The following is a 57,671-nucleotide window of genomic DNA, read 5'->3' as shown; positions in this document are numbered from 1 at the left end:
CCAAACCGGCCGAGCAGGCCTGAGTCAATCGCGCGTTGCGGCACCTGGTCGGTGGAGTTCCATGTGTTCGCATAGGCCATCGTGGTGACGGACACGCCGTCGGTCGCCGTGCCCTGGCTGTAGCGCACGAGCCCGTTCAGCTTGCGCACATTGTCCGGATTGTCCCAGGGGCCGTTGTAAGTGCCGGCTTCGCCGGCGACCAGCAGCGTGCCCTCGCCGAGCTTCACAGAATCCATACCGAGGAAGCGGCGATAGCCAAAGCTGCCGGCGGTCATCTGCGCCAGGCCCTTCACGGTGCGGTCGATCAGGCCGATATGCACGGCGCCGACCGAGGAGAAATCGCCCTCGTCGGCGAAGTAAGGCCCCTTCTTCACCTCCATCGCGCCGATGGTTTCCGGAATCAACCAGTTGAGGTCGGCGTAGCCCTGGCCATGCGCGTGAGTGCGCATGTTGACGGGCACGCCGTCGACATAAACGGCGAGATCGGTGCCGTGGTCGAGATTGTAGCCGCGCAGAAAATACTGGTTGGCTTTGCCCTCGCCGGAATGCTGAGTCACGATCAGTCCCGGGACGGCTTCGAGCACCTCGCCGGGACGCGTCACCGGCCGTGCGTTCAACTCCTCGCCCGACACCGTGATCTGGCTCGCCATGCTCGGTGCGACGGGCGGACCGGACGCCGTGCCGCGCCCGTCCGATGCAACCGATGCCGCAGGATAAACCACGATACGGCTCGTGGTTGCTGCCGTTCGCGTGGGCCGGCGCGGCGCTGGCTGTTGCTTTTTCCGCGGAACGTCGTCGCGCGTCACCTCGATCGGCGGCAGGCGGCGTTCGCCTCCGGCATCCTGCGCAAGAGCGCGCGTCGTGTCGATCAGGAGGACGCAGGCGCCGAGCGCGCCGATCCTAGGCAGCCTCGACCACATTACCGCACTTCAACTCGTCCGCCTCAGCGCGATCGGCTCTGAACGCGGCACGATAAAGCACGAAGGACACGAGCCAGGCGAGTGCGAACAGCGCGATGACGACGAAGCCAAAACCGGCGAGGGAGTCGTTGAGATGGTCGACCAGCGCCCAGAGACCGCCGGACAGCCCAAGCTGCTCGCCGATCAGCCCGAGCGCCTCGACGCCGCCGATGAACAGCGCGACCGCGACGGACGCACCGGTGATCGTGAGGTTGTACCGGAGCTTGCGCACGGGATCGACAAAAGCCCAGCGATAGGCGCTCACCATCAGCGCAGAATCCGCGGTGTCGACCAGCGCCATGCCGGCGGCGAACAGGGCAGGAAACACCAGCAAGTGCGACAGCGACATGCCGTGCGCGGCTTCGGTTGCGGAGATGCCGAGCAGGCCGATCTCGGTCGCGGTGTCAAAACCGAGCCCGAACAGGAAGCCCAGCGGATACATGTGCTTTGGTTTTGTCACCAGGCGAAACATCGGCGCGAGCAGCCGCGCCAGGAAGCCACGGCCCGCCAGCAATGCGTCGAGCTGCTCGGCATCGTGGACACCGCTGTCGCGCACCGCGCGCAGGGTGTGCCACAGGTTGACGAAGATGACGAGGTTCATGACGGCGATCAGCAGCAGGAAGATCGCGGAGACCGACGTGCCAATCAGGCCGCCGATGCTTTTGAGCAGGCTGTCGCCACCGAAGCTCACCACGCCCACAGCGAGCAGCACGGTTGCAATCACGACCACGGTGGAATGGCCGAGCGCGAAATAAAGCCCCGCGCTCCTGGGTGCATCGTCGTCATGCATCAGCTTGCGCACGACGTTGTCGATGGCCGCGATATGGTCGGCATCCACGGCGTGGCGCAGGCCGAACACCCAGGCGAGCCCTGCGGTCGCCATGATCGCGGGCCGGTCGGCGAAGACAGCAAAAGCCCAGGCCCAGGCGGCGATATTGGCGGCAATGAGCCCGCCGAACAGCAGGACCGTGCCGGGCTTAACCGCCCGCACAGCCCCATTGATCACGCGCCGTGGTCCATTCACCGTAGCCACTCCAAGTATGATGTTTATCAAAAACTATCATACCGAAGATGGCAAGGGCCGATGCTGCCGCTTTTTTAGATGATGCCGCCTCTCCGAAGGGCAGCGATCGCATCGCTGCTATAGCCGAGCTCGGCCAGCACCCGGTCGGTATGCTCGCCGAGCGTCGGCGGACGTGATGCGATCTTGCCCGGTGTTTCCGACAACCGGATGGCGGCCCGCGAGACCGGGGCCAGTTTCGGCAGGCCGGGATAGTCGACATCCTGCATGAAACCGGCAGCGCGGATGTGCGGATGGTCCAGCGCCTGTTGCGGGCTCAGCACGGGGCCGGTCGGGATCATCGCCTTGCCGAGCGTATCGACGGCCTCCTGCGTGGTGCGCTCGGCGCACCAGCGCGCCATCCGCTCGCTGATGATCGGGCCGTTGTTGCCGCGGCTGATGTCGTCGGCAAAGCGCGGATCGTTCAGCCACTGCTCTTCCTCGCCCATCAGCTTGGCCCAGCGCTTGAACAGGGGATGACCGGTCACCTGGCAGAGCACCCAGCCGTCTTTGGTGCGGTAGATATCGGCCGGTGCTGCGGTCTGGCCGAGATTCCCGGTCGGAACGCGGTTGACATTGATGACGGCCTGCTCGATCAGCGTCGCGTTGGTGAAGGACAATGCGGTGGCAAGCAGCGCGCCTTCGACGATCTGCCCGCGTCCGGATTTGCCGCGCTCGATGAGGGCCGCGAGCGTGCCGAACGCGCAGTGCAGGGCCGTGCCGAAATCGACCCAGTTCACCGCGGCCCGGTATGGCGGATTCCCCTCGCCGGTCATGTAGACGGAGCCCGACATGACCTGGCCGACGCCATCAAAGCCGACGCGGTCGGACCATGGCCCGGGCCCGCCGAATGCGGTCGCGGTGGTCAGGATGATGTCCGGCTTGATTGCCTTCAACGAGTCGTAGTCGAGCTTCATCGCACGCAAGGTCTGCGGCGGCAGATTGGCGACGACGACGTCTGATGTTGCGATCAGGCGGCGCATCACCTCCTGCCCTTCGTCCTTCATCGGGTCGAGCGTGATGCATTTCTTGTTGCGGTTGACCTGCAGGAACAGCGCGCCCTCGCCGCCTTCGCCGACCGGCGCGACGAAGCGATCTTCGCTGCCGTCGCGCTTTTCCACGCGGATGACCTCGGCGCCGAACTCAGCCAGCAAAGTCGCGCAATAGGGCCCTGCGATATAGCGCCCGAAATCCAGGACGCGCACGCCTTCCAAAACTCCCCCCATCGGTCTCTTCCCTGTTGTTTCTTGCCAGATTACAGGGAATGGCCTTAGCGGCAAGGCGGCCGCTCGCATGGCTCGGTCAGCAGAAGTGATCGGCCGGAGGTTTCGACAGGCGGGCGTTCTGCTCTATTATAGGTAGTCCGTCCCGCAGCCAGAGCCGCATCCATGTCCCAAAAATTCGACCGTTCCGCCGAGGATCTCGGCAACGCCATTCATTTCGAGCACGTCAACATCCAGGTCCCGGATCAGCGCCTGGCGACGTTATTCTACGTGGCGGGACTTGGGCTCACCCGCGATCCCTATCTGATGGTGTCCGACACCAACATGTGGATCAATGCCGGGCGGAGCCAGTTTCACCTGCCGAGCGGCAAGCCGCAGGTGGTGCGCGGTCATACCGGGCTTGTCATCGCGGGCCGCGAAGCCCTGCTGCAGCGGCTGGCCTCGGTTGCGAAGAAGCTCGAGGGCACGGCCTTCGCGTTCGCCGAGCACAACGATTATGTCGAGGCGACCTGCCCATGGGGCAACCGACTGCGCTGCTACGAGCCGGACGCCGCGCGCTTCGGCCGCATCACGCTCGGCATTCCCTATGTCGAGTTCGAGGTGCCCATTGGAACCGCAGAAGCGATTTGCGCGTTCTATCCTGACATCATGGGCATGCCCGCGAGCTTGCGGAATGGCGACGGCAAGGTTGCGACGGTGAAAACCGGCCGCGATCAATATTTGCTGTACCGCGAGAGCGACCGGCCGCAGCCCGACTATGACGGCCACCATGTGCAGATGTACATCACCAACTTCTCAGGCCCTTATCGGCGACTCCTCGAGCGCAATCTGGTCTCGCGCGAGGACAATCAGTACCAGTACCGGTTCTGCGACATCGTCGATCTCGACAGCGGCAAGCACCTGTTCACGGTCGAGCACGAGGTGCGTAGCGCGACCCACCCGATGTTCATGCGTCCGATGGTCAACCGCAATCCGGCGGTGAACAACCGCAACTACGCCAACGGCCATGACGAAGCGCTGTGGGCGATGGGACTGGATCAGTACGAGGGTTAGTTGAGCGTCGCATTCACCAAGGAAGAAAGCGCCGAGACGGCATCAGAGACCCTGCTGCCGGATCGCCCGATCTCGCCGCACGAAAACCTCGTGACGGCGGCAGGCCTGAAGGCCCTGGAAGCACAGCTCAAGCAGGCGCAGGAGGCCTACGAACTCGCGCAGAAGATCGAGGACGTGAATGAACGGCGCCGCGAGAGCGCGCTGCCGCTCCGCGATGGAAAATACTTTGCGGCGCGCGTACGAACGGCGCAGGTGGTTCCGGATCCGACCGCGAGCGATAGCGTAAGCTTCGGAAGCACCGTCACCTTCAGGCGTGACGATGGACGCGTCCAGACTTATCGCATCGTCGGCGAAGACGAAGCCGACCCGAAGCAGGGCATGATTTCCTTCGTCTCGCCGATCGCCCGTCTCCTGATGGGCAAGGCGGTCGGAGACGTCTTCGAGAACGCGGGTCAGGAGATCGAGATCGTCGCGATTTCGTAGCGCCGACGGCGAGAACTGATAGCGCGGAGCCCGAGCTCAAGGACAAGAGACAGGAGAGAGGGCATGCTCAGGAACGCAAAGGTAGCAACCCGTCTCCCGGCCAAAGACCTGGATCGCGCGCGGGCGTTCTATTCGGAAAAGCTTGGGCTCGAACCGACCGAACAGCGCGAGGGCGGGCTCCGCTACGCCGGTGCGACTGGCGAGTTTGCGATCTTCGTCTCGGCTGGAACGCAATCCGGCACGCACACGCAGATGGGCTGGGAAGTGGAGGATATCGAGGCAACGGTGCGCGAGCTTCGCGCCCGGGGCGTCGCGTTCGAGGAGTATGACCTGCCTGGCCTGAAGACCGTCGACGGCATTGCGGAGATTACCGGGAACTACCCCAGCAAGGGTATCGGCGAGCGGGGCGCATGGTTCCGCGACAGCGAAGGTAATTTGCTGGGAATCGGGCAGCCGGTTCGATCTTGAAGGCGGCTGGAGCGACGCTGACGCGCGCCAAACTCAGGAGTGTTTACTCTCGTCAAAGTTACGGGGCGGCCTCGATGACGAGACCGCCCCGCAAGAACTCAGATGATCCGTTCGCTTAGCCGAACTGGTTCATCGTGTTGTGGACGCCGCCTGCCTTCAGAGCGGCCTCGCCGGCGAAATATTCCTTGTGGTCGTCGCCGATGTCGGAGCCGGCCATGTTCTGGTGCTTGGCGCAGGCGATGCCCTGGCGGATTTCCGCGCGCTGCACGTTCTTCACGTAGCCGAGCATGCCCTGCTCGCCGAAATATTCCTTGGCGAGGTTGTCGGTGGACAGCGCGGCCGTGTGATAGGTCGGCAGCGTGATCAGGTGGTGGAAGATGCCGGCGCGCTTGGCCGAATCCGCCTGGAAGGTGCGGATGCGCTCGTCGGCCTCGATCGCCAGCGGCGTGTTGTCGTACTCCACCTTCATCAGCTCGGCACGGCTGTACTTGCTGACGTCCTTGCCGGCTTCCTTCCACGCGTCGAACACCTGCCAACGGAAGTTCAGCGTCCAGTTGAAGGACGGCGAGTTGTTGTAGGCGAGCTTCGCGTTCGGGATGACCTTGCGGATGCGATCGACCATGCCGGCGATCTGCTCGATATGCGGCTTCTCGGTCTCGATCCACAGCAGGTCCGCGCCGTTCTGCAGCGAGGTGATGCTGTCGAGCACGCAGCGGTCTTCACCGGTGCCCGGGCGGAACTGATAGAGGTTCGAGGGCAGCCGCTTCGGACGCATCATCTTGCCGTTCTGGTTGATGATGACGTCGCCGTTACGGGCGGTCGCCGCCGTCACTTCCTCGCAATCGAGGAAGCTGTTGTACTGGTCGCCGAGGTCGCCGGGCTTGTGGCTGACGGCGATCTGCTGCGTGAGGCCGGCGCCGAGCGAGTCGGTGCGGGTCACGATGACGCCGTCTTCGACGCCGAGCTCGAGGAAGGCGTGGCGGCAGGCGCGGATCTTCGCGATGAACACCTCGTGCGGCACGGTGACCTTGCCGTCCTGGTGACCGCACTGCTTCTCGTCGGAGACCTGGTTCTCGATCTGCAGCGCGCAGGCACCCGCTTCGATCATCTTCTTGGCGAGCAGATAGGTCGCCTCGGCATTGCCGAAGCCGGCGTCGATGTCGGCGATGACGGGCACGACGTGGGTCTGGAAGTTGTCGATCTTCTCGATCAGCTCCTTCTCGCGGGTCTTGTCGCCTTCCTTGCGCGCCTTGTCCAGCGCACGGAAGATGTCGTTGAGCTCGCGCGAGTCGGCCTGACGCAGGAAGGTGTAGAGCTCCTCGATCAGGGCCGGCACCGAGGTCTTCTCGTGCATCGACTGGTCGGGCAGCGGGCCGAACTCGGAGCGAAGTGCGGCGATCATCCAGCCCGAGAGATACAAATAGCGGCGATCGGTCTTGCCGCCAAAATGCTTCTTGATCGAGATCAGCTTCTGCTGGGCGATGAAGCCGTGCCAGCAGCCGAGCGACTGGGTGTACTTGGTCGGGTCGTTGTCATAGGCGGCCATGTCGGCACGCATCAGCGCCGCGGTGTAGCGGGCGACGTCGAGGCCGGTCTTGAAGCGGTTCTGCAGGCGCATGCGCGCCACGGCTTCGGCGGAGACGCCGTTCCAGGTGGGCTTGTCCTTGAGGAGGGCTTCGGCCGCCTCAATCTCGTTCTGGTAGGACGCCGGTCCCTGGATGGCCCGGTCGCTGATCCCGCGCGGTTGGAAATTCATGTCCGTGATCCCTTCGATGACGACAACTGGCACCTTTTTGAACGCGCCAACCCGTCAAAGACCAGTCCCTACGCGGAAAACTTGTCACACTTTACAAGAATATGCTGTATAGCTGTAAGGACCTTACAGCGCCAGGGAACTCGCCATGAGCACCACCACCAGCGCCCGTTCGATCTTCATGGGCCCCCGACTGCGCCGGCTCCGGCGCGATCTGGGCCTGACCCAGGCCGATATGGCGGCGGATCTCGAGATTTCCGCCCCCTACGTCGCGCTTCTGGAGCGCAATCAGCGGCCGGTGACGGCGGACATGCTGCTCCGCCTAGCCCGGACCTACAAGATCGACCTCGCCGATCTCGCCGGCGACGGCGGCGCCGACCACACCGCGCGAATGCAGTCCGTGCTCAAGGATCCGATGTTCTCCGACATCGACATCCCCACGCTTGAGATCAGCGACCTCGCCGTCAGCTATCCCGGCATGACCGAGGCGTTCCTTCGCCTCTACACCGCCTATCGCGAGGAACAGCTGGCGCTGGCGGAGCGACGGGACCCCGCGCTGGCGGGCGCCGCCGCATCGTCTGGCCACGGCGATTTCGACGCCAACGATCCCGTCGCCGACGTCCGGCGATTCCTTGCCGCACGTCGCAACAACTTTGCCAATATCGACGACGCCGCCGAACGCATCGCGCAGGAGTCGGCGGGCACGGCCGGTTTCATCGACCGGCTGAGGACGCGGCATAACCTGCAGGTCCGCTACCTGCCGCCCAACGTCATGCTCGGCTCACTCAGGCGGCTCGACCTGCATCGCCGGCAATTGCTGCTGGAGGATTCACTCGATACCGCAAGCCTGCATTTCGAGCTGGCCAAGCAGCTCGCTTACCTCGAAATGGAAAACGAGATCGCTGCGGCCCTCGAAGCTGGCAAGTTCACCTCCGAGAGCGCGCAGCTCCTGGCGCGCCGGGCGCTCGGCGCCTATGCGGCTGCGGCCCTCATCATGCCCTACACGGCGTTCGCAAAGGCCGTCGACGCACGCCGCTACGATCTGGAAGCGCTGGCGCGGCAGTTCGGCACCAGTTTCGAGCAGACCGCGCACCGCGTCACGACCCTGCAGCGGCCGGGCCTCGAACGTATCCCGTTCTTCCTGATCCGCGTCGATCCCGCCGGCAATATCTCAAAACTGCTCGACGGCGCCGGCTTCCCGTTCGCAAAGCACGGCGGCGCCTGTCCGCTGTGGTCGGTGCACGGCATCTTCAAGACGCCGCGCCAGATCATCACGCAATGGCTGGAGCTGCCCGACGGCAAGCGCTTCTTCTCGATCGCGCGCACCGTCACCGCCGGCGGCGGCTCGTTCGGCGCGATCCGCGTCGAGCGGGCGATCGCGATCGGCTGCGCCGCCGAGCATGCGGGGCAGTTGATCTACACCCGCAATCAGAAGGAGCCGAGCGCGGACGAGATCACGCCGATCGGCGTCGCCTGCCGCGTCTGCCATCGCCCGCGATGCACCGCGCGCTCCGCGCCGCCGATCGGACGCGAGCTGCTTCCGGACGATTTCAGGACGCTGAGCGTGCCGTTCGGCTTCTCGGCGGATTGACGGTGCCAAGCCGCCCGGATCGAATCCAGGAAGCCGGATACTCCGCGCTGGCAACCTTGGATGGGCAGGCACCCTCTCTAGTCTTGACGTTTCTTGAATTCTCATGCCGCCCCCGTTTGGTGCAGCACCGAAAGCATGATACCGCGAGTCGCGCGGCATCAATCGCTTTCTGGAGGCAAGCGAAACTAGAACTTCATGCTAATGCCGCTGTAGATGCTCGATTCGGTGCAGGTGTTGTTGCTCACCCCAGGCGATATCGTGCAGAGCTTGCTGACATTGTGATCGAGACCGTATTTGTTCTGCCAGTAGCGGTAGGCCACCCAGACATCGACATAGTGCGAGAATTTCGGGCCCCACATCGCCTTGGAGGCATCGAAGGTCAGGCGGATCGGCTCGGAATTGAGAGAGATTTTTGTCATGGAGTTGGCCGGCGCCGCTAAGGGCAATGGATTATAGGGAAGCGGGCTGTTCTCCGGGCCGAGGGCGCCAAGCAATTGCGCCCGACCGCTGACGGAGAAGTAGCGCACGCTCTCAGGCAGGAAGCCAAGATCCATGTAGTAATTCGTCTCAATCGCCCAGGTCGGCTGATAGCGCCGGTTGCCGTCGGGCAGGCAGCTCACGCCGGGCACCGGAGGGGCAAAGCCACCGCCGCACTGCAGGAATCCCATGTGTGCCATGTAGATCCAGGTCGCGAGCGGCGCGACGTTGACATAGCCCTTGTAGGGAAGATCGAACTGGAACTGCAGACCGGCCGAGACGGCCTGCGCAGCCGCGGCCCGATAGTAGTTCGTCGAGCTCAGGTCGAAACCGACCTCGAAGGAGATGTTGCGGAGCGGGCCGACCGTGAAAGCCTTCGTGTTGAAAATTTCATTCCAGCCGAATGTCGAACGGCCCTGGCCAGTGAAGGAGATTGCACCCGCGCAATTAGCCGGCGTTGCGACACCGGTGCCCGGATTGACGACGACGCCCGCGTTCGTGCAGGGGCTGGCGGGATCGTTATGGTCCGACTTGAACATCGAGATGTTCAGGAAGTTCGTGCCATACTGCCAGATGTCGAAATGGGTGAACGAGTAGACCTGCATCGCGGTCGTGCTGTTGAGCGACCCGTCCGGATTCCTGGAGAACACCCCGGGGTCCGTCGCCTTGGGGATGTATGAGAAGGTGAGACGATCATCGATCAACAAGAAGAATGGCTGACCGGACGACGCCGGCTTGGCCTTGACCGGCAAATCCTCCGCGAGAGCTGCCGCGCTTGCGAACGACGCAAAAGCCAGTGCCAAGAGTATCGGCTGAATATGACGCTTCACTTCCCCCTCCAATGTTCTCTATGCCCCGGTCCAAGACATCAGACGCTGTCGTGGTCCGGCGTTTCCCCTCGAACCGCCCCGTTCGGTTCGGTGAAACAGCATAGGCAGTGGACGCGGGACAAAAAGTCCGGCAATCGGTACAGTCACGTTCCAGGATTGGAACGATGGCGTGCTTGCGGAAGTCCCGCTTTCGATCGTCTCATCGAAGCGGACTTCCTGTCTGAGGTCTCGGCAGAGGATCACCATGGGAACAGTCGATGACCTGACACTCCTCGTCGAAATCATCGAAGCCGGCAGCCTGTCGGCTGCGAGCCGCAAGACCGGCATTCCGAAGTCGAGCCTGAGCAGAAGGATCAGTGACCTCGAAAGTCAGCTCGGCGTGCATCTCGTTCATCGCGGCCCGCGAAACTTTGCGCCGACCGAAATCGGCCTCTCGATCTACGAACGGAGCCAGAAGATTAGGGAGGAACTGGTCGCCATCAAGGCGCTTGCGGAGGTCCGCACCAACCGCCCCTCAGGTATGCTGCGCATCTCCTGCCCGGCCGTCCTCTCCGAGATTCTGGTCACCGATTTCGCCATCCAGTTTGCCGAGACCTATCCGGATGTCCGGCTGACCTTGGACAATACCAAGGGAACGTTCGACCCGAAGATCGATCACTATGATCTCGCAATCCATCCAGCGCGAGAAGATCTGGCGGACTCCGAATTGATCTGCCAGAAGCTCGCGACAACGCCTTACCAGTTGGTCGCAGCGCCCGCCCTGATGGCGCGCCTCGGCCACCGCGCGAGCCCCGCAGATCTCGAAGGTCTCCCGGGCGTCGGATGGGGCGCCGATGGCTTCATGGCGCGCTGGCGGCTGTTGGGCGCCAACGATGCGACGACGGAGATCAACGTCAAGCTCAACTTTTCCGCCAACAACCTCAACATCATTCGCCAGGCTGCGTTACGCGGCCTCGGTCTCGCGCGACTGCCGATGCCGATGTGTGACGCCGACCTGCTCGATGGCAGGCTCGTTCTGCCGCTTCCCGGCTGGGCGCCGCCCCCGGTGACGTTCTATGCGCTCTATCCTTCGCGCCGGTCCCTGACAATCGCCGGCCGGTTGTTCCTGACTGGTCTTACCAAATTTCTTCAGGACAGGCTGCGCCCGTCCGACGGTCGGCCGCAATCGGGCGCGGCGCCCGATGAGAAGCCCAAATCCCAACGCGCCTCCAAGAAGCGTAGGCGCAGACCGGCCAGGCGTTGAGTCAGGCGATGTATCGCGATGCGGCGATGCGGCGATCAAAACGCAGGACCGCCTGATCCGCTGTGTAAGCGGGCCATTCGGGGAGACCGCGTGCGTTCGGGTCTCCCGCTGCCGCAAACGCGGCGATCGAGCCTCTGAAGAGCCGGCTCAGGTCCTGCACTTCGCGCCTGTCGGCGCCCTTGATCATCGGAGCCGCCTGCCAGACATCGATGTTGCCGAACAGGAAGGGAAGATCGATACAATGGCAGGCTCCCAGTCCCGGAACGGGTGCCTGCCAATCGAACAGATAGGTGAACGCTTTTCGACCGAGCCCGGACTGCGTGGCCGCGATCTCCAGGCTCTGCTTTGTGAACATCCGCTCGCTGTGGAAGTCGCCCAGGATCATGCGAGGTGTCGCAGGCACGCGCGCCGAACGCAGCCTTGCAAGCGTCGTGCTTGCGTCGGCGTCACCGTGGGATCGGATCAGGTCCTCCAGCGCTTCCTCGGAGAGTTCGTCGAGCGAAGGATTCGAGATCGAAAACGCTGCATACTCCTCGCGCGTCACCCCGATCATCATGTCGCACCAATGGGCGCCGCCGCCTCGAATTGACGCGATGGGATCGCGTTGCACGAGGGCATCGTCCAGAACCGGCATAAAGGGCGGCGTGATATCTCCCGGCGTCGCCGGCGGCCGCCTTTGCAGCGTGCGCAGGCCCTCGAGGGCGTGATCGATCGGGATCGTTCGGAGCTTGTCGAAATCGTCAGCGGCGATCCCGAGAACATCGAGGATCGCATTTGCGACCGGTCGCGACTGTTCGACGGTCCGCAGCTTGATGCCGACCGGCGCGCTCATCAGGATCGCCCGGTTGAACAGCCCCGATCCGGCTTCGATGCCGGCAAAGGCCGCGATGCTGAACGCGCCGGCTGATTGGCCGATCACCGTGATCCGCTGCGGATCGCCGCCGAACGCACTGATGGCTTGTGCAATCCAGCGCAGCGCTGCGACCTGGTCGTGCAGGCCGAGGTTCAGACCGCCAAGGCCGGGATGCGGGAAGAAGCCGAGAATGCCGAGCCGATAGCTGATGTTGACGACGACGAGGCCATTCTCCTTCGCGAGGATGCCTCCATCGTAGCAAGGCAGCGATCCGCCTCCGGTCATGAAGGCGCCGCCATGAATGAACACCAGGACCGGCGCGCGGTCGCCCGCCGCATGGCTGGTCCAGATGTCCAAATGGAGACAATCCTCGCTTTGCTCGACATCGTAGGTCCCCATCACCACATCGAGGCGCGATGGATTCTGCGGAGGGACCGGTCCGGCCGCGATCGTGTCGCGAACGCCGCCCCATCGCGGCGGCGCTGATGGCATCTCAAAGCGCAACAGGCCGACGGGGGCTTCCGCGTACGGAATTCTCCGAAACGCCGTCACTCTCTCGGATCGCGCGCCGCGCAGCCGACCAAACGGCGTTTCCAGCTCAACATGCTCCACGGCGGTCATTCCTGTTCCAGCAAGGCACTTCCTGGGCCCACGGCTTAAGCTCTCGCACCCGACCCATCCAGCGTCCGAAAATGGCGAGCAGCGTTCCAGATTCGAAACGCTGCATCATGACCGCGCCGTCGTCCGCAAGTGCGGAAGCAGGGCGAAGATCGCAAGCAACGCGGGAAGCGAGGCCGCGAGCACGATCGCTTTCGGCGCAACGCCGATCGAAACCAGGAGACCTGCGACCGCGGGCCCGACGATCGATCCGATGCGGCCTGCGGCAGCCGAGAAGCCGACCCCGTGGGTGCGAAGCGCTTCGGGATAGATCGCCACGGCGAGAGCGGATTGGCCCACGCTACAGGAGATCAGACCTGCACCGGTTCCGGCGATCAGCAGCCAAATACCGAGCGGGACCATGTCATGCGCCGCAAATCCTGCGGCAGAGATGACCGCAAGGGCCACGGCCGACAGCAGGATACGCGCAATCGGAAGCCTGCTCACGAGGAGCATCACGAGGACGTTGGCGACCAGCCCGCCGGCGCTGAAGAAGCTGACGCCAAGCTGCGCGAATTCGGGCGAGAAGCCGAGCTTGACGAGCAGCGTCGGCAGCCAGAACACCAGTGCGTAACCGTCGGCGAAGATCAGAAAGGAGAATATCCAGAGGCTAATGGTCCGGGTCGCAAGGCCGGTGGCGAGCAGATCTCCGATCAGCTTGAGACCGCCCCGGTGCACGCCGCTTTGATTCGTCGACCCCAGATCGCGCGCGGCGATCGGCCTCGGCAACCACAGCAGGAGAACGAGCGAGAGCGCGAGCGGCAGGGCACCGCCGATGATAAAGATGGACTGCCAACCCAAACGCGCGGTCAGGACTGCGCCCAGCACACCGCCCAGGATACCGCCGGCGGCGAGCCCGGTGCCGACGATGACGGCAGCCGTCTCCTTCAGCCGTGGCGGGCATTGCGACGTCGCAATTGCAATGGCCGATGGCAATGCTGCACCGAGTCCGATCGCGGTGATCAGGCGTAGCACCGCAAGCTGCCCCACCGAACCCGCAAGCGGCGTTGCCAGCGAGAGAACGCCAAACGCTGTCACGCTTGCGATCAGGACAGTACGCGCCTGCCAGCGGCTGACCAGCGGCCCGGAGGCCAGATATCCGAGCACGGCGCCGACGCTCGTCAGCACAAATGCAGGCGTGAGCGCCGCCGGCGACACCATGAAGTGAGCTGCGATCGCGGGAGCAGCCACGCCAATCGAGCTGGTATCAAGCCCGTCGAGCAGCACCGCGACGAAGCTGAGCGCGATCGCGATCCAGGCCGATCTCGATGCACGTTCAACGGACGCGCTCCGAAGGCACGTGCTGGTGCCGACGGCGCTGGAGCCATGTCCTTCGCCGGCGCTTCCTTGTGAATTTGCTTGCGCTACGTTCGCCACCCTTTGCCTCCCCACAAATCCCGTTGCGGAAAACTCAAGGGATTTCCAAATTTCCTGTCCAGCTCCAGGAATGGGACGCTCGGTTCTATAAGTGAGACGCGGGGGCGCGTGGCATGCAGTCCTGCCGACAAGAGAGGAAGCTTCGTTGTTTGGACCGATGATCGACGCTTCGTGGCTACTATGGATGGGGAGGGAGGGATCGAACACGCGAATGGCGGAACCAAGATCCGGCAGGTTAGCGCGGAACCATCCGGCATTCTCAATTTTCCCGAGACGAATATTATAGCTATAACAATAAGTTATAGGCACTCTCAGAAGGAGGCGACAGGGCTGACCCGCATGGCGTTTCGCGCTATACTTGGTCTCCACATTCTTCTATCCCACGGTATCGAAGCGATTTCCCTACCCGAGTGAGGTTGAGATGACCCTAGCAATGAGGCAGTCCTCCGAGGACTCCCTGACCAACGAACTCATTGCTCATGCCGTGTCGAGCATTCGGGCCGCCGACTATTCGGCGAACCCGTTCCCGCACATCGTCTTCCGCAATTTCTTTCCGGAGGATTTTTACCGCGACCTCATCAAGAGCGAGCCGACCGAAGGATACGACAAGATCACGGCGTCCGGTTCGCGCCTCGCGCTCCGCCTCTATGGCGAGCACATCGGCAAGGTCGAGGCAAAAATCCGGCCGGCCTGGGAGGCCGTGTCGGCGATGCTGACGTCGAAGGAGGTCGAGCAGGCGATCCGGGATCGGCTGCATGACGGCCTGGAAATCCGTGCCAAGGGCGACAAGGTCGCGAAGGCCGAGGACCTGACCCTGGTCGCAAAGCCGGTGCTCTACCGCGACGTCGACGGCTACCAGATCAAGCCGCATCCCGACACCCGCAAGAAGGTGGTGACGATGCAGCTCTATTGCCCGCCCGACGCGAGCCAGGAGAATCTCGGCACCACGCTGTATCAGGCGTCGCTGAAGGGCCTGCTGCACGTCAACTCGTACTGCCTGGAGCCGGTCAAGACCGTCCCGTTCCTGCCCAATCTCGGCTACGCCTTCGTCGTCCTCAAGGCCTACCACTCGCTGACGAAGATGAGCTGGCACGGACGGCCGCCGATCAAGACCGATCGGCCGCGTATCTCGATCCTCAACACGTTCTACATGAACGAGCAGGTCGGGTTCTGATTCCGGCGCGATGCGTCCACGCGCCACTTTCCGGTATCAAAGCGATACGAGAGCTCCGGTTTCCGCCGCGCGCTTGACCGCGTCGATTACTCGAAGGGTTTTCAGTCCTTCGCGCCCGCTCACCAGGGGCGCGGCGGTGCCGCGGATAACCCCGCAGAAATTGGCAATCTGCAGGCCGAGCGGGTCTACCTTCTCGTAGCTCAGCCGCTCGCGCTCGATCGGCGCCCACCAGCTGGCCTTGCTTGGGTGATGCCATAGATCGAGTTGCGGAAGTGCCAGCGATGCCCTCGTGCCGCCGATCTGGTAGCACGCCTCCTGCGTATGACTGTAGGCCGGGTTCTCACCGGCCGTGAATTCCCAGCTCCAGGGCGACTGGATGGCGTCCGAGACATTGACCGTTCCCAGCGCCCCGGACGCGAAGTGCAGGATGATCACCGCTGTCTCTTCAACCGCGTTGCCACGTAGTCGATTGGATTGGGCGGCCTGTACCGCCACGATATCCCCACACAGGTACCGAAGCAGGTCGACATCGTGGATGAGATTCAGGAAGACAGGCCCCGCCCCTTTTTCGCGGCGCCAGGCCACGTCGAAATAATCGTCCGGCTTGATCAGCCAGAACATGCCATGCACCGACACGATCTGGCCGAGCCGACCGCTGTCGATCTCCGCCTTGGCGCGCTGGATCATCGGGTTGTGGCGGCGATGATGGCCGGTGAGCAGCGACACACCCGCTCGCTCGGAGGCTTCGACCAACGCCTCTGCAGCGACCACGTCATCCGCTAGCGGCTTCTCGATCAGCGCTGGAATACCCGCGGCAATACAATCCATGCCGTTGGCCACATGCATCTGATTGGGGGTGGCGACAACCACCCCTTCCGGCCGATTTCCGGAGAGCATGTCCTGAAAGGACGGAAACCAGTCCACCTTCAGCGAAACCGCCAACTCTCGTGCCGCCGGCGCCGGATCGACGATCGACGACAGCATCGCCTCCGGCCGCGCGAGAATGTGTTCGATGTGTCGCTTGCCGATGAGACCCGCTCCCATCACCGAGAGGCGGACGGGTGTGCTCATGCGATGCTATCCCTTCTTCTCATCAAGCAGCTTGGCCACGCGACGCAAGCCGAGCAGATAACCCTGAGTGCCGAAGCCTGCGATGACCCCGTCAGCTCGTTTGGAGACAAACGAATGGTGGCGGAATTCCTCGCGTTTGTGAACGTTGGAAATGTGCACCTCGATCACCGTCCCCTCGAACGTGTTCAGCGCATCCAGGATGGCGACCGATGTATGGGTGAAAGCGGCGGGGTTCATCACGATCCCGGCAGCCGTCTCGCGCGCCTCGTGGATCCAATCGATGATCTCGTATTCTCTGTTGGATTGATGAAAGCGGATTTCCAGGCCGAGTTCCTTGCCCAGCGCCCCGCAATCCCGCTCCACGTCCGCAAGCGTCTCGTGACCGTAGATGTGGGGCTGGCGCCTGCCGAGCAAATTGAGATTTGGTCCGTTCAGGACGTAGACAAGACGACTCATGGAAGAACTCCGTTCAGTGATGGGCAAGGATCTCGCCGAGGAACTGCCTGGTGCGGGCGTGCTGTGGATTGCGGAAGAAGGCGTCGGGCGCGCCTTCCTCGATGATCTGGCCTTCGGCCATGAAGATGACCCGGTCGGCAACCTGGCGGGCAAAGCCCATCTCGTGCGTGACGCAGATCATGGTCATGCCGTCGTTGGCAAGGCCGATCATCGTATCGAGCACCTCCTTGACCATCTCAGGGTCGAGAGCCGAGGTCGGTTCGTCAAACAGCATCACCTTGGGCTGCATGCAGAGCGCACGCGCGATCGCGACGCGCTGTTGCTGGCCGCCCGAAAGTTGAGCCGGATACTTCTCGGCCTGGTCACCGATGTGGACCCGCTCGAGATATTTTCGCGCGGTCGCCTCCGCCTCGCTCTTGCTGATGCGGCGCGCGCGAATAGGTGCGAGTGTACAATTCTGCAACACCGTCATATGCGGAAAGAGATTGAAGCTCTGAAAGACCATGCCGACGTCCTGACGGACGACATCGATAGCCTTGATGCTGTCGTCCAGCCGATGACCGTTCACAACAATACTGCCCTGCTGGATCGCCTCGAGGCGGTTGATGCAGCGGATCAGCGTCGACTTGCCCGAGCCGGACGGACCGCAGAGCACGATCTTCTCGCCCTTGCGCACGATGAGATCGACGTCGCGGAGAGCCTGGTACCCGCCGTACCACTTCTGCACGCCCTTCATTTCGATCAGGATATTGTCCTGCATGCTGGTCTCCGCTGTCGGGCGGCGGCCAACGCGGATCGCGTCGGCCGCTCGCAGTGGCTACTGGACGGTGAAGGGAACGCCGGGGACCGAGTCGGGGAAGACAGGGACCGGGACCTTCATCCATTTGGCGTAGAAAGCGACCAGCTTGCCGTTCGACTTGATCTCGTCGATGAACTTGTTGGCCGTCTCGTTCCACTCCTTCTCGCCGAGGCGCGTGCAGGCGCCGTTGTAAAGGGCGGTGAAGTGAAGCTTGGGCTCGAACCCGAGTTCCGGCTTTGCGGCGTTGAGGCGCTGCGGATAAAACAGGTTCGCGCCGACGGCCTGGACTTGACCAGAGAGCAGCGCCTGGATGGTGGCGGCGTCATCGTCGAATCTGCGGATCTGGGTGCCGGACGGGGCGTTGTTGGTGACCTGGGTGTCCTGCGTGGAGGACCTCGGAACGCCAATAACGTACTTGCCCATGTCGGCATTGCTGTTGATCGGGGTCGCCTGGGCAGCGACAAGCGTGATCTCGTTGGCGACATAGGGCTTGGAATACTGCACCGCCTTCGCGCGCTCGGGCAACATGGCCATGGTTGCGAACAGGATGTCGACGCGGCCTGTGGTCAGCGCCGGAATGCGATTGGCCACCGCCAGCGGGACGAACTCGGCCTTCACGCCAAGATATTCAGCGAAAGCGCGGCCCATGTCGGCATCGATGCCATCCTGCTTTCCTGAGCTGTCGACATAGCCCCAGGGCGGATTATCGCCCTGGATGCCGATAACGACGACGCCCTTCTTCTTCACGTCTTCCAGAGTGCCCGCCTGCGATTTGCCCGCGACAGCGATGGCCCCCAGAGTCAAAAGCGCAACGCCGAGCTGGCGACGATTGAGTGATAACAACATGAACTTCTCCTCCTAGTGATGGCTATTTGTGATTGGGCAGGTGCGCCGGTCCTACCTTTGGCTGGCCAGGGCGAGCCTGGCTTCCATCCGACTGCCCCACCATGAGAGTGGCCAGCAGAGGATGAAATACATTGCGCCGACCACGCCGAAGACGAGCAACGGCTGGAAGGTCTGGTTCGATACGATCTGACCGGCGCGGGCGAGTTCGATGAAGCCGACGATGGCGGCGAGCGACGTGCCCTTGATGAGCTGCACGAGATAGCCGATGGTCGCCGGCAGCGAGATGCGGATCGCCTGCGGCAGCACGATGTCGCGCATACGGGACGAATAGTGCAGTCCAAGCGCCATCGCCGCCTCGGTCTGGCCGCGCGGCACGGCCTGGATCGCACCGCGCCAGATCTCACCGAGGAAGGCGGATGCATTGACTGTGAAGCCGATCGCCACCGCGACGAAGGCGTCGAGCTTCAGCCCGGTCAGCGCCAATCCGTAATACACCACGAAAAGCTGCAGCAGCAGCGGGGTGCCCTGGAATATCCCGATGTAAATACGGGTGATCCACTCCACGCCTTTGTGACCACAGGTGCGCAGCAATGCGACGGCCAGACCCGCCGTGCAGCCGCCCACAAACGCAACCAGCGTCAGCAGCACCGTCCATTGCAGCCCACGCAACAGGAAGCCGAACTCGGGAAGACCAAAATGCGGTGTCATGACCTGCCCTCCTCAGCGTGTCGGATATGAGAAGAAGCGGTGCGAGATGACCGCAAAGCCCAGCATCAGCAGCCAGGAGATCGCGAGGTAGAGGAAGGTGACGGAGAAATAGACCTCGAAGCTGCGGAAGGTGTCGCTTTCGATGCGCTGCGCAACCGACGTCAATTCGTAGGCCGACACCGCCGAGCAGATCGACGAGGTCAGCGTCAGCATGATGAACTGACCCGTGAGCGAGGGGTAGATCGCGCGAAGCGCGGGCTTGAGCACGATGAACCGGAACACCTGCCCTTTGTGCAGTCCGAGCGCGTAGCCGGCCTCGACCTGCCCCTTGTGAATGGATTGCACCCCGCCGCGGATGATCTCGATAGCATAGGCGCCGCCGTTGACCCCGAGCGCGATAATGGCTGTGGCTGTCGGATTGAGCTTCAAGCCGATGAGCGGCAGGGCGAAGAACAGAAAGAAGATCTGCACCAGGAAAGGCGTATTGCGCACGATCTCGACGAAGCCGATCACCAGAGCACGCAACCAGGCCGCCTTCGAATCGCGTGCCGCGACGCCGGCGACGCCGATCACCATCGCGAGCGTCATGCCGGCAAGCGCGAGGCCCAACGTCCCCACGCACCCCCACAGCAGCGCGGGCATGGCATGCCAAACCACCGAGAAATCGAGCGTGTAGCCCATCTTGCGTTTCCTCTCGGGCGTTGTGCGTGCCGCTCGCCCATCGGCCTGACGTCACCCTCCCAGGGATGCAAAAGTGGCGAAGAAGACGTCCGCATCAGGTGAGATGCCCGTGAACAGGCGGAATGCCTCCGTGCCCTGGAAGATCGCCATGCCACCGCCATCGACGGTGCGGCAGCCGAGGGCACGCGCCGCGCGCAGCAGTGCGGTTTCCAGCGGGAAGTAGACGATCTCGGCGACCCAGAGATCAGGACGCAGCAAGGCCGTCGGCAGCGGCGTCCCCGGATATTTGTCCATGCCGATCGGCGTCGCATTGACAATACCGTCTGCGGCAGCCACGGCCGCCGCGACATCATGGCCGGCCCGCAAGCGTCCTTCTGCAAATCGAGGAGACAAGCCGTCGACCACATTCTGCGCCTTGGCCAAATCGACGTCGACGATGGTGAGTTCCCGCACGCCAAGCTTCATCAGCGCGAAAGCAACCGCCGCGCCTGCGCCGCCCGCGCCGAATTGGACAACCCGACCGAGTGGTGCACCCTGCATGTTGCGGCGAAAATTCTCGGCGAAGCCGAACCAGTCGGTGTTGTGGCCGGTCATTCGACCGTCCCTGATGACCACGGTGTTCACGGCGCCCAGCGCCTCCGCGTCGGGCGAAAGCTCGTCCAGGAGTGGAAGGATCGCTTGCTTGCAGGGATGGGTCACGTTCAACCCGTCAAAGCCCATCCGCTTTGCCGCCGTCAGCAATTCCGGCAGCGCTTCGGCACCAAGTTTCAACTCGGTCAGATCGATCTTCTTGTAGAGATAGCGGATGCCCGCGGCGTCAGCGGCCGCTTCGTGCATCGGCGGTGTGCGTGACGCCGCGATGCCGCTGCCGATCAGGCCCACGAGAAAGCTGGACTTCTGATGCATGCTCGGCATCGCCCGTCAGCTCAAAGGCACGGTCAGTTCGGCGATGACCTGTGTCGTGCCCGGTCGAACGCCGCGCCACCAGGAAAAAGCTTCCGCGGCCTGCTCGACCAGCATGCCAACACCGTCCGCCAGCTTGGCTACGCCTTCGACGCGGGCCGCTTGCAGAAAGGGAGTCAATCCCTTGCCGTAGGCCAGTTCGTACGCCAGCGCCGCACCGCGGAAGACATTGCCGGGAAGTGGCGGCATCTCACCTCGCAGGCTGGCCGATGTCGCGTTGACCACGACGTCATAGCCCTCGGCGAGATCGGCCAGCTCAGCATAGCCGCTGACGATCAGGGGACCACAACCGGCAAACTCTTCGGCCAATGCCACAGCCTTCGATAAGGTACGATTGACGAGGACCAACTCGGACGGCTCTTCGCGCAGGAAGGGCAGCAGCGCGCCACGCGCCGCACCCCCGGCGCCGAGCATCAGAACGCGCCGGCCCGCCATTTTCACGCGGAGATTGACGGTGATGTCACGCACGAGTCCGATGCCATCGAAATTCTCGCCAATGACCCGATCGCCGTCGAACTTCAGGCAGTTCACGGCGCCAGCTCGGTCGGCGCTCTCTGAAAGCTCGTTTGCATAGTCGAAGGCATCGAGCTTGAACGGGGCGGTGATATTCAGCCCCTTGGCGCCCTCCGTCCGGAATCGATCAACCCGTTCGCTGAAGCCATTGAGCGGTCCCTCGATCGCCTCATAGACGAGATCCTGTCCCGTCATTCTGGCGAACGTGCTGTGGATGAGGGGTGATTTGCTGAAGCCGATCGGATTGCCTATCACCGCGTAGCGATCGCTCATGGCTCACTCCTGCACTGCAGCTTCGTTGTACAGCACGCCGTCTCGCACCATCGCATCGACGGCCTCAGCAGAAAGTCCCAGCGCCTTTGCAATGCGGCGGTTGTCCTGGCCAAGCAGCGGCGCCGGCGTGTGCACCGTGGTGTCGCAGCCGGAGAAGCGGAACGGCAAGTTCGGCAAAGTCACCCTGCCGAGCACGGGATGCTCCTGCTCGACCAGCATGCCGCGCGCATGGATCTGCGGATCCTTCACGACTTCTTCGATGGTCTGCACGGGCGCCGACGGCACACCTGCTTCCTCGAGTGCGGCAAGACAGGCGTCCCGAGAGGGCTGCGACAGCGTCCAGGTGCGCACGATCTCCATCGCTTCGGCATAATGCGCGTTCCGCGCCGCAGGCGTGGTGAAGCGTTCGTCGGATGCCAACGCGTCTCCCCCGATCAGGCTCGCCAATCGTCGCCACGCATCATCGACTTGCGCGGCGATGACAAGATTACCGTCCTTGGCCGGAAAGACACCGTAGACGGTCGAGTCCGGCTGTCCGCTGCCCGTCTGCTTCGGCAGGTCGGCACCGCCGGAGAGAAAGTAACGCTGAACCGCATAGTCGTGCATCGAGACCATGCAGTCGTACAGCGCCAGATCGATGTGTTGGCCGCGTCCGGACGACGCGCGGCCGACCAGTGCGGCATTGATGGCAGCCACGCCGTGAATGCCGGTGTACATGTCGGCCAATGGCATCCGCAGCAGCGGCGGCGCTTCACCGGGATTGCCCAGTTGCGCCAGAGCACCTGACATCGCCTCTGCGATCAGACCGAAACCCGGACGGTCGGCATAGGGACCGGTGTGGCCATAGGCGGAGACCGAGCAGTAGATCAGCTTTGGATTGCGCGCGGACAGCGCCTTGTAGCCGAGCCCGAGGCGCTCGAGTGCGCCGGGGCGGTAGTTCTCGATGAAGACGTCGGCGGTGTCGACCAGCTTCATCATCATGTCGAGGCCACGCTTGTCGCGCAGATCGATGCACAGGCCCTGCTTGCCCATGTTCTGCTGCAGGAAGTAGCCGGATTGTCCGTCCTTGAAATAGCCGTGCGCGCGGCCCGCATCGCCTTGCTTCGGACGCTCCACCTTGATGACCTCAGCGCCCATCGCGGCGAGGCAACGGCCCATGAACGGGCCCGCCAAAAAATGGCTGTAGTCGATGACACGAATGCCTTTTAGCGGCAGATCTTGCGCGGTCATGCCTGCACTCCTGCGGCACTGGCCTTCGGGCGCATCGGAATCATCAGCCGGTGCTCGCCGAGTTGCACCACCTCCCCGCGCTGATTGATCAGCTCCGAGGGCAGCACCACGATGCCCCACCCTTCGCGCTTCGTGGCGCGCATCGAGCCGACGCGGAACTTCACATGCACGGTGTCGCCGAGCTTGATCGGCAGCTTGAAATCCCACGTCCAGCCCAGCGACATTCCCGGAAGGAAGCGGTAGTCGGCACGGGTCTTCAAACCGTCGGCCAGCGACAGACCGAACAGCCCGTGCGCGACGCGCGTGCCGAATGGAGTGGTCTTGGCGTAGTCCTCGTCGACGTGGACCGGCGTGAAATCACCCGTCAGTTCGGCATAGGCATTCACCATCGCTTCGGTGACCACCACCGACGGGGTGACGCATTCGTCACCGACCTTGGCGTCGTCCCAGTAGCGCTCGTCGCTCATGTCGCGTCTTTCTCTAGGCACGGGGATTGATCGCCAGCGCCGCTTCCACGGCACCCGCACTGGCTTGCAAGATTTCGACGTTCAGCCCGCCCGGCAGCTCGAGCCAGTTCGGCCCCGCAGGCAGCGCCTTGGCGCCCCAGGCGGCGGCACGGGCGAGCACACCTTCGTAATCGTCGACCATGATGCCGAGATGGGCGAGACGCCCTTCCGGTCCGACAAATTTCGGGTCCTCGATGAGTTGCACGCTTCCGAGCACCCATACCTGGCGCGGGCGGGCACCATCAGCGGGTTGCTCGTCGCGAACAGTGAGACCGAGCACATCACGAAAGAAGTCGACATGACGATCGACGTCCGGCACGCGGATCGCGACGTGTTCGACATAGGCGCGGGGCAACGACATCGCCTCAGGCCTTTCCTGGATAGTCGCTGCGAGCGTATTCGAGCCCTTTGACCAGCGCGACGAGGGTCGAGTTGACGGGGGTCGGCACGCTGAGCTTGGCGCCCCAACGCACGACGGAGCCGTGAATGTAATCGACCTCTGTCGGATTGCCGGATTGCAAGCTCTGCAACATCGAGGTCTTGAATTCGGGCGGCAGTCCGGCGGACGCCATCGTCCAGGCACGGTGCGGATCGGCAATCGAGATCTTCACGCCGGCGGCCCGCGCGACCGCGATACCCTCTGAAATCGCTGCCAGCGCGCACTCCTTCAGGATGGGGAGCGAATAGAGGCCACCATAAGTCAGGCCGGTAATGGCGGTAACGCCGCCACCGGCAACGTTGATAAAGAGCTTGTCCCACATCGTGCCCAGGATGTTGTCGCTGAGCTGCGTGAGGATCCCGGCGCGGTTGAAAGTCTCGGAGATTTGCTGTGCGCGTTCGGTCAGGCGCCCATCGAGCTCGCCGATGATGGTTTCCTTGCCGATGACCCCGGCGCGAACATGACCGGGGCCAAGCAGCACGCCGCCGACGTAGGTCTTGCCCGCCATGACCCGGTCACGACCGACCTCCTCCGACAGGATGTCCTCGTGGCCAAGACCGTTTTGGAGCGACATCACAACCGTCTGCGGTCCGATGATCGGCGCTGCCGACCGGATCGCATCCCGCGTGTGGTAGGATTTGACGAGGACGATGACGAGGTCAGCCTTGACGCCGACCTGGGCCGCGGACGTGCGGGCGGTGACCTTCACGACGGTTTCGGCGCTGCCTTCGAGCATGCGAAGCCCGCCGGCGTTGATTGCGTCAACATGGGCCTGGAACGGATCAATCAGCCAGACCTCAGCCCCCCCGCGCGCCAGCGTGCCGCCGATGGTCGAGCCTAAGGCCCCCGCTCCGATAAAGCAGATCCTCATCCGAACGCTTCTCCCAGCGCCTTTCCCGGCGTTGGTCGCGTGGTAGCAGTCCGTCCTTTATTTGGATATGCTATGATTCTTATATGCATTATTGTAGATCGCAATGAAGCACCGGGACCTCTCCGAGACGAACCTGCTGGACCCGCGCCTGCTCCGGCTGTTTGACGCATTGTTCGCCACGGGCAGCGTCACCAAGGCAGCCGAGAAGCTCGGTCAAAGTCAGCCGACCATTTCGATCTGGCTGGCGCGGTTGCGAAAGGAGTTGGACGATCCGCTCTTCATCCGGTCGGCTGAGGGAATGCTGCCGACGCCACGCGCCGAGGCTCTCATTGGCACGGCCCGGCAGGCGTTGGAGATGCTGCGACGTCTGGCGGAGCTTCGCCCGGAGTTCGATCCGGCGACTGCGAAGCGCCGCTTCGTCATCTGCATGACGGATGCGAGCCACATCACGCTGCTTCCGGCCATCCTCGCTTACGTTCGCCGCGTTGCGCCGGGCGTCCGCATCGAGGCAGCGCAGATCGGCGGCGATACACCACGAATGCTGCAGTCCGGCGAGGCCGATCTGGCGCTCGGCTACATCTCGGATCTCGACGCCGGACACTTCCAGCAAGCACTCTTTCCGCAGGATTGGGTCTGCCTGGCGAACGCAAAACACGCCCGCATCCGCGACCGCATCACCGCAAGGGATTTCCGGCGTGAGGCGCACGTCCTTATTCGTTCCGGCACCGGACATCAATTGCTGGCGGACGCACTGAAGGAGCAGCAGATAGTCCTCGACGTTGCGCTCGAGCTCCCTGGCTTTTTGGGGTTACCCGCAATCGTCGGAACGACGGACCTGATCGCCACCCTGCCGAGGCACATTGGCGAGACCCTGGCCCACTACTACGGACTGCGCGTACTCGACTGCCCGCTGGCGATCGCCGGTTTTACCGTGAAGCAATATTGGCACGCCCGCTTCCATCACGACCCGGCAAGCCAATGGTTGCGTGATTTATGCGCCGAGCTTTTTCAACAGCAGGACGTGCGAGGTCTACATCGTTCCGGTCGGGCAAGGAAACGAAGGCCACGCGATCTGCAGTCATAGTGGTCCCCGGGAGCAGGGCAACGACCGCCCTGCGACACAGGCTGCAATTCCGCACAACCGCATCTCGATCGGTTGTCCGCTTCGTTCTTCGCTGGAATGGGTCTCGGTTTGTGTCAACTCTCGCGCTTGGTGAAAGCGGCCATGGAGCCGAGTGGTACATCTCCTTTGAACCGGCCAGCAGCGGAGGACCGCATTTGCCGACACGAAACCAAGCGCGCCTCGGAAGGCGTTAGCAGTATAGCCGCCTTGGAAGTGGGAGCGCGCACGGGCTCGTCGAGCACGAGGCGTCATGGCCCCCTCGTAAGCCAGCTTTTGACGACAGCGCTCACTGTCTGTGTGACGATCACAGGCGTAAGACTAAAAACAACGACGACTAACCACATGTCTGCGGTAGGGCGAGCAAGGTGCAATAGATGCGCTGCAGGGGGCAGGTAAGGCGGCACGGCGAGCAGCACCGCACAAAGCAAGAGCGCGCTCCAAAGCCAGCCATTTCGAGTGACTTCGTTGACGAAGAGCGATGAATGTGGATCACGCGTGTTGAACGTATGCCAAAGTTGCGCGAAAGCGAGAGTGAGGAACGTGACAGTTACCGTTGATTGGGGGTCGAGACCGAGCCAATATGAAGTTGCCAGTGCCCCGAATGTACCTAGCGTCATTGCAGCACCGTAAAACACTATCGCGGACCACTGCCAACGACCCAAAATTGGCTCCTTCGGATCGCGCGGCGGGCGCCCGAGGATGCCTGCCTCGCCTTCAGCCATCGCCAGCGCAAAGGCCGGGAACACGTCTGTCACGAGATTGAGATAGAGAATTTGCAGCGGCAGGAGCGGCAAAGGGAGATTCGACAACACAGCCAAGCCAACCACCATCACCTCGCTGAGATTGCAAGCCAGGAGATAAGCGACGAAGCGGCGGATGTTGGCAAAGATGACGCGGCCTTCGCGTATCGCCCCGATGATGGTCGGAAACGCGTCGTCAAGCAGGATCATGGCGGCTGCTTCGCGCGCAACATCGGTCCCCCGCAGACCCATCGCCACGCCGATATCGGCCTGCCGCAGGGCGGGCGCGTCGTTGACCCCGTCCCCCGTCATAGCGACGATCTCGCCCGCGGCCTGATAGGCCCTGACGAGGGCAAGCTTCTCATCGGGGTTTACTCTTGCGAAGATTCCGATGTCGCGGAGCGCGGGCCGCCCCGTGGCGATCATCTGCGCGATTTTGTTGCCCTCCACGACGTTCGTAACGTTCTCTCCGAGGCCGACGGCGCGACCGATACTTCGCGCCGTCACGACATGGTCGCCGGTGACCATGACGACGCGAATTCCCGCTCGGCGGCAGTCCTGGATCGCCTGAGGCACATCGGCACGCGCCGGATCTTCCAAGCCGACAAGGCCGACCATCACCAACCCCTCGTAGGGTGCAGCATCGGCAAGCGTGTCTGTTTTCATCGCGCAGGCGAGTACGCGCAGGCCGTGATGGCCGAGCTGATCGGCTCGCCTTGACCACTCCGCTCGCATGTCGTCCTCGAGGGCGATCTCGCCATGCTCGGCGGTTACGCGCGTCGCCGCGCCCAGGACTGCTTCAGGCGCCCCCTTCACCACGACCAGCACGCCGTCCCGATGGTCATGAACGGTCGCCATCATCTTGGTGGCGGGATCAAAGGCATGCTTGTGAACGATCGGGTACCGATCCAGCAATTCAGTCCGCCTCAAGCCCGCGCGCAACCCGGCGCGCAAGAGTGCGATTTCCATCGGGTCGCCGTTGCCGCCCTCATCTGCGCGCTCGAGATGGGCGTCGTTGCAAAGGACCGCGATACGCAGCAGCTCAGCGGCCTGTCGGTCGCCGGCAAGCTGCGAACGCTCGCCCTCCGTTGGCGCTTTCGTCTCAAGTTCGATCTCTCCAGAGGCAGTGCAGAGCCGCCGCACCGTCATCCGGTTTTCGGTTAGCGTGCCGGTTTTGTCGGTGAGGATGACGGTAGTAGCTCCCAGCGTCTCAACTGCCGAAAGGCGCTCGACCAGCGCATTGTGCTCCGCCATGCGCCACATGCCGCGGGCGAGCGCAAGCGTTGCGACGATCGGGAGACCCTCGGGAATCGCTGCTACAGCGAGTGCGATAGCCGCCTCGACCATCAGGAGGGGATCTTCGCCGCCCATGAGCCCGACGGCGCCAATCACTGCAGCGACAGCAATGGTCGCGACGACCAGCTGCGCCGACAAACGCTCGAGCTTGCGTTCGAGTGGCGAACTGCCCGGGCTCGCCTCGAGGACGAGCCGCGTCACTCGGCCAAGTTCAGTAATGAGACCGGTTGCCACTACGACGCCGATGCCCGTCCCCCGTGTGACGGCGGTGCCCTTGAACGCCATCGACGCGCGATCGCCAAGACGGGTGTCTGCGCTGACTGGGTGCGTTTGCTTGTCGACTGCCACCGATTCGCCCGTCAACGTCGACTCATCTACGGAGAGTCGGGAAGTCTCGATGAGGCGCAGGTCGGCCGACACGGCGTCACCAGCGTCCAAAACGACGACGTCACCCGGAACGAGGTCCTCGGCCGGCACGACATAAACGCGACCCTCGCGTCGGACACGGACGGTGCGCGCACCAAGCGCACGCAAAGCCTCAATGGAGCGCGCTGCCCTCAACTCGGTCACGAAGCCTATCAATGCGTTGATGGCTAGGACCGCTATGATGGCGCTGCCCTCCTCCAGCTCGCCGAAATAGAACGCCAGCCCGGCTGCGCAACTCAGGAGGTAGACGACCGAGCTCTTGAATTGGTGCAATAGCAGGCGCATCACGCCAGTGGCCTGCCGCGAGGTGATCGTGTTCGTACCGAAGCGCTTTCGCCGCGCATTAATCTCGGTATCGGACAGCCCTTCGGCACCGGACACGCGCAACTGCCGAAGCAGGTCAGCGACGGGCAGAGCATGCGGGCTTTCCGGCAGCATCGTCAGGTCAGCGACTGCATGCTTTTCGATGGCGGGCCTCCTTTACGTCGGAAAACAAATACTTAAAGTAGATGATCCCTGGTCACCGGTGTTGACTTGGCGCAAGCGAGGTTGGAAGGGGCCGGAGCAATGAAGGCTGATGATTGCCCAAGCATCTGAAGAGGTGATCGAGCTTCGGGTCGACGACATCGCCCAGCTCTTTCACACACTCGATCCTTTTCCGTTTCGCGAGCGTGACCTCGACAAAGAGGCCGAAGAATACATTGTCGGCTGGGCGCGAGAACTATCGGCCCGGCAAGCGATCCGGATTCGGGTTCATCATCCGGGGACCGATGCACAAGCGAAGGCGGCGTCGGAGCTTCGCGACGCCTTTGCTCACTACTTCGCTGATCGAGCGAGTGCTATTCAGGGAGATATCAACGAGCTGTTCAGGGTGGGCCGCTGGTCGCTGGCCATCGGACTCGTCATTCTGATCACGTGTCTGCTCGTGGCGCATTTCGTCGTTGGCGCGCTGTTCGCCAACCCCTTGCGGCGTCTCCTTGAGGAAAGCCTGTTGATCCTGGGGTGGGTAGCGAACTGGCGCCCGTTAGAGATATTTTTGTACGACTGGTGGCCGCTCGTTCGCCGGCGTGATCTGTACCGGCGCCTTTCGAAGGCTGTGATCGAAACTCTGCCCCATTCGGCTGTTCAGAGCGAAGCCGGGCCAACGGAGCGGCCTGCCGAGACGAATAGTGCCGCTACAAAGGGATGAAGCGCGCAGATCATATAGTCAAGCTGCCGCCTGAGCCGCCATCGCTTCATAAATATCTTCCTCCTGGGCTGTGTGCATGCGCACCAGGGTTTCGATCGCCTCAATCACTCGCTGGGCGTCCCGGACGAGATAGCGATCGATCTTCTCCGACGGCAGATCGTCGACGATCCGAGTAAGCAGCCGGGCTAGGTGCAGGATTTCCCGATGGGCACGGCTCATGGCAGAAAGACCGTGGCGTTCGCGCAGCACCTCCGCAAGCTTGGGATAGACGCTGTCCTCATCCTCGCGTTCGTGTCTCACGACACTGCCCTGGACCAGGCGCTGAGCTTCCTCGATCAACGGCTTGGCAGCTTCCGGAGGCACGTCATCCAATGCATCAACGATTTTTCGCAAGCGGTCGAGGTCCTTGAACAAGGCCTCATGATCATGATGCAGCATTTGCCCCTGCTCTGGGCTGATGCGGATGCCGCTGCCGCCAAGAGCCGGCGTGAGCGCCCGCAGCGCGTTCAGAATGACGGCAACATCGATCACTTCCTGCACAATCGCTGCCGGTACCGGATCAAGCCAGCCAAGGACGGCAGCTACCATTGCCACCAGCGACAGACCCATCCCGACAACAATGCTTTGCAGAGCGATCCGCCGTGCCCGCTGCGCAATGATGATCGCCTCGCCCACCCGGTCGAGACGGTCGGCCAAAATGACGACGTCCGCAGCCTCGGACGAGGCGCTGGCGCCACGCGCGCCTAGCGCGACCCCGATATCGGCTACGGCCAACGCGGGGGCATCGTTGATGCCGTCCCCCACCATGATGGTCGGATGCATCCGCTGTTCCGTGCGCACCGCCTCAACCTTGTCGGAAGGAACGCGGTCCGCCAGCACGGCGTCGAGGTCGAGCGCCGCACCGATGGCCTGCGCCGCTGCGGCGCGATCGCCAGTGACCATCACCATTCGCTCGATACCTGCATCTCGCAGCAGCCGGATCGCCCGTGGCGTATCGGCGCGCAACTCGTCGGCCAGCAACAGCGCCCCGATCGTACGGCCGTCCACGGCTACAAAGACAACCAGCGCCGAGCGCCACGAAGCGCGCCGGATTGCCCGCATCTCCCACGGCGTCAGTTCGGCATTTGATGGAAGCATCTGTCGCGAACCTGCGGTGACCTGCCGTCCGTCGATCAGGCCGCTCAGGCCCGAGCCCATCGCTTCCTTGACTTGTTCGGGCGGTTTCAGCTTGAGGCCGCGGTCGATGGCCGCAGTGACCACGGTTTTGGCGAGCACATGATGCGAGGCCTGCTCGAGCGACGCCCCAAGCCTGAGAACCTCGTCCGCGTCCTCTCCCGGCGCGACCTCGATCGAAAGCAACCGCGCGCCGCCGACGGTCAGGGTACCGGTTTTGTCAAATAGCACCGTGTGGGCCCGCGCCAACGCCTCCAGTGCCCCACTGCCCTTGGCGAGGATGCCGCGGCGGGCCGCGTGTGCCACGCCGGCGATGAAGGCGACTGGTGCGGCGAGAATCAAAGGGCAAGGCGTCGCGGCAACCAGCACGGCGAGGCTGCGGGTCAGATCACCGGAAATCCGCCACGCCAGGAAGGCCAGAACGAGCGTCACCGGCAGCAGGAGCAGCGCAAAGCGATCGGCCAGCCGTACAAAGGGAGCCTTCGCCGTTTGCGCCGCCGTCACCATCCGCACGATTCCGGCATAAGTGCTCTCGCCGGCCGGCGCGGTAACGGTCAATTCGAAGGTATTACCGGCATTCAGCGACCCTGACAGAACAGCGTTGCCGCTCGTCTTCTCGACTGGGATTGGCTCCCCCGTAACGGCTGATTCATCGATGGTGGCTACGGCCGAGCTGATGATGCCATCCACCGGCACGATCTCTCCGGCCCGCACCAGGAGTTGCTCACCGACCAAAACGACGTCGACCGGGACCTCCTCGATCCGCTCGCCAGTCTTGCGATGCGCCCGGCGCGGCGCACGATCAACCAGGGACCGCAGGTCGCGCTCCGCCCTTGTGACAGCGATATCCTCCAGCACGTTCCCGCCGGAATACATCAATGCGACCACTGCCCCGGCAAGCGGCTGGCCCAGCGCCAACGCGGCGCTCATCGACAGGAGTGCAATCGCGTCCACGCCGACGCGGCCGGCCCGCAAATCCCTGACGATCGAGACTGCCAAGCCTCCGATCACGGGCGCCGTACCAAGCTCCCATGCAAGATCGGCCAGATCAGGCCGACCGGCGGCCCGCGCAAGAATGCCGGCGGCCAATCCAGCGATTGCAATCGAAACCAGCGTCCATCGCAGGACCCGCTCAAACGACATGGTTTGGTTCCACGGCTACGTGGACCCACTCTCTTCCAAAGCGAGGCTTCGCAGCTTGAGCAAGATCAACCGCCGAGACGGCGTACATGACCTAGATCAGGATCTTTCCGATCGTTGGGCCGATAGCTCGCCAGCTCTGACGGCGGAGCCAGGTGAAGGTCAGCCGAACGCGACGAACCAAAAGCGAAGGGACATTCATCGGCTAGAGCGAATGATGGACCAGAGCCCCTGGGATCACCTCAACGCGATCGTTGCGCGACGCGTGCACCCGGTGCAACTCGGTCGCTGGGATAGGCAATCACCGTTTCCCCTGGAGTCAGACCGGATGCGATCGCCGCAAAGCGGCCGGACCGGCGCAAGAGCTCGATCTGACGGACTTCGGCCCGCCCGTCCTTCGCGACATAGACGTTCCATGCCTCCCCATGACGAAATAATGCGCCGGAAGGGACTATGGTCGCGTCGTCCCGCGCAAAGACGGTGATCTGCACGTCCACCTGATAGGCATCGCCAAGTCGCGCCCAGCGCTCTGGCGGCGACAGGATATCGACGAGAACGTTGACTCTCTGCTCCTCGACACCGAGGGTCGAGATCTTGGTGAAAGCCGCCGGCTCAACCCGACGAACGCGGCCCGTCAGCTTCCCCTCCCCGCCCCAATGGTCAATCGTGACATCGGCTCCGGGCTCGACCTCGACGGCAGCAGTGCTCAGGACGTCGACCACGACTTCGAGATCCCGGGCGTCGCCAATGTCCAACAGCGGCGCGCCCGGCTGGACGATCGTCTCGCTTTCCTGTGCCACCTTGAGCACCACACCTGCGACCGGCGCTGTGACATTCCAGCTTTCCGGCTGCCCACCCTCTTCCTTGCTGTATCGCGCCAGCAGCGCGCGCATTTGGCTGATCTCATGCTCAGCGGCGTGATGCTGAAACTCCGCCGCACGCAGATCGCGGTCGGCAAGGCGCACCGCAAGCTCTGCACGTTCAAGGGCCTGCGTCGTCGCGGCCCCTTGCTGGGCTAAAGTCCGCGCCCGCGTCAGATCAGTGTTGGCCTGCTCGCTTTGGGCCCGCGCACGCTCGACGACTGCCTTGGCACGATCCAGGTTGGCTTCGGCCGTTCCCAGCCTTTCCTCGACTTCGCGGCGGGTCCGGGGGTCCATCAGCGGAGCCGGTGATGGGGTGATCGTCGCGACGGCGTCGTCGACCTGGACTTGATCGCCGACCTTGAAGCGGATTCGGCTCAGCCGCCCCGCAAGCGGCGTGGCTACCACGTATCGCTGGCGCACGCGGGTTTTGCCATCCTCATCCACGCTGGCTACGAACCTTCCCTTCGTCACCACGGCAGTCTCCACCGCCACCGGCGCCGGGATCAAGAGCCATGCCGTGATCCCGGCAATGGCTAGAAGCCCGGCAGCGATCGCGATATGGCGGCCTGTGATGCGCATGATCATTCCCTGGTCTTGAGCGCCGCGACCAGATCGAGCCGATCAACACGCCCTTTGACGATGTACGCACTGGCGGCAGCCGCGACCAGTACGACGCCAGCTGCGATGAGGTAAGTCTGCGGTGCGACTGTCGCAGGTATCTGAAAGGATTCGTTGGAATGAAGTCTTGCGATCAGATTGATTACGAAACGCGAGAGCGGCAGGCCGATCGCTATGCCCAAAGCGATCTCGATGGCGAATTCGCCGAAATGGATGCCCGCGACCTCACCGCGGGTGAAGCCTAGCACCCGGAGGCTGGCCAATTCCCATGCTCGCTCCTGCAAGCTGACGCGGGCACTGTTGTAGACCACGCCCACCGTGGTGATTGTGGCGAAGCCGGCAAGAATGCCGGCAGTTACGAAAACAAGACCGGCAATCTTCTCCATGAAGGAGGAGAGCGTATACGCCTTCATCGTCACGGATTCGATGGTCGGGAGGTTCTTGAACTTCCGGCCCAACGCCGGCATCGCCGTCGGCTCGACATACAAGCTCGCCGCCGAGACCACGGCCCCCTCGTCGGTGAAGCGGTTCAGGGTCTCGATCTCCATGTAGGATGCCATTCCGATCGACTCGTCGACGATAGCGCTGACTGGGAGATCGCGCTTTCGCCGGCGGCCCTCCATCGCCTCGACCGCGATGACGTCGCCGGCCTTCACCTCAAGCCGTTCCGCAAGCCGCCGGGTAAGGGTAATTCCGTCAGGCATGGCCGCGATGGGTCGCAACTTGGCATCGTGCGGCCGGCGCAACTCGTCTCCGGCGGACAGACCGATCACGGATGTCAAATAGCTGCGCTGGCCCGCACGAAGGCGCACCGGCACGATACGCTGCCCTTCCGCGGCAAGAACGCCAGGCTCGCGCGCCAGATCGCGAATGATCAAACGATCCATGGGGTGTGGAAACGTCACCGTCGTGTTGCCGCGCTCCACCAGGTTGAACTGCAGATCGACCATCTCGTGGATGGCATCGCGCCAAAATATCCCCAGCACCATCATCGGGACCGCAAAGGCGACCCCGATCACAGTCATGAGTGAACGGACCGGGCGTCCTGCGGTATTGCGCAGGACCATCAATCGGCGTCTCGCCGTGCCGCGTGGCAAGAAAGCTTCTACCCAAGAGCGGCGAAAACCCAGCGGGGTCGCTGGTCGCATGGCGACCGCCGGAGCAAGTCGAACGACCTGTCGCAACGCGGTCAGGACGCCGAGCGAGGCCGCAGTCAGACTGATAGCAATACCCAGCATTGCCGACCATGGCGTGAGGCGAAACGGCAGGTCCGGCAGGCGAAAGAACCCTTGATAACTCCCGATCATTGCATTCCCAAATCCCCAGCCAGCCGCAATTCCCAGCACTGATCCTATCAGCACGATGACGAGCATCAGCTTCAGGTAGTGGAGGATCAGAGCCGTGGTTGGAAAGCCAAGCGCTTTCAACGCGGCGATTTGCTCGCGTTGAGCAGCCACGAGCCTGCCCAGCGCGCTATTGAGCAGGAATGCCGCAACGCCGAAGAAGATGAACGGGATGGTGGTCGACATCACCTTCTGCTGGTTCAACTCATCTTCGAGAAAGCGGTTGGACGGCTGATCCCGCCGCTCGACGGCACCGACCGATCCATAGGGTTCGAGCAGACGATCCAGTTCGTCAATCACGGACTTCGCGTTGGTACCCGGTGCCAGCGAGATGATGGCATCATTGAAGGCCGCCTTCATGTCGAAGGCTGCTTCCGCCGCGCTACGATCGACCCAGAGAATGGCATAGAACCTGTCGTCCGGAATGGGCAGGCCCGGCTTGACGGCGTAGACATACTCCGGCGAAAGTCCGATCCCGGAAATATGGAATGTCTCGGCCTTGCCGTTCAGCAGCACGCGGACGTCACCGCCGGGATTGACCCCGTTGGCTTCTGCGAACGCTTCATTGACCGCCGCGCTCCTCGAGAAACCGGACTCGGGTGCCGCGCCACGGCGCAGATGCAGGCGGGAAAGCCGTTCGTCGCCAGCGTGGTTGAGCGAAACCATGCGGGCCGAGACCGGCTGCGAGGAGGCTGGCCAATCCACGATGACTTCGCGCACGATGCGCGGCTCGACAGTGGCAACGCCGGCAATCTCATTGAGCTGCGGAACGATCGACAGTGGCGCGCGCTTGAGCGTCACAAACACCTGAGGGAATCGCGCAGTCGCGTAGAAGTGTTCCACGGCGGAATTCAGCGAGTAGTAAGTCGAGACGGAGCCAACGAAGACGGCAACGCCGGAGGCGACCAGCAAGGAGATGGTAAGCACCTGCCCCCGCATAGCGCCGATGTCGCGCAGCAATTTTCGATCCAGCAGGCTCACCAGTGCACCTCGTCCGCCGAGAGCCGGCGCGCATTTCGCTCCTCGCCGACAATCCGACCGCCACCGAGCCGCAGCACGCGATCCGCCATGCCCGCGATCGCGCTATTGTGCGTGATGATGACCGTGGTGGTGCCGAGACGTTCATTGGCCCGCGCGATCGCCGCCAGGACCACCTTTCCGGTTTCGTAATCCAACGCCCCTGTCGGCTCGTCACACAACAAGACATCGGGCGACTTGACGATGGCTCGGGCGACCGCGACACGCTGCTGCTCGCCGCCGGACAGTTGCGAGGGGAAGTGATCGATCCGCTTTTCGAGCCCGACGAGCGCGAGCACCTCGAGCGGATCGAGTGGGTTATCCGCAATCTCGTTGACCAAGGCGACGTTCTCCAGAACTGTCAGGCTGGGGATCAGATTGTAGAACTGAAAGACGAAACCGACATGTTCGCGCCGGTAGCGGGTCAGTTCCGCATCCGTTGCGCCGACCAAATTGTGGTCCCGCCAATGCGCTTCGCCCGAGGTTGGGCTGTCCAGGCCTCCCAGGATGTTCAGCAGGGTTGACTTGCCCGACCCGGACGGCCCGAGCAGCACCACAAACTCGCCTTCGAAGATGTCGAGGTCGACGTCGCGAAGCGCATGCACATCGACCTCTCCCATTCGGTAGGTCTTCGAAAGTCCCCGGGCGTGAAACACCGGAGTTGTCTCGCGAGCCTCGTTCGGTGGGTTGGCATCCATCGTCATTGGAACCGAATAAAACATTGCGCTTGCGGCCTGACCCGGCCTGCCGCCATTCAGTGCGAAAGCAGCACGGGAATCGGCGGCTTCGCCAGGATGCTCCGGGTCGCGCCTCCCAATATGAACTCACGGAACCGCGAATGGCCGTAGGCGCCCATGACAAGCAGATCGGCTCTGGAGGCCTCAATCTGCGCCGCGAGGACGTCGCCAATGCCCCGTCCAGCGGCATCCACCTCCTCGACGATCACATCGATTCCGTGCCGCGACAGGTTCTTGGCGAGTTCGGACGACGAGCGCCGGCCCGGCATCGCTTTCTCGTTGGTCACGGTGAGAATACGCACTTCGCGCGCCTTCTCCAGGATGGGAATGGCGTCTGAGACCGCACGCGCAGCGGCGCGGCTGAAATCCCATGCCACGAGCACCCTGTTCAGTTCGAACGGCCTCGACTGGGGAGTTTCCGGAACTACCAGCGCCGGCCGCCCCGCCCCGAAGATGACAGCTTCGGCGTACCATTGGTCGTAAGATTCCGGCACCGGCACGATGGTGAGGTCGCGCAGCCGCGCATACTCCACCAAAAGGTCTGGCACTTCGTGTGTCAGGCAACGCTCGAGAACGGACTCGCGCTGCACGCCGGCCTTCTGAGCGGTCGATTCAAACGTCGCCAGCAGATCCTGTGCGTTACTTCTGCTCTTGTGCGCCTCACTTGCCAGGATTGACCCGAGATGGCCCGCGCCGCCCAGGAAGCTGCCGGGAACCTGCACATGAACTTCACAAGAAATCGCCGCGATATGGGCGCCAAGAAGCGAGGCGAACGACACGGCCCGATCGACCACCAATGCAGGCGTCGGATCGGGATAGCTGGTCAGAGTGAGCAAGACGTCTTTGATGGCCATCTGGGGTCCCTCCACGGATGTAACAACGTACCCACGGAACGGCCCGGCGAGTTGATCTAGCGCATATCGATGCCTCCGCCAGCGCATCAGAAAATTGGTGGGACGTGACTCAAAAATGGAGGCTTCAGGCTCACCTCGACGTGCGCCGGCACTGCCGGCCGAGTCAGATGGAAGGGCCGACCTACAGAGAGTCAGTTCTGGATGAAAGCGTCTTCCAAAGCAGATAGCCACCGAGCAAGTAGATCCCGCCCATCAGCAACGAGAAATCTCAGTTGCGATCCTCGTCGCGCACGACGGCCGTGACGCCCTGGGCGTCCAACAGCGCATAAGCCCAACAAGGCCTTTGGTCGTCGGCTGTCGCCTGCGCGACGTCGAAGCCGCGCCCGCTCTTGGCTGCAAGGGCCACCCGGTCGAGCTTGGCCAGATCCCGGTCGACGACGGCATGGAGCATTGTCTCGATTTGAGACCGCGGGTCGGCGCCATCGGCAAGCATCGCGATGTCGTCCAAGGTCAGGTTGAGTTGGGTGGCCAGGCGACGGGCGGCAGCGCGGCTCGACATCCTGTGCAGCAGGAATGTGTCGCAGAGCTGTCATCAGCTCCACAGCCAGGCCGAATTCATCCGAATTTACAGGCGCGGAGGACTCGCTGGCTGGGGCGGGAGGGATCGAACCTCCGAATGGCGGAATCAAAATCAGTTTGATTATTCAATGATTTCACTGCGCATTTGGAAAAAATCGCGGAATTCGCCTCTTGTAATATCAATTGCTTAGCAGGCACTTCCAAATAACAAGGCGCCTCGCCGGCGAAGATCGGCTTTGAACAATTAGCGTTCTGCCGACGCGCATTGATAGCAGATCGATGCCTTCGAGGTCCGGGCTTCCATCGCATTTTTTCGAACGCGCGCTAAAGGAACTTCGACCTTTGAGACCATTTGAGCACGGGCCAAAATCGAATTTGCCTTCCGTCGGCTCAGGGCGCTCTTGCGCTGCGGCATCTCTTATATGTCGGTCACTCTTCCCTGGAGGCCCGATTTGACTGGGCGAGTGCATTCCCGATCAACGTCGCGACCGAGCCGTCGTCGGTGAAGCCAAGCGCGCGCTCCTCGGCAACGTCCAGTTCGGGAAAGCGGCCAAATGTCGCCTCGACGCGCTCATCCGGACGATACTGAACGAGTGACGTTCGTACCGTTCCACCGACCTCAACAAGCGCGTCGACGACTTCTCCGAGCGTGAGATGCAACGCCGGAACCTGAATGGTACCGCAATGGGCGATCGCGCCGGCGTGCTTGAGGTTGTTCACCGCCGCGGCAACGGACAGCCACCACATCGTGGCGCTCGGCGATACCGGGCAGCAATAGGGCTCGCCGGCCGAGAGCGCGTGCAGGAGTTCACTCATGAAAGCGGAGCCGAATCCGGTCGCCGGTCCTGGGCGAGCCACGATGCCGGGCAGCCGCACCGAGATGCCGGACATCTCATCCCGCCTGGTGTGGTCGGCCAAGGCGATCTCGACCATGCGCTTGTGCGCACCATAGGTAATCGCAGGACGCGGCGGCGTTCGTGAACCGACGGGGCCGGAGTTCGGGCCGTAGACCGCGATGCTGCTGGCATAGACCACGCGAGGGCAGCGAGACGTCGCCGCCAGTCGCTCCAAAAGATCAAGCGAGGCGTCGAGATTGACGCGACGTCCGAGCCGCGGATCTTTTTCGGCAAGCGCTCCCGGCACACTCGAGAGATGGAACACGAGATCGAATTCGTCGCGAAAGATCGCATCCAGGACGGTACTATCGTCGATCCCACCGCAAATCCAGCGTACGCTGCCTGCTGCAGCCCAGGCCGGCCGCTCGGCTAGGTCGACGGCGACGATTTCGGGCGTAGCGGGGTCGCCGATCAGCGACTTCAACAACGCGCTGCCGATGAATCCCGCGGCTCCGGTGACCAGAATCCGCATCGATTTACATGCCGCCGCGATCGGACGAGCGAGGGCGCGCCGCAGGCTCGTGACGCTCGTCCGCCCGGACGACCTTCTGATCAATGCGACCAAAAGGTCCATCCCGCCCGTCGGCGAAGCGCGCCTGCATGGACACGCGATCGCCGAATTTCAGGAAAGGCGTCCTGGCGGCGCCGTGATCGAGCATTTCGATGGCTCGTAACTCCGCAAGGCAGCTCGAGCCCACCGAGCGATCAGCGTTCGACACGGTTCCCGATCCGACGATCGTCCCCGCTGTGAGGCGGCGCGTTTTCGCGGCATGGGCGATGAGATCCGCAAAGCTGAACGCCATTTCGCGGCCCGAGGCCGCACCGATCCGTTCCCCGTTGCGCCAGATGCCAAGCTGCACGTCGACGCGTTCGTCACGCCAGGCGTCGCCGAGCTCGTCTGGCGTCACGGCGATTGGCGCGAAACTCGTCGAGGGTTTGGCCTGGAGGAAACCAAATCCGGTTCGCACCTCGCGCGCGCCGATGGTGCGCAGGCTCCAGTCGTTGATCTGCACCACGAGCCGGATGTGCTTGCCGCACTGCGCAGCCTGCGTCGTCATCGCCACCTCGTCGACGATCACCCCGAACTCGCCCTCGAAATCGATCCCGTCCACCTCGGTCACAAAGGGCACATCGGCATGCGGACCAAGAAAATCGTCACTCGCTCCCTGGTACATCACCGGGATCGTGTCGAAATCTGGAATCGGCGGCTTGTCGAAGGCAAGATCCATCAGCCGCCCATGATTGAGAAATGCCGATCCATCGCACCATTGCGGCGCGCGCGGCAGCGGCGCGAGGCAGCGAGTTGGATCGAACGGCACGGCATCCTCGGCGCGGCCGTGGTCGAGCCGCTCGCCGAGAAGGCGCAATGGCGCCTCCACCGATGGCCAGCAGCGGAGCGCCGTCAGGAGATTCGGCGCGATCGCGCGCGCACCGACCGCCCGCTGAAGATCCCTGGAAACGACGACCAGCTTGCCGTCGATGGTTCCGTCATCGTAGGTCGCAAGTCTCATGAGCCAGCCTTCGATGCATTGACTTCGTCGCTGAATTGTCCATCGACGAGCATAAACAGCATTCGACAGGGTTGGCCGCTTCGGTTGGCCCACGCATGGTTCGTGCCACGCTGGATCACAACGTCGCCGGCTTTCAGGTTCGCTTCACCCTTGTCGAGCACCAGCGTGATCTCCCCAGAGATGACGATCCCGTAGTCGACGGTTTCGGTTCGATGCATCAACGGATGCGGCGAGTCCGGTCGCACGGTCGATGCGTGCACATCGCCGACCTGGCTGAACGCATCCTTCATCCGCGCGGCGCCGTGCTTGAGGAAGTCCTCGGTATCGGGCGGGATATCGACGAACCGGATGCGGGTGCCATGCGCCGGCGGCGGCAGGCACAGGGGGCCAATGGTCGGGTCCGATCCATTGTCGATGAGAACAGGCGTCGTAGCCGTGCTCCACACCTCATGGAACATCGTCCCCGGAATCGCGGCGAGCTCGATCACCGTCGGCAAGGAGCCGTCGGTTGCGATCACGGCATCACCATGCGCGTCGTGACTTGTCACGACACGGCGAATTGGTGCAAGCGACATCTTGATTCCTCAATTCTGTTCGGGATCAGGCAACTTCGAGCGATTGCCGGCCTGCGACCGCAGCGCTCGTGGCAAACACCCTCGAGAATAGCAAGACAGCGACGGTCGAGATGGCAATTGCGCAAAGTCCCAGCGCCTGGTAGCCGAAGGATTGAACCAGCGTGCCGCCGAGGATCGGGCCGACCGCGGCTCCGATCATCAGCATCGCCGGCGTTCCAGCAAGCGCACGGGCCGTCGGATCGAGCCGCGACAGCAGGCCGAAGGCGAACGTGTGCGTAAAGATCATCACGGCGGCGAACAGCGCCGTCGGGATCGCATAAGCTAGAAAGCCGCTGCCGAAGGTGATCGTCACCGCGATGATCGCCTGGCAAACAGGCCCCGCGAGCACCACAGTCCTCGCTGACAGCTTCCTTTCCAGCACTGCCGCGAGCGGCGCCGGCAGGAGATTGACCAGACCGAGCGCGATCAGCACGCCGGTGACCGCTTCGGTGCCGAAACCTCTGTCGGCCCCGATGCGCTCGATGAAGCTGAACATCATCGCCTGGGTCAGCGCCATGCAGCTCACACCGGCCACGCCGAACCACACGGCCCGCGGAAGGCGGCTGACGTCGGCGACTGAGCTCTTGTCACGCGCAACGGCGGCAGGAAATGAGATCGCGGCGACGATTGCGGCAACTGCCATGATGGTCGAGAACACGGCGAACAGCGCGTGCCCGCCGAACGCGGCGATCAGGTTCGGCGTCGCGCCGAGGAATACGATGGCGAAGACGCCCAGCGCCATGCCGACGATCGCGAACAGGCGATGCGGATTAGCACTGCGCGCGATCGTCCCATGCGCGAAGCTGAGGCCGCAGGCGGCCGAAGCGCCCGCAGCCGCGTGCAGCACGGCCAGCGTCGGGAAATCCGTGACCCACGCTGCGGCGAAGAAGACTGCCGCGGCGAGTGCGAAGCCGCCGATCACAGCCGGCCGCGCATTCATGCGGTTGAGACGTGGTGCAAAGAACAGGCTGCTGAGCACCGCGCCTGTCAGGAACAACGTTGCAAGCCCGCCCGCCTGCTGAGGCGCGAACTTGTACTGCGCGATCAGGGCGCCGACCCAGACCGGCAAAGCGACGAGGTCAACCATGCCGGCGCAGTGCGCCACCATCAATGAAAGACGGCCTGACCAGCTTTCCGTTGTCGATTGCATTCCTATTCCCCCTCTTTGTGATTTGTGTTTCGGCACGACGGCGCCGAGCTGCGCTCGCAGCTTTCCGTCGGATCAAATCGGTTGCGTCAGCGCCATGACAGACCCCCGCATGATCTTCGCATGCTCGGCTTTGTCGCCGTTTTCCATCTCGATCCGGCAGAGCCGTTCCGAATTCTCGATCACCATGCGACAGCGCTCCCAGCGGCGCGCGTGGAAGCCGTCGAACGCGTCTTGCAGGGTCGTGGCCTTGGCGAGCTCTTCCGCGAGAACGATGCCGCTCTCGATGCCGATGCCGGCGCCGGATGCCAGATGCGGCGTGGTCGCCGCGACCGTATCGCCGATCAGGATGACGCGCCCGCGATTCCACGGCGCCGGCACGAGAAGGTTGGCGAGCGGCCGATAGTCGATCGCGGCCTCGGGGACGAAAACGTGAGAAATTAGCGACTGGATCACCGGATCAGGAAACGACTTCAGCAAGGACGTCATCAGATCCGGGAAAGTGGCCGGATCGAGATTTGTCTTTTCCGGCCGCGCCTCGGTGATGAACATGTACAAATGCGTCTGGCTGACTGGATTGACGCCGACCTTGACAGTGCCGCCCAGCCACATCCGCGGGCGCACGATCCCTGCCGGACGCGGCAAGACCGCCCGGAAGACGCCCTGCCCGATATATTGCGGCGGCTTGACTTCCGGGAAAAACCGTTCGCGCAATTTCGAGTGGACACCGTCGGCGGCGACGACGAGGTCGTAGGTACTAGTCGTCCCGTCTGTGAACGCGACGGCGACCTGATCGCCCGTCTGCTCGATCGCCGTGTAGGAGCATCCGACACGAACTGCGACGCCGCTTGCACGGGTGGCATCGGCGAGGATTCGCCCCAGTTCCGGCCGCATGATCCCACCGCCCCCGGGAACGTCCGAGCCTGCCACCTTGGGCGTCGGAATCTCGCCGATCTTTTGCCCGATGGGGGTGAACAGATCGACACCGCTGGAGGTAAAACCGCGCCTTGCGAATTCGTCGAAGACGCCGATCGTCTCGAGCGCGCGCAAGGTCGGACCATTGACAGTGATGCCGGCCCCCTCAGGGCGCCAATTGGGATCGATCTCGACGAGATCAACCTCGATGCCGGCTTTGCGCATCTGGATGGCTGCAGCCATGCCAGAAAATCCGCCACCGATTATCAATACCCTACGAACCACCGCCATGGTGTCCCTCCTCTCGAAACTCGCGCCTTTTCGGCTGCCTTATTCTTCTGCTACCAAGAGATCGCCGTGCTCATCGATGACGATCGGCACGGCGGTCAGTCTTTTGCCCACACACGGGCCCTGCACACACATCCCGCTGTCCGGCAGGAATTCCGCCCCATGCGCGTGGCAGACGATACGTGAGCCATCGGCATTCAGGTACGCGTCCTTGCGCCAGGCCATCGGCGCGCCATCGACATGCGGGCACGCGTTGCGCCAGGCCCGCAGGACACCGCCCCACCGCACGACGAACATCGTGTCCTCACCGCACTCTTGCGGATCTAATCCGCGCGATTGACCCTCGCCGATCTCGTCGGCCCGGCCTATCCGGAGTACCCCTGTATTCCTCACCTCAGGCGTAGTCGCCATTTTCGTGGATCCCTGGACCAGGAGCCCATTTCTTTCGCATCTTCAAAAGGAAGGTCTGGGACGCATCTGCCGACAACGCGGCTTCGCGCGGCGTCCAGTTGGCGTCGTGCATATCCATGTCGGCATCCATCTCGATGTGGCAGGCAAACGGACTGTTGAAGTACCAGAACCAGTTCGAGCCCAGGATATGACGACCGGGTCCCCAGAAGGCCTGGTAGCCCTTCTCCACGAAACGGTAGCCGTTGGTGATCATTTCCGACGGGCCACCGAAATGGAATGTAAAGTGCTCGACGCCGTGCATATGCGGCGGCGCCGCAATCAGGAAGTGGGTGTGATGGTCAAGCGACCCCGCCGGTTGCAGAAACGGACCGGTTGAGGTGAAGCGATCCGTGCAGCGAAAGCCCAACCGATTGACGTAGAAGGCCTCCGCCTTCAGCACGTCGGGCACGAAATACACCACGTGCGACAGCGAGCGCGGGCGGATCGCCGTGCCGGGCGGCGGCACACCGAGGCTGTTCACCGGCCGAAACAAGACACCGCCTGGCGCATTGGAGATTTCGCCCGGCAACGCGAACGGCTGGCGCACGGTCACGCGAAAGCCGATGACGAAGTTTGAATCGTCGGTCGATTCGATAGAGCCGTCAGGCAGGACGCGGACCTCGCGATCCCGGCGCAATTCCGCAGCAATCGCCTGCAGCGTCGCGCCGTCCGCGACGCCCATCATGGTCTTGCGCAGGCGGCAGCCCGGCGCAGGCGGCGCGGGCAGCCTCGGATTGTCCTCGCGTGCGATCACGACCGATGTGCCGTCAATCGCCTCGAACCGTCCGCCGGCCTCCGAGACGTCGACGGGCGCGAGCCCATAGTCGATGAGGAAGCGCGCGGTACCGGGCACGTCATCCACGCCGAAGATCAAACTGTCCAAACCAACGATTTTCATTCTTCCTCTCCGGAAATACTGGCGTTCAACTGGTGCAACCGCTCAATGTCTCGGCCACCCAATCGGCGATGTACTGGCCCGCATTGATGCTGTTGTCGAAGCTCGCATGCTGCGCGCCGCCTTCGCGGTCCGTGAAGACCTTGAGCTCACGCTTCGGACTGTTCACTAGATGCTCGAAGGTGCGCTCGGCCCAATGCAACGGAATCTGCGAGTCCTTCTCGCCATGGGTCACGAGGAACGGCACCCTGATGCGGTCAAGGATGCCGTCGAGATGAACGTCCTCGGCAATCCTCTCGAAATCGTCCTGATCCTTCGCGCCCCAGACCCAACGCACGTGCGCCCAATAATGCGGGACCGGGAAGCTGCCTTCCTTCTGCAGCCTCTTCTTCTGCACATCGCGCCAGTCATGATTGGCCCCCCAAGCGACGCCGCAGGCGAAGCGCGGCTCGAAGGCAACGGCGCGCGGGCAAAAATAACCGCCGAGCGAAACGCCCTCCAGACCGATCCGCTTGGGATCGACGTCGGCGCGCGTCTCAAGCCAGTCGACGACCCGGCTCGCCCAATGCTCGCTGTCGTAACGGGCCGTCAGGCCGTGCAGCCGCAACGCCTCGCCGGATCCCGGCTGGTCGATCACGAGCGATGAAATGCCGCGCCTGGCAAGCCAGGCCGGCAACCCGACGCGGTACTTCATCTCCTTGGTGGAATCGAGCCCGTTCACCTGCACCAGCAGCGGAGCCCGACCTTCGACGCCATCGGCCCGTACGAGAAGACCGGCGATGTGGGCGCCCTCATACGGGATTTCGACCCGCTCGCAATTCTCCCTCGCCAGGGTGACGCCCTTGGCGAACACGCCGAGAAAGCGGCGGTAGAGTTCGAGGCGGCCCGGCGCACCGTGGGCCTGCAGCCGCTCGCAGGTGATCAAATAGGTGGCGGCACGTCCGTATTTTTCGCCCGCGGACAGCAGCCGTCCGCGCGCCTCATCCTCCGCAGCAAGTCCGCAGAGCTTGTCGGCCATACGCGACCAGGTCTCGCGGAAGGCTGCCGTACCTGCGGCATCAGGCTGGCGCGCGGCCTCCTGCAGAGGCGCGCACATTTCCTCGATCTCGCCGATCCTGGCTCCCATTTCGATCGCAAGATCGACCGAGAGATTCCAGACGTAATTCGTCGGAAAATACCTGAACATAAGCCTACTCACGGCGCACGAGAGGCGCCCCTGGACGTTCTTCCCAATGCTCAGGTAGCGCCCTTTAACTCCTCTGAAAAATTGATTATTAACATCCCAGATATTGATTTCATAAATGGATCACCCGGCATCGCGATGCGCTTCAACAACAAGTTCGACCTGAACCTTCTGGTCGCCCTCGATCATCTGCTGCACCTGCGCAGCGTCAGCGGAGCGGCGGCACGCGTGAACGTGACGCAGTCCGCGATGAGCAATGCCCTCCTCCGGCTGCGCAACTATTTCGATGACGAGCTTCTGGTGAAGATCGGGCGCAAGATGGAGCTCACGCCCCGCGCCGAGGCGCTGAAGGATTCCATCAGGGATTTGCTGGTCCGGGTCGACTGGACGATCGTCTCAACGTCGGAATTCGATCCGGCTCAGTCCGACCGCTGCTTCAAGATCCTGGCATCCGACTACACCATGGCGACCCTGGTGCCGGCGCTGCTTGCGCGTTGCGAAGCGATCGCTCCCGGCATTCGCTTCGACTTCCTCCAGCAGGTTCAGGCGCCCGAGCGCGCCCTGGAACGCGGGGACGTCGATCTGCTCATCATCCCGCAGGAGTTCAGCTCAAAACTTCACCCTTCGGAGGTCATCGTCGAGGAGGACTTTTGCGCCATCGCCTGGAGCAAAGGGAAGTTCGCTCGGGGAAAGCTTTCGCGCAGCGACTACACAAAGGCATCCCATGTTGTGATGCGGCCGGCTATCGCGACTCAATCCCTGGAGACGCGCTATCTGGAGCAAAGCGGAGTGACGCGCAACGAGGCGATCTCGACCTACGCCTTCACCGCTATTCCGCATCTTGTGGTGGGAACCAATCGCATTGCCACCTTGCATCGGAGGCTCGCGAAACTTGCGCAGCGAAGCCTCCCGATCCGCATCATCGAGCTGCCGGTATCATTGCCGATCATGCAGCAATGCGTGCAGTGGCACCGCTACCGCTCGAATGACGCCGGCCTGATCTGGTTGCGCGATACCATGCGGGCGGCCGCGCTCGAGGTGCAGTAGCTCGATACAAAAAAGCAGGCGCATTTTGCGCCGGCTCCTTATTGATGTCCATTCGCGGTACAGATTAGGTCCTTGGGCGATCTCGGATCAGTGCTTGCCGGGTATGGCGCCCGGCGGCGGTGCCGGCATCCAGATGGGGAATGCCAAATTGGCCCAAACAGTGTCGGCCTTGGTACCGTTCTCCACATAGAACGTGTGCTGGTAGTTCAGATTGATCTGCATGGTCCCCAGATCGTAGGACAGCGACGGCCCAAAGTTCAGGGACCGGAGCCGGTTGCCATCCTGAATCCCCGCGGCATTGAATGCCTTGATCCCGTTCACCGTATCGTCGGTATATTGCTGGGTGTAGCCACCGACGATGCCGGCCTTCCACTTTCCAAAATTATAGCCGGCGTTGAAATCCACCACCAGCGCATCGCCGCTCTTGTATTGCTGCATCATCTGGGTGAACGGATTGACCGACTCCGTGTTCGTTCCGTTGATCAGCAGTCGGGGCGCAACGGCGAATTCGAACCCTTTTGGATCGGCATAGCGATAGGCAAGGGTCGGTGAGATGGTGGTGTAGTTGGTGCCCACATTGAGGGGCTTATTCGGAGAGTAGGTGCCCGTGTTTGGCATGATATCCAGCCCGAGCGTGACACTCTGCATCGGCGACAGCGCCCAATGCAGGATCATCGGCGAAACCGTCAGGTTTGCAAAACCGTTGGCCTGAAATGTACCGCCCGGATTGGAGCTGTCGATGTGCACATACGGGATAACAAGCTGAGAATAGACGTGGGCGCCAAAGAGCTCGCCGGGATAGCTGGCAAGAAACCTGGCGGTCTCCGAAACCGCCGAGAGCTGAAATGGAATGGGCAGCTTGTTGCCGCTTCCATCATAGAGACCGTTCGCACTCGTGTAGTTGGTCTGGCTGATCGCAAAGAGACCTGGGATCGGTGGGAAAGCACCGAGAAAGATGCCAGGCGAGCCGGCAGGATAGTTCGTAACCCCGTTCTCTGCGGCCATCGCTCCGTTGGTCGCGCCGACCAGGAGCATCATTGCGGAAAGCTTCAGTACTCGCTTCATAGTCCCCCCATGCGCGATCGTCCTCGCAAGCGAGGTCGCGGGCGTCATCCCCAAGCTCATTCATTCGTGCCGACGCGCCATCGACCGTCGGAATGGCGTCATATTCCGCCAGTTCCAGCCATTCGTAAAATTGATCTTTGAAATTTGAGATATTTATTGAAATGATGGATGAGGGCGCTATGCGCCTGCTGGATCCAGCGACATGCCAATCGCGTCCAAACGGCGCTGACTCGCTCTGATGCGGTTCGATGCCTGGCGCTTCGATTGAAAGAATTAGCGTCGTGGGCGCATCAATCCAGAAGGACCCACGGCGTGGGTCCTTCTAATAAGCGGCGCAAGATTGCCGACCCGTCGCCACAGCCGAACGGACGCGCACTCCACTCCCCGCTGCCGCCTGGTGCCACGTAGGTTTGCCGTAATGGCAGACGCATTCAGCTACCCACGCCCGGACCCGATCGTGCTTCGAGTGATTGTCCGATTGTTCGCCCTGATGACCTATTCTACGACGAGTGGAGTGCAGAGCTTCCCAAATAGCGTTCCAGGTATATGTTGCGACGAACGCCCATGTGACAGCGTAAGAAGTCGTTAGTGCGATTCTGGAATTGGTATGAGAAAGTCTTTTTCCAAATGCACGTCAAAAGTTTGGCTGGAATAAACCTGCTTCAACAATGAATCGAACAGCTTGAGTACTGGCTGGGGCGGGAGGGATCGAACCTCCGAATGGCGGAATCAAAATCCGCTGCCTTACCGCTTGGCTACGCCCCAACGCGACCCCGGGGGCGGCGTATGCGCAAATCCCTCGGACGGAGCCGGTCTATAGGGAGAAGCGTGGCATTTCAACAGTCTGGCGGGGCAAATTGCACCACTTCGGTCCCTCCCGGCGCCACACTTTATTATAGGGCCGGTGCGTTCCACATCCGCCCGCGCGTACGGCCCTCCGGGCAGTTGAGACCTTGGCCGTTTCATGGGAATACGGCCCCAATAATGTCCAGGGGAGTATGCCATGACCTACCGCGCGCCGATCAATGACATGCTGCTTGCGCTCAACCACGGCGCCGGCCTGAAGGCTGCGCTGGAGGCCGGTCATTACGGCGACTTTGACGCCGATATCGCCGCCGCCGTGCTGGAGGAAGCCGGCAAGTTCGCCACCGACGTGCTCGCGCCGCTCAACAAGGTCGGCGACGAGCACGGCATCAAGCTCGACGACGGCAAGGTGACGACCGCGCCGGGCTGGCCGGATGCCTACAAGCGCTGGACCGACGGCGGCTGGAACGCGGTGTCCGGGCCCGAGGCCTTTGGCGGCCAGGGCCTGCCGCTGGCGATCAACGCCGTCTGCACCGAGATCTGGAGCGCGTCCAACGTCGCCTTCGGCCTCTGCCCGCTGCTCACGGCCTCCGCCATCGAGGCGCTGGAGGCGCATGGCAGCGACGAGCTGAAGAAGATCTATCTCGAAAAGCTCGTCACCGGCGAATGGACCGGCACGATGCAGCTCACCGAGCCGCAGGCCGGCTCCGACGTCGGCGCGCTGCGTACCCGCGCGGAGAAACAGGCCGACGGCACCTATCGCATCAAAGGGACGAAAATCTTCATCACCTATGGCGAACACGACATGACCGACAACATCGTGCATTTCGTGCTCGCGCGCCTGCCGGACGCGCCCGGCGGCACCAAGGGCATTTCCCTCTTTCTCGTTCCAAAGTTCATGGTCAATGCCGACGGCTCGCTCGGCGCACGCAACGACATCTATGCCTCCGGCGTCGAGCACAAGCTCGGCATGCACGCCTCGCCGACTTGCACCATGACCATGGGCGATCATGGCGGCGCGATCGGCTTTTTGATCGGCGAAGAGAACCAGGGCATGCGCTGCATGTTCACGATGATGAACCAGGCGCGCCTCGGCGTCGGCCTCGAGGGCGTCGGCGTTGCCGATCGCGCCTATCAGCAGGCGCTGGCCTACGCGCAGGAGCGCAAGCAGGGCCGCGCCCTCGGCAAGACCGGCGACGGATCGGATGCGATCTTCGTGCATCCCGACGTCAAGCGCATGCTGATGCGGATGCGGGCGCAGACCGCGGCCGCGCGCACCATCTGCTACGCCACCGCTGTCGCAATCGATGTCTCGACCCGCGCAAAAGATCCGAAGGTGCGGGCCGACGCCGCCGCGCGGGCCGCGCTGCTGACGCCGATCGCAAAGGGATATTCGACCGACATCGGCAACGAGGTCGCCTATCTCGGCGTCCAGGTCCATGGCGGCATGGGCTTTATCGAGGAGACCGGCGCGGCCCAGCACTATCGCGACGCCCGCATCACCGCGATCTATGAGGGCACCAACGGCATCCAGGCGATCGACCTCGTCACCCGCAAGCTCGGCGCCAATGGCGGTGCCTCGGTGTGGGCGCTGCTCTCGGAGCTCGCCGGCATCGTCAAGCAGGTCGAAGCCTCCAACGATCCCGCCTTCGGCACCACGGGCGTGAAGCTGCGCGAGGCGCTCGGCTCGCTGGAGCGTTCGAGCAAATGGCTGTTGGAACGGATCGCGTCCGCGCCAAACGACGCGCTTGCGGGGGCCACGCCCTATCTCCAGCAGTTCGGCGCGACGCTCGGTGGCTGCATGCTCGCCGCCGAGGCTCTCGCGACCAAGGCTGACGGCAACACGGAAGCGCCGCGCTACGTCTCGCTGGCACGTTTCTTCGCCGAGAACATCACCGTGCAGGCGACCTCGCTGGAGCGAACGGTGACAGAAAGCGCCGAGTCGGTCGCGGCGGCGGATGCGGTGTTGCTGGGGTAAGGCAGGCCCTCGCGGCTGCCGTCACGCGGGCGGTTCCACCCCTGGTAGTGAGGGGGTGGTATGCGCTACTGACATCGTGGCGGACAGTCTGCACGGACATCGATCCCAAACCTTCGTAAATGAAGCCGTTCTTGCGCGCTTTCGCTGCAAGTGCAGTGCAATGGTAGCGCTACTAAATCTCTCTGCGCGTCATTGCGCCACCGTGGAAAGCAGCCGGCTCAGGTTTGGCACATTGGCGAGATGATGTAGGCTGTGAACCGAAATGGCCTGCGGCAACGGCGCTGCGGCGGCCGCGGGGGACTGTCGGATGGCGAATGGCAATATCGTCGTGACCGAGGAACACGCCACGCGCGTGATCACCCTGCGCCGTCCGAACAAGAAGAACGCGATCACGCAGGACATGTATCGCGAGATGAGCCGCGCGATCGACACGGTGCAGAACAATCCCGACATCCGCTGCATCATCATCACCGGCGGCTCCGGCGTGTTCACCGCCGGCGACGATATCGACGATTTCCTCAAGGCCGACACGTCGCGGCCGGAGACGCTGTCGAACGCAGCAAAATTCCTCTATTCGCTGGCGCTCAACGTCAAGCCGATCATCGCCGCCGTGGACGGCGCCTCGGTCGGCATGGGCACGGTGATGCTGTTTCATTGCGACTATGTGCTGGCATCGACGTCAGCGACCTTTTCCGCGCCCTACATCAATCTCGGGCTCATTCCGGTCGGCGCCTCGAGCCTGTTGATGCCGCGCACCATGGGGTATCAGCGCGCGTTCGCAATGCTGGTGATGGGACGGACTTTTTCGGCCGCGCAGGCCGAAACGGCGGGCTTCGTCAATACCGTGGTCTCGCCGGGGCACACCGAAGTCGAAGCCCGCAAGGTGGCGCGCGAGATCTGCAAGCTGCCGTCCGAGGCGGTGGCGATCTCCCGCAAGCTGCTGCGCGCAGCGCCGGAGGAGCTCACCCGCCGCATTGATCAGGAAGCCCATCTGTTCGGCGAACGGCTCAAGTCGAGCGAGGCCATCGCGGCCTTCAACGCCTTTGTGATGCGGCGGCGGCGGTAGGGTACGGTGTCGCAACAACAAGCTTCGTGAAATCTTCGCGCGGAACGTCTAGTCTGGTTCCATGCGGTTCCCGTTCATTCCCTTGCTGACTGTTGGGCTCGCGCTTGGCCTTGCCACCCCGGCGTCGAGCCAGGCCCCTGTCGAGCTGCGCATCCTCGCGATCAACGATTTTCACGGCAATCTGCGGCCGCCGCCGGGCGGCATCCGGATCAATGACCCCGAGGACAAGACCAGGAAGGTGATGGTCGCCGCCGGCGGCGCCGAATACATGGCGACGCTGGTCAAGCAATTGCGCGAGGGTCGCAAGAACACGATCTTCGTCGCGGCCGGCGACCTGATCGGGGCGAGCCCGTTCTTGTCGGCGATGTTTCACGACGAACCGTCGGTCGAGGCCTTGTCCATGATGGGCCTTGCGATCACCTCGGTCGGCAATCACGAATTCGACGAGGGCAAGGCCGAGCTGCTGCGCATGCAGAACGGCGGCTGCCATCCGGTCGACGGCTGCCAGGGCCCGCATCCCTTCACCGGCGCCAAATTTCACTACCTCGCCGCTTCGACCATCGAGACCGCGACCGGCAAGAGCGTGTTGCCGCCCTATGAGATCAGGGAGTTCGACGGCGTGCCCATCGCCTTCATCGGATTGACGCTGAAGGGCACCGCCGGCATCGTCTCGCCTGCGGGCATCGCCGGGCTCGAATTCCGCGACGAGGCGGAGACGGTGAACGCGCTGGTCCCGCAATTGAAGGCACGCGGCGTCGAAGCGATCGTGGTGCTGGTCCACGAAGGCGGTGAGCCGACCGGCGATTACAACGAATGCCCCGGCATCTCGGGTCCGATCGTGGACATCGTGAAAAGGTTCGACCGCGCGGTCGACGTCGTGGTCAGCGGCCATACCCATCGCGCCTATATCTGCGACATCGACGGCCGGCTGGTGACGAGCGGCGACAAGTACGGAACGCTGGTCACCGCCATCGATCTCAAGCTCGATCCGGCAACGCGCGACATCGTCAGCGCCAAGGCCGAGAACGTCATCGTCGCCAATGCCTCGCTCGCAAAGGATCCCGAGCAGACGGCGCTGATCGAATCCTATGACCGGCTGGCCGCCCCGATCGCGGGCCGCCCCGCAGGTGCGGTGACAGAGACGCTGTCGCGTGTCCCGAACGAGGCCGGCGAAAGCGCGCTCGGCGACATCATCGCGGACGCGCAGCTTGCGGCGACGTCAGCGTTGAAAGACGGCGGCGCGGTCATCGCGCTCACCAATCCCGGCGGCATCCGCACCGACATCGTCTTCAAGGACGACGGCAGAGTGAGCTTCGCCGACGTCTTTGCGAGCCAGCCGTTCCGCAATCTGCTGGTGACGCAGACGCTGACCGGCGCGCAGCTCAAGGACATGCTGGAACAGCAATGGCTCGACCCGAAGCGGCCGCGGGTCCTCCAGGTGTCGCGCGGCTTCAGTTACGCCTGGGACGGCTCAAAGCCGCTTGGCGCGCGCGTGCTGGCCGATCGCATGATGCTCGACGGCAAGCCGATCGATCCGGCGGCGGGCTACCGGGTCACCGTCAATGACTACCTCGCAAGCGGCGGCGACGGTTTTACCGTCGCCACGCAGGGCACGGCGCGCCAGACGGGTGTCTATGATGCCGACGCGCTGTTTGCGTATTTCAAGACGTCCAGCCCGGTTTCGCCGCTGGCACCGGCCCGCATTGTCCGGTTGAATTGATCTGGGTCAAAACTCCGGCCCACAGGCCGGCCTTTGCCATTCCTGGCAAAAATCCTACATTGCGTTTTGGCACCGGATGGGCCAAGCGACGTCAATGCACCATCCTGCGTGAGCACGAGCTGATGAGCACACTTCTCCTGAGCCACAAGGCCTGCCTCGACCATGTCACGCCGGAGGGCCATCCCGAGCGGCCGGATCGCCTGCGCGCGGTCGAGGAAGCCCTGTCGCATGAGCGCTTCCAGTTCCTGGTGCGGGACCAGGCGCCCGAGGGCAATCTCGACCAGGTCGTGCTCTGCCACAACGAGCATTACGTCACGGAGCTGCGTCACATCGCACCGGCCAGCGGCCAGGTCTATATCGACGGCGACACCTCGATGTCTCCGGGCACCTGGGAAGCCGTGATGCGCGGCGTCGGCGGCGCTGTCGCGGCAACCGATGCCGTCATGGCGGGCGAGCACCGCAACGCCTTTGTCGCGGTGCGTCCGCCCGGACATCACGCCGAGATCAACAAGCCGATGGGTTTTTGCTTCTTCGACAATGTCGCGATCGCCGCGCGCCACGCGCAGCGCAAATACGGCATCAAGCGCGCGGCCATCGTCGATTTCGACGTCCATCACGGCAACGGCACGCAGGACATCTTCTGGTCGGACCCGACCGTGATGTACTGCTCGACCCACCAGATGCCGCTGTTTCCGGGCACCGGCGCGAAGGGCGAGCGCGGCGATCACGACACCATCGTCAATGCGCCGCTCGCCTCCGAAGACGGTGGGCCGGAATTCCGCTCGGCCTTCGAGAACCTGATCCTGCCGCAGCTCACGAAGTTCAGCCCGGAGTTGCTGATCATCTCCGCGGGCTTCGATGCGCATTACCGCGATCCCCTCGCCTCGCTGAACCTGCGCGGCGAGGATTATGCCTGGGTGACGCGGAAGCTGATGGATCTCGCGGACAAGTCCGCCGGCGGGCGAATTGTTTCGGTGCTCGAGGGCGGCTATGATCTGCAAGGGCTGAAAGAATCTGTTACGGCGCATGTCGGCGCCTTGATGGGCGCTTGACGCTCCTCGCCACATTGCGCCCGTAAAATCCTGCTTCCTGAGCGCACGAAGCGGGCGGGCAATCGGAAACGGAAATGGCCGAAAACACCCAAATCGACGTCACCAGGCTTTCGTTCGAACGCGCGATCGAGGAGTTGGAGACGATCGTGAAGCGGCTCGAGGACGGCAAGGTGCCGCTGGAAGAGTCGGTTACGATCTATGAGCGTGGCGAGGCGCTGAAGCGCCGCTGCGAGGAACTGCTGCGCCAGGCCGAAGCCCGCGTCGACAAGATCACCACGGATGCCAGCGGTCAGGCCGCGGGCACCGCGCCGCTCGACGTCCAGTAGCCCCTTCGTCTCCCCAGCCCCTAAGCCGTTCAGACTATTGCGGGAATGCGCCCGAACGCCGCCGCTTTGGGGATGCAAATAGCTCTTGGCCTGCCCGCAGGCCTGCTATAGTCCCGGCGGACGAGAGGCGAAACGGGTGCGATCCGGGCTCCGGGTCCGGGTGAAATGTCAGCGGTTTGCGTCGAAAAACGCGTCAATGAGGGAGAGAGGCCCGATTCCGGCTCATGTGAGCCGTAAGGGGGGTCGCGGGGGATCACGGTTTTCCAGGTGCGCGTTCAGAACCGCCATATCATCTACGTGCAGGGCTACGATCCGCGCGGATTGGCGCAGTACTACCGCATGTTCCGCACCGAGCTGCGCAAGTTCGGCCGGCTCTATTCTCTCACCGCCAGCATGGGCCGCCCACAAAACGTCAGCGACGGCGAGATCGCGTCCTGGAGCATCGAGACCAAGGCCGACGACTGGCAGAGCCGCACGACCTACGACTTCCTGAGGTTTGAGGACTACATCCAGCGCGACCTCGCACAGCCGATCTGGGACACGGTCTACCACGCCGTGCTGATCTACTGGACGATGATGTTCAACGGCACCATCGCCCGCTTCGGCAAGGCCAATTGGCGGTTCGCGACCTTCGTCACCTATCCGCATCTGGTGCTGCTGGCGCACATACTTTGGGTGGGCGCCTTTGCGTGGGTGTTCCAGAAAGGCCTGGACGCAGTCGGCATCCCCACGCTCTTCAGCGTGGCTGCAGCCATCGCGCTGTTCATCGCGGTGCTCGGCATGGCGCTTCGGTACACCGAAGAGAAGACCTACGCGCTCTATCTCCTGCGCGATCATATCTGGACCTGGGAATTCGCGCATCGCCGCGAACCGCTGTGGGACGAGCGTATCGACCGTTTCGCCGCCCATCTCTGCAAGGTCGTCGCGGCGAGCAACGCCGAGGAGATCGTGCTGGTCGGCCATTCCTCGGGCTCGTTCCTCGCGACCGAGATTTTGGCGCGCGCACTCAAGCTCGATCCTGATCTCGGCCGCCACGGACCGCGCGTGGTGCTGCTCACGCTCGGCGCCAACACGCCGGTCGCCGGCTATCATGCCGCCGCCCAACACCTGCGCGATCACATGCGCGATCTCGCGATCGAGCCGTCGATCGACTGGATCGACTGCCAGGCGCGCAAGGACGTGATGAACTTCTTCCAATTCGATCCGATCAAGGGCCACGGCATCGACGTCGGGACCGCGCAACGCAACCCGACCATCGTGCCGGTGCGCTTCCGCGAGATCATCGCGCCCGAGCACTACAATCTGTTTCGCTGGCAGTTTTTCCGCGTCCATTTCCAGTTCGTGATGGCCAATGAACAGCCCCATGCCTACGACTTCTTCATGATCGTCTGCGGCCCGGTTCCGCTGCGGGAACGGATGGCCGCCCCCGATGCGGCGCTGGCGGTCGCGACCGGCGACGCCACATCACGCGAGTTTGCCTGGCGAAAGCTGGAAAACGCCGCTCCCCGCGACAAAAACGCCGCGACCGAGCTCGGCGACGTGGAACCTCCGGCCCGGAGCCGAGGTTAACCAAATCGGCCTCGTGGGGCGGCACTGCATACCCCTGCGCAGCCCAACGGGTTGGCTTTAGTGGCAGCTTTGGTGTAAAGCTGCCCGACTGTGGCTTTTTGTGAGCTTTGCGTCAGCACCGTTTTGCTGACACCAAATGCTTCAAATCGCTAAAGAAATTGGCTGGGACGGGTGCAGCCGAACAGGGTGACAAAGATCACAGAGACTGAACCGGAGCGCTCCTAGGCTCACTTAGCTTTGAAGGGTCGGATTTTGTCCCGTGCAGGTGATGCCGACAGGCTCCGACACTCTAAGGGCTCGCGCTGCGCCGATATTATGCAAACCCATCTCGCGCCGGGATGATCTCCCGGGGCTGAAAAATTGGAACTCGCTGTGAACGCATATAGCAAAACGCCGCTTCTCGACACGATCCGGACTCCGGAAGACCTGCGCAAGCTCAAGGTCGAACAGGTCCGCCAGGTTGCCGACGAGCTGCGGCAGGAGACCATCGACGCCGTTTCCGTGACCGGCGGCCATTTCGGCGCGGGCCTCGGCGTGGTCGAGCTCACCACCGCGATCCATTATGTCTTCGACACGCCCCGCGATCGGCTGATCTGGGACGTCGGCCATCAGGCCTATCCGCACAAGATCCTCACCGGGCGTCGTGATCGCATCCGCACGCTGCGCACCGGCGGCGGCCTCTCCGGCTTCACCAAGCGCAGCGAGAGCGACTACGATCCGTTCGGCGCCGCGCATTCCTCGACCTCGATCTCGGCCGGCCTCGGCATGGCTGTCGCGCGCGACCTCGCCGGCGGCAAGAACAACGTGATTGCCGTGATCGGCGACGGCGCCATGAGCGCCGGCATGGCCTATGAAGCCATGAACAATGCGGGCGCGATGAATTCGCGCCTCATCGTCGTCCTCAACGACAACGACATGTCGATCGCGCCGCCGGTCGGTGCGATGAGCGCCTATCTGTCGCGGCTCTATTCCGGCAAGACCTATCGCACGCTGCGCGAGGCGGCCAAGCAGATCAACAAGCGCCTGCCGAAGATCATCGCCAACCGCGCCAACCGCGTCGAGGAATATTCCCGCGGCTTCATGATGGACGGCGGCACGCTGTTCGAGGAGCTCGGCTTCTACTATGTCGGCCCGATCGACGGCCATAACCTCGACCACCTCCTGCCCGTCCTGAAGAACGTGCGCGACATGGAGACCGGCCCGATCCTGGTCCACGTCGTGACGCAGAAGGGCAAGGGCTACGGCCCGGCGGAGGCCTCCGCGGACAAGTACCACGCCGTCGTCAAGTTCGACGTCGCGACCGGAACCCAGGCCAAAGCCAAGCCGAATGCGCCGGCCTACCAGAACGTGTTCGGCGCGAGCCTCGTCAAGGAAGCGCAGAAGGACGACAAGATCGTCGCCATCACCGCGGCGATGCCGTCGGGCACCGGCGTCGACATCTTCAACAAGGCATTCCCGGACCGCACCTTCGACGTCGGCATCGCCGAGCA

At 63.1% G+C, this 57,671-nt stretch carries 51 protein-coding genes and 1 tRNA gene (1 of these 52 running past the window's edge); 16 read left to right on the top strand and 36 right to left on the bottom strand.

Annotated features, from left to right (window positions below):
* The 3 genes from C2U70_RS14345 to C2U70_RS14335 all read right to left on the bottom strand — a co-directional run.
* Window positions 1-920: the beginning of a TonB-dependent receptor gene (locus C2U70_RS14345; protein ID WP_140978823.1), read on the bottom strand. Its footprint begins 1,375 nt before the window's first position; the window shows 920 of its 2,295 coding nt (coding positions 1-920); the start codon lies at window positions 918-920; the stop codon falls past the left edge of the window.
* A complete protein-coding gene (locus C2U70_RS14340; RefSeq protein ID WP_186294256.1) occupies window positions 901-1,965 on the bottom strand; it encodes a HoxN/HupN/NixA family nickel/cobalt transporter in 1,065 nt (354 codons plus the stop codon). Before C2U70_RS14340 ends, C2U70_RS14345 begins: the two co-directional genes overlap by 20 nt.
* 92 nt (window positions 1,966-2,057) lie before the next feature.
* Entirely contained in the window at window positions 2,058-3,245 is a 1,188-nt protein-coding gene (locus tag C2U70_RS14335; protein WP_140978819.1) for a CaiB/BaiF CoA transferase family protein, read from the bottom strand.
* Between the two features lie 162 nt (window positions 3,246-3,407).
* Here C2U70_RS14335 and C2U70_RS14330 point away from each other — a divergent pair, with 162 nt between their 5' ends.
* The 3 genes from C2U70_RS14330 to C2U70_RS14320 all read left to right on the top strand — a co-directional run bounded on the left by C2U70_RS14330 (window position 3,408) and on the right by C2U70_RS14320 (window position 5,246).
* Entirely contained in the window at window positions 3,408-4,295 is an 888-nt protein-coding gene (locus C2U70_RS14330) for a VOC family protein (RefSeq protein ID WP_140978817.1), read from the top strand.
* Entirely contained in the window at window positions 4,296-4,778 is a 483-nt protein-coding gene (gene greA / locus C2U70_RS14325) for a transcription elongation factor GreA (protein ID WP_140978815.1), read from the top strand.
* A 63-nt stretch (window positions 4,779-4,841) separates the two neighbouring features.
* Window positions 4,842-5,246: a VOC family protein gene (locus C2U70_RS14320; protein ID WP_140978812.1), complete on the top strand. Its 405-nt coding sequence runs from the start codon at window positions 4,842-4,844 to the stop codon at window positions 5,244-5,246.
* A gap of 115 nt (window positions 5,247-5,361) precedes the next feature.
* Here C2U70_RS14320 and C2U70_RS14315 read toward each other — a convergent pair whose 3' ends face one another.
* A complete protein-coding gene (locus C2U70_RS14315) occupies window positions 5,362-7,002 on the bottom strand; it encodes an isocitrate lyase (protein ID WP_140978810.1) in 1,641 nt (546 codons plus the stop codon).
* A 145-nt stretch (window positions 7,003-7,147) separates the two neighbouring features.
* Here C2U70_RS14315 and C2U70_RS14310 point away from each other — a divergent pair, with 145 nt between their 5' ends.
* On the top strand, window positions 7,148-8,590 hold the full coding sequence (locus C2U70_RS14310; RefSeq protein ID WP_140978808.1) for a helix-turn-helix domain-containing protein: 1,443 nt from the start codon (window positions 7,148-7,150) through the stop codon (window positions 8,588-8,590).
* Window positions 8,591-8,775: 185 nt separating this feature from the next.
* Here C2U70_RS14310 and C2U70_RS14305 read toward each other — a convergent pair whose 3' ends face one another.
* A complete protein-coding gene (locus C2U70_RS14305) occupies window positions 8,776-9,897 on the bottom strand; it encodes a hypothetical protein (protein ID WP_140978806.1) in 1,122 nt (373 codons plus the stop codon).
* 244 nt (window positions 9,898-10,141) lie between these two features.
* Between C2U70_RS14305 and C2U70_RS14300 the strand changes: the two genes are divergently transcribed.
* Complete coding sequence (locus tag C2U70_RS14300; RefSeq protein WP_140978804.1) at window positions 10,142-11,140, top strand: LysR substrate-binding domain-containing protein; 999 nt, start codon at window positions 10,142-10,144, stop codon at window positions 11,138-11,140.
* 1 nt (window position 11,141) lies between these two features.
* Here C2U70_RS14300 and C2U70_RS14295 read toward each other — a convergent pair whose 3' ends face one another.
* Together C2U70_RS14295 and C2U70_RS14290 are read right to left on the bottom strand one after the other, a co-directional pair.
* Window positions 11,142-12,614, bottom strand: coding sequence for a carboxylesterase/lipase family protein (locus C2U70_RS14295; RefSeq protein WP_140978802.1), 1,473 nt, complete (start codon window positions 12,612-12,614; stop codon window positions 11,142-11,144).
* A gap of 105 nt (window positions 12,615-12,719) precedes the next feature.
* Window positions 12,720-14,396 carry an MFS transporter gene (locus tag C2U70_RS14290; RefSeq protein ID WP_140978800.1) on the bottom strand — a complete coding sequence of 559 codons (1,677 nt, stop codon included), beginning with the start codon at window positions 14,394-14,396 and terminating at the stop codon, window positions 12,720-12,722.
* A 52-nt stretch (window positions 14,397-14,448) separates the two neighbouring features.
* On the opposite strand from C2U70_RS14290, the gene C2U70_RS14285 reads away from it, so the two are divergent.
* A complete protein-coding gene (locus tag C2U70_RS14285; protein WP_140978798.1) occupies window positions 14,449-15,201 on the top strand; it encodes a hypothetical protein in 753 nt (250 codons plus the stop codon).
* 36 nt (window positions 15,202-15,237) lie between these two features.
* Here C2U70_RS14285 and C2U70_RS14280 read toward each other — a convergent pair whose 3' ends face one another.
* Genes C2U70_RS14280 through C2U70_RS14225 form a run of 12 tightly spaced genes read right to left on the bottom strand, consistent with a single transcriptional unit; the run spans window position 15,238 to window position 24,557 of the window.
* Window positions 15,238-16,272 carry a Gfo/Idh/MocA family protein gene (locus tag C2U70_RS14280; RefSeq protein ID WP_140978796.1) on the bottom strand — a complete coding sequence of 345 codons (1,035 nt, stop codon included), beginning with the start codon at window positions 16,270-16,272 and terminating at the stop codon, window positions 15,238-15,240.
* A gap of 6 nt (window positions 16,273-16,278) precedes the next feature.
* A complete protein-coding gene (gene aroQ, locus C2U70_RS14275) occupies window positions 16,279-16,728 on the bottom strand; it encodes a type II 3-dehydroquinate dehydratase (protein ID WP_140978794.1) in 450 nt (149 codons plus the stop codon).
* 13 nt (window positions 16,729-16,741) lie between these two features.
* Complete coding sequence (locus tag C2U70_RS14270) at window positions 16,742-17,488, bottom strand: amino acid ABC transporter ATP-binding protein (protein ID WP_140978792.1); 747 nt, start codon at window positions 17,486-17,488, stop codon at window positions 16,742-16,744.
* A gap of 57 nt (window positions 17,489-17,545) precedes the next feature.
* Window positions 17,546-18,373 (bottom strand): transporter substrate-binding domain-containing protein, encoded by an 828-nt coding sequence (locus C2U70_RS14265; RefSeq protein WP_140978790.1) that lies wholly within the window; start codon window positions 18,371-18,373, stop codon window positions 17,546-17,548.
* Window positions 18,374-18,424: 51 nt separating this feature from the next.
* The gene (locus tag C2U70_RS14260) at window positions 18,425-19,081 is read right to left on the bottom strand and encodes an amino acid ABC transporter permease (RefSeq protein WP_140978788.1); all 657 of its coding nucleotides are present in this window, start codon (window positions 19,079-19,081) and stop codon (window positions 18,425-18,427) included.
* Window positions 19,082-19,093: 12 nt separating this feature from the next.
* A complete protein-coding gene (locus C2U70_RS14255; RefSeq protein ID WP_140978786.1) occupies window positions 19,094-19,762 on the bottom strand; it encodes an amino acid ABC transporter permease in 669 nt (222 codons plus the stop codon).
* Between the two features lie 51 nt (window positions 19,763-19,813).
* Window positions 19,814-20,668, bottom strand: a complete 855-nt coding sequence (locus C2U70_RS14250) for a shikimate dehydrogenase (protein WP_140978784.1) — start codon at window positions 20,666-20,668, stop codon at window positions 19,814-19,816.
* 15 nt (window positions 20,669-20,683) lie between these two features.
* Window positions 20,684-21,511: a shikimate dehydrogenase gene (aroE, locus tag C2U70_RS14245; protein ID WP_140978782.1), complete on the bottom strand. Its 828-nt coding sequence runs from the start codon at window positions 21,509-21,511 to the stop codon at window positions 20,684-20,686.
* A 3-nt stretch (window positions 21,512-21,514) separates the two neighbouring features.
* A complete protein-coding gene (locus C2U70_RS14240) occupies window positions 21,515-22,741 on the bottom strand; it encodes a CaiB/BaiF CoA transferase family protein (RefSeq protein WP_140978780.1) in 1,227 nt (408 codons plus the stop codon).
* Entirely contained in the window at window positions 22,738-23,208 is a 471-nt protein-coding gene (locus C2U70_RS14235; RefSeq protein WP_140978778.1) for a MaoC family dehydratase, read from the bottom strand. Before C2U70_RS14235 ends, C2U70_RS14240 begins: the two co-directional genes overlap by 4 nt.
* Before the next feature lie 13 nt (window positions 23,209-23,221).
* On the bottom strand, window positions 23,222-23,608 hold the full coding sequence (locus C2U70_RS14230; RefSeq protein WP_140978776.1) for a VOC family protein: 387 nt from the start codon (window positions 23,606-23,608) through the stop codon (window positions 23,222-23,224).
* 4 nt (window positions 23,609-23,612) lie between these two features.
* Window positions 23,613-24,557 carry a ketopantoate reductase family protein gene (locus C2U70_RS14225; protein WP_140978774.1) on the bottom strand — a complete coding sequence of 315 codons (945 nt, stop codon included), beginning with the start codon at window positions 24,555-24,557 and terminating at the stop codon, window positions 23,613-23,615.
* 103 nt (window positions 24,558-24,660) lie between these two features.
* On the opposite strand from C2U70_RS14225, the gene C2U70_RS14220 reads away from it, so the two are divergent.
* A complete protein-coding gene (locus tag C2U70_RS14220) occupies window positions 24,661-25,641 on the top strand; it encodes a LysR family transcriptional regulator (protein WP_140978772.1) in 981 nt (326 codons plus the stop codon).
* A gap of 287 nt (window positions 25,642-25,928) precedes the next feature.
* On the opposite strand, the gene C2U70_RS14215 is transcribed toward C2U70_RS14220, so the two are convergent.
* On the bottom strand, window positions 25,929-28,580 hold the full coding sequence (locus tag C2U70_RS14215; protein WP_140978770.1) for a cation-translocating P-type ATPase: 2,652 nt from the start codon (window positions 28,578-28,580) through the stop codon (window positions 25,929-25,931).
* 139 nt (window positions 28,581-28,719) lie between these two features.
* Between C2U70_RS14215 and C2U70_RS14210 the strand changes: the two genes are divergently transcribed.
* Complete coding sequence (locus C2U70_RS14210) at window positions 28,720-29,331, top strand: hypothetical protein (protein WP_186294255.1); 612 nt, start codon at window positions 28,720-28,722, stop codon at window positions 29,329-29,331.
* Between the two features lie 18 nt (window positions 29,332-29,349).
* Here the strand turns inward: C2U70_RS14210 and C2U70_RS14205 are convergent, their stop codons facing one another.
* From C2U70_RS14205 to C2U70_RS14140, 14 genes are all read right to left on the bottom strand, one after another.
* Window positions 29,350-31,647, bottom strand: coding sequence for a heavy metal translocating P-type ATPase (locus C2U70_RS14205; protein ID WP_140978769.1), 2,298 nt, complete (start codon window positions 31,645-31,647; stop codon window positions 29,350-29,352).
* A gap of 239 nt (window positions 31,648-31,886) precedes the next feature.
* On the bottom strand, window positions 31,887-33,086 hold the full coding sequence (locus C2U70_RS14200) for an efflux RND transporter periplasmic adaptor subunit (RefSeq protein WP_140978854.1): 1,200 nt from the start codon (window positions 33,084-33,086) through the stop codon (window positions 31,887-31,889).
* A 2-nt stretch (window positions 33,087-33,088) separates the two neighbouring features.
* A complete protein-coding gene (locus tag C2U70_RS14195; protein WP_186294254.1) occupies window positions 33,089-35,449 on the bottom strand; it encodes an ABC transporter permease in 2,361 nt (786 codons plus the stop codon).
* Window positions 35,446-36,183: an ABC transporter ATP-binding protein gene (locus C2U70_RS14190; RefSeq protein ID WP_140978852.1), complete on the bottom strand. Its 738-nt coding sequence runs from the start codon at window positions 36,181-36,183 to the stop codon at window positions 35,446-35,448. Before C2U70_RS14190 ends, C2U70_RS14195 begins: the two co-directional genes overlap by 4 nt.
* A gap of 56 nt (window positions 36,184-36,239) precedes the next feature.
* Entirely contained in the window at window positions 36,240-37,076 is an 837-nt protein-coding gene (locus tag C2U70_RS14185; protein ID WP_140978765.1) for a universal stress protein, read from the bottom strand.
* A 268-nt stretch (window positions 37,077-37,344) separates the two neighbouring features.
* A complete protein-coding gene (locus C2U70_RS14180; protein WP_140978764.1) occupies window positions 37,345-37,635 on the bottom strand; it encodes a hypothetical protein in 291 nt (96 codons plus the stop codon).
* Window positions 37,636-38,084: 449 nt separating this feature from the next.
* Window positions 38,085-39,023 carry an NAD-dependent epimerase/dehydratase family protein gene (locus C2U70_RS14175; protein ID WP_140978762.1) on the bottom strand — a complete coding sequence of 313 codons (939 nt, stop codon included), beginning with the start codon at window positions 39,021-39,023 and terminating at the stop codon, window positions 38,085-38,087.
* A 4-nt stretch (window positions 39,024-39,027) separates the two neighbouring features.
* Window positions 39,028-40,062 carry a fumarylacetoacetate hydrolase family protein gene (locus C2U70_RS14170; protein WP_140978850.1) on the bottom strand — a complete coding sequence of 345 codons (1,035 nt, stop codon included), beginning with the start codon at window positions 40,060-40,062 and terminating at the stop codon, window positions 39,028-39,030.
* Window positions 40,059-40,637: a cupin domain-containing protein gene (locus C2U70_RS14165; protein WP_186294253.1), complete on the bottom strand. Its 579-nt coding sequence runs from the start codon at window positions 40,635-40,637 to the stop codon at window positions 40,059-40,061. The genes C2U70_RS14170 and C2U70_RS14165 overlap by 4 nt, the downstream gene beginning before the upstream one ends.
* Window positions 40,638-40,662: 25 nt before the next feature.
* On the bottom strand, window positions 40,663-41,826 hold the full coding sequence (locus C2U70_RS14160; RefSeq protein WP_186294252.1) for an MFS transporter: 1,164 nt from the start codon (window positions 41,824-41,826) through the stop codon (window positions 40,663-40,665).
* Window positions 41,827-41,898: 72 nt separating this feature from the next.
* Window positions 41,899-43,029, bottom strand: coding sequence for an FAD-dependent oxidoreductase (locus C2U70_RS14155; RefSeq protein ID WP_186294251.1), 1,131 nt, complete (start codon window positions 43,027-43,029; stop codon window positions 41,899-41,901).
* A gap of 39 nt (window positions 43,030-43,068) precedes the next feature.
* Entirely contained in the window at window positions 43,069-43,437 is a 369-nt protein-coding gene (locus C2U70_RS14150) for a Rieske (2Fe-2S) protein (RefSeq protein ID WP_140978759.1), read from the bottom strand.
* Window positions 43,421-44,374 (bottom strand): VOC family protein, encoded by a 954-nt coding sequence (locus C2U70_RS14145; protein ID WP_140978757.1) that lies wholly within the window; start codon window positions 44,372-44,374, stop codon window positions 43,421-43,423. Before C2U70_RS14145 ends, C2U70_RS14150 begins: the two co-directional genes overlap by 17 nt.
* Before the next feature lie 25 nt (window positions 44,375-44,399).
* Window positions 44,400-45,557 (bottom strand): alpha/beta hydrolase family protein, encoded by a 1,158-nt coding sequence (locus C2U70_RS14140; RefSeq protein ID WP_140978755.1) that lies wholly within the window; start codon window positions 45,555-45,557, stop codon window positions 44,400-44,402.
* A 135-nt stretch (window positions 45,558-45,692) separates the two neighbouring features.
* Here C2U70_RS14140 and C2U70_RS14135 point away from each other — a divergent pair, with 135 nt between their 5' ends.
* Window positions 45,693-46,601 carry a LysR family transcriptional regulator gene (locus C2U70_RS14135; RefSeq protein ID WP_140978753.1) on the top strand — a complete coding sequence of 303 codons (909 nt, stop codon included), beginning with the start codon at window positions 45,693-45,695 and terminating at the stop codon, window positions 46,599-46,601.
* Between the two features lie 87 nt (window positions 46,602-46,688).
* On the opposite strand, the gene C2U70_RS14130 is transcribed toward C2U70_RS14135, so the two are convergent.
* The gene (locus tag C2U70_RS14130) at window positions 46,689-47,666 is read right to left on the bottom strand and encodes a SphA family protein (protein WP_186294259.1); all 978 of its coding nucleotides are present in this window, start codon (window positions 47,664-47,666) and stop codon (window positions 46,689-46,691) included.
* 690 nt (window positions 47,667-48,356) lie between these two features.
* Window positions 48,357-48,431 (bottom strand) — tRNA-Gln (locus tag C2U70_RS14125).
* Window positions 48,432-48,669: 238 nt separating this feature from the next.
* On the opposite strand from C2U70_RS14125, the gene C2U70_RS14120 reads away from it, so the two are divergent.
* The 7 genes from C2U70_RS14120 to dxs form a co-directional block, all read left to right on the top strand.
* Window positions 48,670-50,448, top strand: a complete 1,779-nt coding sequence (locus C2U70_RS14120) for an acyl-CoA dehydrogenase (RefSeq protein WP_140978749.1) — start codon at window positions 48,670-48,672, stop codon at window positions 50,446-50,448.
* A 307-nt stretch (window positions 50,449-50,755) separates the two neighbouring features.
* Window positions 50,756-51,514: an enoyl-CoA hydratase-related protein gene (locus C2U70_RS14115; protein ID WP_140978748.1), complete on the top strand. Its 759-nt coding sequence runs from the start codon at window positions 50,756-50,758 to the stop codon at window positions 51,512-51,514.
* A gap of 61 nt (window positions 51,515-51,575) precedes the next feature.
* Window positions 51,576-53,234, top strand: a complete 1,659-nt coding sequence (locus C2U70_RS14110) for a bifunctional metallophosphatase/5'-nucleotidase (RefSeq protein WP_140978746.1) — start codon at window positions 51,576-51,578, stop codon at window positions 53,232-53,234.
* 122 nt (window positions 53,235-53,356) lie between these two features.
* Window positions 53,357-54,286: a histone deacetylase family protein gene (locus tag C2U70_RS14105; RefSeq protein ID WP_140978744.1), complete on the top strand. Its 930-nt coding sequence runs from the start codon at window positions 53,357-53,359 to the stop codon at window positions 54,284-54,286.
* Window positions 54,287-54,360: 74 nt separating this feature from the next.
* Window positions 54,361-54,612, top strand: coding sequence for an exodeoxyribonuclease VII small subunit (locus tag C2U70_RS14100; RefSeq protein WP_140978742.1), 252 nt, complete (start codon window positions 54,361-54,363; stop codon window positions 54,610-54,612).
* Window positions 54,613-54,879: 267 nt separating this feature from the next.
* Window positions 54,880-56,181: a hypothetical protein gene (locus C2U70_RS14095; RefSeq protein ID WP_140978740.1), complete on the top strand. Its 1,302-nt coding sequence runs from the start codon at window positions 54,880-54,882 to the stop codon at window positions 56,179-56,181.
* 372 nt (window positions 56,182-56,553) lie between these two features.
* The coding region (gene dxs, locus C2U70_RS14090) for a 1-deoxy-D-xylulose-5-phosphate synthase (protein WP_140978738.1) at window positions 56,554-57,671 on the top strand (1,118 nt) is incomplete at its 3' end.

It is taken from the genome of Bradyrhizobium guangdongense (assembly GCF_006483445.1).
Classification (GTDB): Bacteria; Pseudomonadota; Alphaproteobacteria; order Rhizobiales; family Xanthobacteraceae; genus Bradyrhizobium; species Bradyrhizobium guangdongense_A.
The sequence above is the reverse complement of the archived record's forward strand: the minus strand, read 5'-3'. Positions and strand labels throughout refer to the sequence as shown.

Coding starts and splice junctions, on each gene's coding strand:
- C2U70_RS14110 (WP_140978746.1), top strand. CDS start 51,576: ATGCGGTTCCCGTTCATTCCCTTGCTGACTGTTGGGCTCGCGCTTGGC.
- C2U70_RS14120 (WP_140978749.1), top strand. CDS start 48,670: ATGACCTACCGCGCGCCGATCAATGACATGCTGCTTGCGCTCAACCAC.
- C2U70_RS14150 (WP_140978759.1), bottom strand. CDS start 43,437: ATGGCGACTACGCCTGAGGTGAGGAATACAGGGGTACTCCGGATAGGC.
- C2U70_RS14155 (WP_186294251.1), bottom strand. CDS start 43,029: ATGGCGGTGGTTCGTAGGGTATTGATAATCGGTGGCGGATTTTCTGGC.
- C2U70_RS14230 (WP_140978776.1), bottom strand. CDS start 23,608: ATGTCGTTGCCCCGCGCCTATGTCGAACACGTCGCGATCCGCGTGCCG.
- C2U70_RS14140 (WP_140978755.1), bottom strand. CDS start 45,557: ATGTTCAGGTATTTTCCGACGAATTACGTCTGGAATCTCTCGGTCGAT.
- C2U70_RS14145 (WP_140978757.1), bottom strand. CDS start 44,374: ATGAAAATCGTTGGTTTGGACAGTTTGATCTTCGGCGTGGATGACGTG.
- C2U70_RS14205 (WP_140978769.1), bottom strand. CDS start 31,647: ATGTCGTTTGAGCGGGTCCTGCGATGGACGCTGGTTTCGATTGCAATC.
- C2U70_RS14240 (WP_140978780.1), bottom strand. CDS start 22,741: ATGACCGCGCAAGATCTGCCGCTAAAAGGCATTCGTGTCATCGACTAC.
- C2U70_RS14280 (WP_140978796.1), bottom strand. CDS start 16,272: ATGAGCACACCCGTCCGCCTCTCGGTGATGGGAGCGGGTCTCATCGGC.
- C2U70_RS14190 (WP_140978852.1), bottom strand. CDS start 36,183: ATGGATGCCAACCCACCGAACGAGGCTCGCGAGACAACTCCGGTGTTT.
- C2U70_RS14175 (WP_140978762.1), bottom strand. CDS start 39,023: ATGCGGATTCTGGTCACCGGAGCCGCGGGATTCATCGGCAGCGCGTTG.
- C2U70_RS14130 (WP_186294259.1), bottom strand. CDS start 47,666: ATGAAGCGAGTACTGAAGCTTTCCGCAATGATGCTCCTGGTCGGCGCG.
- aroE (WP_140978782.1), bottom strand. CDS start 21,511: ATGAGCGATCGCTACGCGGTGATAGGCAATCCGATCGGCTTCAGCAAA.
- C2U70_RS14165 (WP_186294253.1), bottom strand. CDS start 40,637: ATGTCGCTTGCACCAATTCGCCGTGTCGTGACAAGTCACGACGCGCAT.
- C2U70_RS14105 (WP_140978744.1), top strand. CDS start 53,357: ATGAGCACACTTCTCCTGAGCCACAAGGCCTGCCTCGACCATGTCACG.
- C2U70_RS14330 (WP_140978817.1), top strand. CDS start 3,408: ATGTCCCAAAAATTCGACCGTTCCGCCGAGGATCTCGGCAACGCCATT.
- C2U70_RS14210 (WP_186294255.1), top strand. CDS start 28,720: ATGATTGCCCAAGCATCTGAAGAGGTGATCGAGCTTCGGGTCGACGAC.
- C2U70_RS14285 (WP_140978798.1), top strand. CDS start 14,449: ATGACCCTAGCAATGAGGCAGTCCTCCGAGGACTCCCTGACCAACGAA.
- C2U70_RS14135 (WP_140978753.1), top strand. CDS start 45,693: ATGCGCTTCAACAACAAGTTCGACCTGAACCTTCTGGTCGCCCTCGAT.
- C2U70_RS14115 (WP_140978748.1), top strand. CDS start 50,756: ATGGCGAATGGCAATATCGTCGTGACCGAGGAACACGCCACGCGCGTG.
- C2U70_RS14185 (WP_140978765.1), bottom strand. CDS start 37,076: ATGGCCATCAAAGACGTCTTGCTCACTCTGACCAGCTATCCCGATCCG.
- C2U70_RS14265 (WP_140978790.1), bottom strand. CDS start 18,373: ATGTTGTTATCACTCAATCGTCGCCAGCTCGGCGTTGCGCTTTTGACT.
- C2U70_RS14170 (WP_140978850.1), bottom strand. CDS start 40,062: ATGAGACTTGCGACCTACGATGACGGAACCATCGACGGCAAGCTGGTC.
- C2U70_RS14260 (WP_140978788.1), bottom strand. CDS start 19,081: ATGACACCGCATTTTGGTCTTCCCGAGTTCGGCTTCCTGTTGCGTGGG.
- C2U70_RS14180 (WP_140978764.1), bottom strand. CDS start 37,635: ATGTCGAGCCGCGCTGCCGCCCGTCGCCTGGCCACCCAACTCAACCTG.
- C2U70_RS14310 (WP_140978808.1), top strand. CDS start 7,148: ATGAGCACCACCACCAGCGCCCGTTCGATCTTCATGGGCCCCCGACTG.
- C2U70_RS14235 (WP_140978778.1), bottom strand. CDS start 23,208: ATGAGCGACGAGCGCTACTGGGACGACGCCAAGGTCGGTGACGAATGC.
- C2U70_RS14225 (WP_140978774.1), bottom strand. CDS start 24,557: ATGAGGATCTGCTTTATCGGAGCGGGGGCCTTAGGCTCGACCATCGGC.
- aroQ (WP_140978794.1), bottom strand. CDS start 16,728: ATGAGTCGTCTTGTCTACGTCCTGAACGGACCAAATCTCAATTTGCTC.
- C2U70_RS14315 (WP_140978810.1), bottom strand. CDS start 7,002: ATGAATTTCCAACCGCGCGGGATCAGCGACCGGGCCATCCAGGGACCG.
- C2U70_RS14100 (WP_140978742.1), top strand. CDS start 54,361: ATGGCCGAAAACACCCAAATCGACGTCACCAGGCTTTCGTTCGAACGC.
- C2U70_RS14300 (WP_140978804.1), top strand. CDS start 10,142: ATGGGAACAGTCGATGACCTGACACTCCTCGTCGAAATCATCGAAGCC.
- C2U70_RS14215 (WP_140978770.1), bottom strand. CDS start 28,580: ATGCTGCCGGAAAGCCCGCATGCTCTGCCCGTCGCTGACCTGCTTCGG.
- C2U70_RS14200 (WP_140978854.1), bottom strand. CDS start 33,086: ATGCGCATCACAGGCCGCCATATCGCGATCGCTGCCGGGCTTCTAGCC.
- C2U70_RS14295 (WP_140978802.1), bottom strand. CDS start 12,614: ATGACCGCCGTGGAGCATGTTGAGCTGGAAACGCCGTTTGGTCGGCTG.
- C2U70_RS14320 (WP_140978812.1), top strand. CDS start 4,842: ATGCTCAGGAACGCAAAGGTAGCAACCCGTCTCCCGGCCAAAGACCTG.
- C2U70_RS14250 (WP_140978784.1), bottom strand. CDS start 20,668: ATGCATCAGAAGTCCAGCTTTCTCGTGGGCCTGATCGGCAGCGGCATC.
- C2U70_RS14220 (WP_140978772.1), top strand. CDS start 24,661: ATGAAGCACCGGGACCTCTCCGAGACGAACCTGCTGGACCCGCGCCTG.
- C2U70_RS14255 (WP_140978786.1), bottom strand. CDS start 19,762: ATGGGCTACACGCTCGATTTCTCGGTGGTTTGGCATGCCATGCCCGCG.
- C2U70_RS14335 (WP_140978819.1), bottom strand. CDS start 3,245: ATGGGGGGAGTTTTGGAAGGCGTGCGCGTCCTGGATTTCGGGCGCTAT.
- C2U70_RS14160 (WP_186294252.1), bottom strand. CDS start 41,826: ATGCAATCGACAACGGAAAGCTGGTCAGGCCGTCTTTCATTGATGGTG.
- C2U70_RS14270 (WP_140978792.1), bottom strand. CDS start 17,488: ATGCAGGACAATATCCTGATCGAAATGAAGGGCGTGCAGAAGTGGTAC.